Origin of the sequence: Streptomyces guryensis (assembly GCF_021261325.1) — a bacterium.
GTDB classification, from domain to species: Bacteria; Actinomycetota; Actinomycetes; order Streptomycetales; family Streptomycetaceae; genus Streptomyces; species Streptomyces guryensis.
On record NZ_JAJSBI010000006.1, the window covers coordinates 221,676 to 279,346 of the forward strand.

General features: G+C 68.6%; 45 protein-coding genes and 2 pseudogenes (2 of these 47 cut by a window edge). 17 read left to right on the forward strand and 30 right to left on the reverse strand.

Annotation, left to right across the window (positions count from 1 at the left end):
• Nucleotides 1–1,347, reverse strand: partial view of an NADP-dependent phosphogluconate dehydrogenase gene (gnd, locus tag LJ657_RS14985; RefSeq protein ID WP_232649086.1) — the 5' portion only. It extends 93 nt beyond the left edge of the window; 1,347 of the gene's 1,440 nt are visible here — the first part of the coding sequence; the start codon lies at nucleotides 1,345–1,347; the stop codon falls past the left edge of the window.
• A gap of 196 nt (nucleotides 1,348–1,543) precedes the next feature.
• Between gnd and LJ657_RS14990 the strand changes: the two genes are divergently transcribed.
• From LJ657_RS14990 to LJ657_RS15000, 3 genes are all read left to right on the forward strand, one after another.
• Nucleotides 1,544–2,998, forward strand: a complete 1,455-nt coding sequence (locus tag LJ657_RS14990) for a glyceraldehyde-3-phosphate dehydrogenase (RefSeq protein WP_232649087.1) — start codon at nucleotides 1,544–1,546, stop codon at nucleotides 2,996–2,998.
• A 102-nt stretch (nucleotides 2,999–3,100) separates the two neighbouring features.
• Nucleotides 3,101–4,552, forward strand: coding sequence for a purine-cytosine permease family protein (locus LJ657_RS14995; RefSeq protein WP_232649088.1), 1,452 nt, complete (start codon nucleotides 3,101–3,103; stop codon nucleotides 4,550–4,552).
• Nucleotides 4,553–4,699: 147 nt separating this feature from the next.
• Nucleotides 4,700–5,407 carry a LuxR C-terminal-related transcriptional regulator gene (locus tag LJ657_RS15000; RefSeq protein ID WP_232649089.1) on the forward strand — a complete coding sequence of 236 codons (708 nt, stop codon included), beginning with the start codon at nucleotides 4,700–4,702 and terminating at the stop codon, nucleotides 5,405–5,407.
• Nucleotides 5,408–5,470: 63 nt separating this feature from the next.
• On the opposite strand, the gene LJ657_RS15005 is transcribed toward LJ657_RS15000, so the two are convergent.
• Nucleotides 5,471–5,941, reverse strand: coding sequence for a DUF8823 domain-containing protein (locus LJ657_RS15005; RefSeq protein ID WP_505016518.1), 471 nt, complete (start codon nucleotides 5,939–5,941; stop codon nucleotides 5,471–5,473).
• A 600-nt stretch (nucleotides 5,942–6,541) separates the two neighbouring features.
• On the opposite strand from LJ657_RS15005, the gene LJ657_RS15010 reads away from it, so the two are divergent.
• Entirely contained in the window at nucleotides 6,542–7,321 is a 780-nt protein-coding gene (locus tag LJ657_RS15010; protein ID WP_232649090.1) for a polysaccharide deacetylase family protein, read from the forward strand.
• Nucleotides 7,322–7,350: 29 nt separating this feature from the next.
• Here the strand turns inward: LJ657_RS15010 and LJ657_RS15015 are convergent, their stop codons facing one another.
• Complete coding sequence (locus tag LJ657_RS15015) at nucleotides 7,351–9,024, reverse strand: sigma-70 family RNA polymerase sigma factor (RefSeq protein WP_232649091.1); 1,674 nt, start codon at nucleotides 9,022–9,024, stop codon at nucleotides 7,351–7,353.
• Between the two features lie 271 nt (nucleotides 9,025–9,295).
• Here LJ657_RS15015 and LJ657_RS15020 point away from each other — a divergent pair, with 271 nt between their 5' ends.
• Nucleotides 9,296–9,703, forward strand: coding sequence for a hypothetical protein (locus LJ657_RS15020; protein WP_232649092.1), 408 nt, complete (start codon nucleotides 9,296–9,298; stop codon nucleotides 9,701–9,703).
• Nucleotides 9,704–9,714: 11 nt separating this feature from the next.
• On the opposite strand, the gene LJ657_RS15025 is transcribed toward LJ657_RS15020, so the two are convergent.
• Both LJ657_RS15025 and LJ657_RS15030 read right to left on the reverse strand, forming a co-directional pair.
• Nucleotides 9,715–10,956 (reverse strand): MFS transporter, encoded by a 1,242-nt coding sequence (locus LJ657_RS15025; protein ID WP_232649235.1) that lies wholly within the window; start codon nucleotides 10,954–10,956, stop codon nucleotides 9,715–9,717.
• Nucleotides 10,957–11,294: 338 nt separating this feature from the next.
• The gene (locus LJ657_RS15030; RefSeq protein WP_232649093.1) at nucleotides 11,295–12,047 is read right to left on the reverse strand and encodes a phosphotransferase family protein; all 753 of its coding nucleotides are present in this window, start codon (nucleotides 12,045–12,047) and stop codon (nucleotides 11,295–11,297) included.
• A gap of 233 nt (nucleotides 12,048–12,280) precedes the next feature.
• Here LJ657_RS15030 and LJ657_RS15035 point away from each other — a divergent pair, with 233 nt between their 5' ends.
• The 3 genes from LJ657_RS15035 to LJ657_RS15045 all read left to right on the forward strand — a co-directional run bounded on the left by LJ657_RS15035 (nucleotide 12,281) and on the right by LJ657_RS15045 (nucleotide 14,740).
• On the forward strand, nucleotides 12,281–12,937 hold the full coding sequence (locus LJ657_RS15035) for a M15 family metallopeptidase (RefSeq protein ID WP_232649094.1): 657 nt from the start codon (nucleotides 12,281–12,283) through the stop codon (nucleotides 12,935–12,937).
• Nucleotides 12,934–14,040, forward strand: coding sequence for an endonuclease/exonuclease/phosphatase family protein (locus LJ657_RS15040; RefSeq protein WP_232649095.1), 1,107 nt, complete (start codon nucleotides 12,934–12,936; stop codon nucleotides 14,038–14,040). Before LJ657_RS15035 ends, LJ657_RS15040 begins: the two co-directional genes overlap by 4 nt.
• Nucleotides 14,041–14,164: 124 nt before the next feature.
• The gene (locus LJ657_RS15045; protein ID WP_232649096.1) at nucleotides 14,165–14,740 is read left to right on the forward strand and encodes a DUF6817 domain-containing protein; all 576 of its coding nucleotides are present in this window, start codon (nucleotides 14,165–14,167) and stop codon (nucleotides 14,738–14,740) included.
• A gap of 15 nt (nucleotides 14,741–14,755) precedes the next feature.
• Here LJ657_RS15045 and LJ657_RS15050 read toward each other — a convergent pair whose 3' ends face one another.
• From LJ657_RS15050 to LJ657_RS15070, 5 genes are all read right to left on the reverse strand, one after another.
• Complete coding sequence (locus tag LJ657_RS15050; RefSeq protein ID WP_232649097.1) at nucleotides 14,756–16,426, reverse strand: hypothetical protein; 1,671 nt, start codon at nucleotides 16,424–16,426, stop codon at nucleotides 14,756–14,758.
• Nucleotides 16,427–16,660: 234 nt separating this feature from the next.
• Nucleotides 16,661–17,467, reverse strand: coding sequence for an alpha/beta fold hydrolase (locus tag LJ657_RS15055; protein WP_232649236.1), 807 nt, complete (start codon nucleotides 17,465–17,467; stop codon nucleotides 16,661–16,663).
• A 44-nt stretch (nucleotides 17,468–17,511) separates the two neighbouring features.
• A complete protein-coding gene (locus LJ657_RS15060) occupies nucleotides 17,512–17,958 on the reverse strand; it encodes an Ohr family peroxiredoxin (protein WP_232649098.1) in 447 nt (148 codons plus the stop codon).
• Nucleotides 17,959–18,038: 80 nt separating this feature from the next.
• Complete coding sequence (locus LJ657_RS15065) at nucleotides 18,039–19,616, reverse strand: tannase/feruloyl esterase family alpha/beta hydrolase (protein ID WP_232649099.1); 1,578 nt, start codon at nucleotides 19,614–19,616, stop codon at nucleotides 18,039–18,041.
• A 24-nt stretch (nucleotides 19,617–19,640) separates the two neighbouring features.
• Complete coding sequence (locus LJ657_RS15070; protein WP_232649100.1) at nucleotides 19,641–19,835, reverse strand: hypothetical protein; 195 nt, start codon at nucleotides 19,833–19,835, stop codon at nucleotides 19,641–19,643.
• Between the two features lie 225 nt (nucleotides 19,836–20,060).
• On the opposite strand from LJ657_RS15070, the gene LJ657_RS15075 reads away from it, so the two are divergent.
• Entirely contained in the window at nucleotides 20,061–21,092 is a 1,032-nt protein-coding gene (locus LJ657_RS15075; RefSeq protein WP_232649101.1) for an alpha/beta fold hydrolase, read from the forward strand.
• Nucleotides 21,093–21,101: 9 nt separating this feature from the next.
• Here LJ657_RS15075 and LJ657_RS15080 read toward each other — a convergent pair whose 3' ends face one another.
• Both LJ657_RS15080 and LJ657_RS15085 read right to left on the reverse strand, forming a co-directional pair.
• A complete protein-coding gene (locus tag LJ657_RS15080) occupies nucleotides 21,102–21,551 on the reverse strand; it encodes a hypothetical protein (protein WP_232649102.1) in 450 nt (149 codons plus the stop codon).
• A 17-nt stretch (nucleotides 21,552–21,568) separates the two neighbouring features.
• A complete protein-coding gene (locus LJ657_RS15085) occupies nucleotides 21,569–22,117 on the reverse strand; it encodes a CGNR zinc finger domain-containing protein (RefSeq protein WP_232649103.1) in 549 nt (182 codons plus the stop codon).
• Between the two features lie 211 nt (nucleotides 22,118–22,328).
• Between LJ657_RS15085 and LJ657_RS15090 the strand changes: the two genes are divergently transcribed.
• Together LJ657_RS15090 and LJ657_RS15095 are read left to right on the forward strand one after the other, a co-directional pair.
• Nucleotides 22,329–24,371: a glycosyltransferase family 39 protein gene (locus LJ657_RS15090; protein WP_232649104.1), complete on the forward strand. Its 2,043-nt coding sequence runs from the start codon at nucleotides 22,329–22,331 to the stop codon at nucleotides 24,369–24,371.
• A 204-nt stretch (nucleotides 24,372–24,575) separates the two neighbouring features.
• The gene (locus LJ657_RS15095; RefSeq protein ID WP_232649105.1) at nucleotides 24,576–25,421 is read left to right on the forward strand and encodes a trypsin-like serine peptidase; all 846 of its coding nucleotides are present in this window, start codon (nucleotides 24,576–24,578) and stop codon (nucleotides 25,419–25,421) included.
• A 536-nt stretch (nucleotides 25,422–25,957) separates the two neighbouring features.
• On the opposite strand, the gene LJ657_RS15100 is transcribed toward LJ657_RS15095, so the two are convergent.
• The 4 genes from LJ657_RS15100 to LJ657_RS15115 form a co-directional block, all read right to left on the reverse strand.
• The gene (locus tag LJ657_RS15100) at nucleotides 25,958–26,740 is read right to left on the reverse strand and encodes a TIGR03084 family metal-binding protein (protein WP_232649106.1); all 783 of its coding nucleotides are present in this window, start codon (nucleotides 26,738–26,740) and stop codon (nucleotides 25,958–25,960) included.
• 935 nt (nucleotides 26,741–27,675) lie between these two features.
• Complete coding sequence (locus LJ657_RS15105; RefSeq protein WP_232649107.1) at nucleotides 27,676–28,698, reverse strand: LacI family DNA-binding transcriptional regulator; 1,023 nt, start codon at nucleotides 28,696–28,698, stop codon at nucleotides 27,676–27,678.
• Nucleotides 28,699–28,970: 272 nt separating this feature from the next.
• Nucleotides 28,971–30,104 carry a glycoside hydrolase family 12 protein gene (locus LJ657_RS15110; RefSeq protein ID WP_232649108.1) on the reverse strand — a complete coding sequence of 378 codons (1,134 nt, stop codon included), beginning with the start codon at nucleotides 30,102–30,104 and terminating at the stop codon, nucleotides 28,971–28,973.
• A 199-nt stretch (nucleotides 30,105–30,303) separates the two neighbouring features.
• On the reverse strand, nucleotides 30,304–33,222 hold the full coding sequence (locus LJ657_RS15115) for a glycoside hydrolase family 48 protein (RefSeq protein ID WP_232649109.1): 2,919 nt from the start codon (nucleotides 33,220–33,222) through the stop codon (nucleotides 30,304–30,306).
• Nucleotides 33,223–33,850: 628 nt separating this feature from the next.
• Between LJ657_RS15115 and LJ657_RS15125 the strand changes: the two genes are divergently transcribed.
• The 6 genes from LJ657_RS15125 (at nucleotide 33,851) to LJ657_RS15150 (ending at nucleotide 41,306) form a co-directional block, all read left to right on the forward strand.
• A complete protein-coding gene (locus LJ657_RS15125) occupies nucleotides 33,851–35,578 on the forward strand; it encodes a glycoside hydrolase family 6 protein (RefSeq protein ID WP_232649110.1) in 1,728 nt (575 codons plus the stop codon).
• A gap of 375 nt (nucleotides 35,579–35,953) precedes the next feature.
• Nucleotides 35,954–36,787, forward strand: coding sequence for an alpha/beta fold hydrolase (locus LJ657_RS15130; protein ID WP_232649111.1), 834 nt, complete (start codon nucleotides 35,954–35,956; stop codon nucleotides 36,785–36,787).
• A gap of 19 nt (nucleotides 36,788–36,806) precedes the next feature.
• On the forward strand, nucleotides 36,807–37,712 hold the full coding sequence (locus tag LJ657_RS15135; RefSeq protein ID WP_232649112.1) for an alpha/beta fold hydrolase: 906 nt from the start codon (nucleotides 36,807–36,809) through the stop codon (nucleotides 37,710–37,712).
• Complete coding sequence (locus tag LJ657_RS15140; RefSeq protein ID WP_232649113.1) at nucleotides 37,709–39,238, forward strand: FAD-dependent oxidoreductase; 1,530 nt, start codon at nucleotides 37,709–37,711, stop codon at nucleotides 39,236–39,238. Before LJ657_RS15135 ends, LJ657_RS15140 begins: the two co-directional genes overlap by 4 nt.
• Nucleotides 39,239–39,297: 59 nt before the next feature.
• Nucleotides 39,298–40,623 (forward strand): amidohydrolase family protein, encoded by a 1,326-nt coding sequence (locus LJ657_RS15145; protein WP_232649114.1) that lies wholly within the window; start codon nucleotides 39,298–39,300, stop codon nucleotides 40,621–40,623.
• 128 nt (nucleotides 40,624–40,751) lie between these two features.
• Nucleotides 40,752–41,306 carry a TetR/AcrR family transcriptional regulator gene (locus LJ657_RS15150; protein ID WP_232649115.1) on the forward strand — a complete coding sequence of 185 codons (555 nt, stop codon included), beginning with the start codon at nucleotides 40,752–40,754 and terminating at the stop codon, nucleotides 41,304–41,306.
• A gap of 765 nt (nucleotides 41,307–42,071) precedes the next feature.
• Here LJ657_RS15150 and LJ657_RS15155 read toward each other — a convergent pair.
• From LJ657_RS15155 to LJ657_RS15220, 14 genes and pseudogenes are all read right to left on the reverse strand, one after another.
• Nucleotides 42,072–42,698 (reverse strand): TetR/AcrR family transcriptional regulator, encoded by a 627-nt coding sequence (locus LJ657_RS15155; RefSeq protein ID WP_232649237.1) that lies wholly within the window; start codon nucleotides 42,696–42,698, stop codon nucleotides 42,072–42,074.
• A gap of 183 nt (nucleotides 42,699–42,881) precedes the next feature.
• Nucleotides 42,882–43,247: pseudogene (locus LJ657_RS15160) on the reverse strand (PadR family transcriptional regulator); the annotation flags it as partial.
• A 450-nt stretch (nucleotides 43,248–43,697) separates the two neighbouring features.
• A pseudogene (locus LJ657_RS15165) lies at nucleotides 43,698–44,894 on the reverse strand (cation:proton antiporter domain-containing protein); the annotation flags it as partial.
• A 105-nt stretch (nucleotides 44,895–44,999) separates the two neighbouring features.
• Nucleotides 45,000–46,559 (reverse strand): MFS transporter, encoded by a 1,560-nt coding sequence (locus tag LJ657_RS15170; protein WP_232649116.1) that lies wholly within the window; start codon nucleotides 46,557–46,559, stop codon nucleotides 45,000–45,002.
• A gap of 162 nt (nucleotides 46,560–46,721) precedes the next feature.
• A complete protein-coding gene (locus tag LJ657_RS15175) occupies nucleotides 46,722–48,281 on the reverse strand; it encodes an NAD(P)-binding domain-containing protein (protein ID WP_232649117.1) in 1,560 nt (519 codons plus the stop codon).
• Nucleotides 48,282–48,364: 83 nt separating this feature from the next.
• On the reverse strand, nucleotides 48,365–49,315 hold the full coding sequence (locus tag LJ657_RS15180) for a cupin-like domain-containing protein (protein ID WP_232649238.1): 951 nt from the start codon (nucleotides 49,313–49,315) through the stop codon (nucleotides 48,365–48,367).
• 272 nt (nucleotides 49,316–49,587) lie between these two features.
• Entirely contained in the window at nucleotides 49,588–50,742 is a 1,155-nt protein-coding gene (locus LJ657_RS48575) for an acyl-CoA dehydrogenase family protein (protein WP_232649118.1), read from the reverse strand.
• Nucleotides 50,739–51,212 carry a YbaK/EbsC family protein gene (locus LJ657_RS15190; protein ID WP_232649119.1) on the reverse strand — a complete coding sequence of 158 codons (474 nt, stop codon included), beginning with the start codon at nucleotides 51,210–51,212 and terminating at the stop codon, nucleotides 50,739–50,741. The genes LJ657_RS48575 and LJ657_RS15190 overlap by 4 nt, the downstream gene beginning before the upstream one ends.
• Nucleotides 51,209–52,774, reverse strand: a complete 1,566-nt coding sequence (locus LJ657_RS15195) for an amino acid adenylation domain-containing protein (RefSeq protein ID WP_232649120.1) — start codon at nucleotides 52,772–52,774, stop codon at nucleotides 51,209–51,211. Before LJ657_RS15195 ends, LJ657_RS15190 begins: the two co-directional genes overlap by 4 nt.
• Before the next feature lie 10 nt (nucleotides 52,775–52,784).
• Nucleotides 52,785–53,555, reverse strand: a complete 771-nt coding sequence (locus tag LJ657_RS15200; RefSeq protein ID WP_232649121.1) for a thioesterase II family protein — start codon at nucleotides 53,553–53,555, stop codon at nucleotides 52,785–52,787.
• A gap of 8 nt (nucleotides 53,556–53,563) precedes the next feature.
• Nucleotides 53,564–53,833 carry a phosphopantetheine-binding protein gene (locus LJ657_RS15205; RefSeq protein ID WP_232649122.1) on the reverse strand — a complete coding sequence of 90 codons (270 nt, stop codon included), beginning with the start codon at nucleotides 53,831–53,833 and terminating at the stop codon, nucleotides 53,564–53,566.
• A gap of 11 nt (nucleotides 53,834–53,844) precedes the next feature.
• Nucleotides 53,845–54,792, reverse strand: coding sequence for a chlorinating enzyme (locus LJ657_RS15210; RefSeq protein WP_232649123.1), 948 nt, complete (start codon nucleotides 54,790–54,792; stop codon nucleotides 53,845–53,847).
• Between the two features lie 145 nt (nucleotides 54,793–54,937).
• On the reverse strand, nucleotides 54,938–56,266 hold the full coding sequence (locus LJ657_RS15215; protein WP_232649124.1) for an LLM class flavin-dependent oxidoreductase: 1,329 nt from the start codon (nucleotides 56,264–56,266) through the stop codon (nucleotides 54,938–54,940).
• Between the two features lie 94 nt (nucleotides 56,267–56,360).
• On the reverse strand, nucleotides 56,361–57,671 hold the 3' portion of the coding sequence (locus tag LJ657_RS15220) for an SGNH/GDSL hydrolase family protein (RefSeq protein WP_232649125.1). Its footprint extends 645 nt past the window's final position; the window shows 1,311 of its 1,956 coding nt (coding positions 646–1,956); its start codon lies off the right edge, out of view — the gene reads right to left on this strand; the stop codon is at nucleotides 56,361–56,363.

Genomic DNA, 57,671 nt, shown 5'->3' on the forward strand with positions numbered 1-57,671 from the left:
GTCGCGCTGGCCCTGGAGGAGGGCCGCGGGCAGGCGGTCGGCGCGCAGGGTGTCGTAGTGGGCGAGGGCGGCGGAGAAGGCGGGGACGGGGATGCCGCGCCGGGCGGCGGAGGCGATGATCTCCCGCCAGGGGACCTGCGCGTCGGTGATCTCCATGGCGAACTCCATCTCGCCGAGCAGACTGACCAGATCGCGGTCGAAGGCGTAGGCGGCGCGGATGCGGTCGAGGAAGGCGGCGCGGATGATGCAGCCGCCGCGCCAGATCCGGGCGACGGTGCCGAGGTCGATCTTCCAGCCGTACTCGGCGGCCGCGTCCTGGATCACCTGCCGGCCCTGGTCGTAGGCGATGACCTTCGACGCGTACAGGGCGTGCTCGACCTGTGAGGTGAAGCGTTCGGCCTCGGTGCGGCTGAGCGGGGGCCGGGTGCCGCCGGGCAGGCCCGAGTAGGCGGCGCGCAGTTCACGCCGACCGGAGGCTGCGCGGGCGAAGGTGGCCTGGGCGATGGCGGTGACCGGCGAGCCCAGGTCGAGCGCGGTCTGCACGGTCCAGCGGCCGGTGCCCTTCTGGCCCGCGGCGTCCGCGACGACATCGATGAACGGGGCGCCGGTGACCGGGTCGGTGTGGGCCAGCACCTCGGCGGTGATCTCGATCAGGTAGGAGCCGAGCCGGCCCTCGTTCCAGCGGCGGAAGACGTCGGCGATCTCGGCGGGGGTGTAGCCGGCGACCTGGCGCAGCAGGTCGTAGGCCTCCGCGATGAGCTGCATGTCGGCGTACTCGATGCCGTTGTGGACCATCTTGACGAAGTGCCCGGCGCCGTCGCTGCCGATGTGCGCGGCGCACGGCTCGCCGTCGACCTTGGCGCTGATGGCCTCGAACATCGGGCCGAGGGAGTCGTACGCCTCCGACGAGCCGCCGACCATGATCGACGGGCCTTCGAGGGCGCCCTCCTCGCCGCCGGAGACGCCGGCGCCGACGAAGTGGATGCCGCGTGCGCGCAGCGCGGCCTCGCGGCGACGGGTGTCGGCGAAGTGGGCGCCGCCCCCGTCGATGATCATGTCACCGGGCTCGAGCAGCGGGGCGAACTGGCCGATGACCGCGTCGGTGACCTCCCCCGTCTGCACCATGATCATCAGGCGGCGGGGGCGTTCGAGGGCGGCCACGAAGTCCTCGGGCGTCTCGGCGGGGACGAACGTGCCCTCGTCGCCGTAGACCTCCATGAGCGCGCGCGTGCGGCCGGCCGTGCGGTTGTGGACGGCGACGGTGTAGCCGTTGCGGGCGAGGTTCCGCGCCAGGTTGCGGCCCATCACGCCCAGGCCGGTCACGCCGATGGCTGCGGTTGCGTTCATGGTGTACGTCCCTCGGTCGGTCCGGTGGCGGTCGCGGGGCGGGCGTGCCCCATGTCCGTCAGGTACGGACAGGCGGCCGGATCGTCTCGAATCCGGGCATGGACGGGTGTGACGAGTAGGTGTGACGAACCCCGCTCAAACGATCGATCAAACAGGGATTAACATATGAGCGCCGCCTAGCTCGAAAGATGGATCTGTGACTGTCAACGACGACTCGTTCACCAACTGGAAGACCCGCGAGGAGATCGCGGAGTCGATGATCCCGATCATCGGGAAGCTGCACCGCGAGCGGGACGTGACGGTCCTGCTGCACAGCCGCTCCTTGGTGAACAAGTCGGTGGTCAGCATCCTCAAGACGCACCGGTTCGCCCGCCAGATCGCCGGCGAGGAGCTCTCGGTCGTCGAGACCCTGCCGTTCCTGGAGGCGCTCACCGCGCTCGACCTCGGTCCCTCGCAGATCGACATCGGCATGCTCGCGGCGACGTACAAGAGCGACGACCGCGGTCTGTCGGTGCAGGCGTTCACCGCCGAGGCTGTCGCGGGTGCCACCGGCGCCAACAAGATCGAGCGCGGCGAGGGCCGTGACGTCGTCCTGTACGGCTTCGGGCGCATCGGCCGCCTGGTGGCCCGCCTGCTGATCGAGAAGGCCGGCTCCGGCAACGGTCTGCGGCTGCGCGCGATCGTGGTGCGCGGGGGCGGCGGGCGGGCCTCCGAGGATCTCGTCAAGCGGGCCTCGCTGCTGCGCCGGGACTCCATCCACGGTCAGTTCCAGGGCACGATCACGGTGGACGAGGCGAGCAGCACGATCTTCGCCAACGGCAACGCCATCAAGGTGATCTACGCGAACGACCCGTCCGAGGTCGACTACACCGAGTACGGCATCAACAACGCCATCCTGATCGACAACACCGGCAAGTGGCGCGACCGCGAGGGTCTCTCGCAGCACCTGCGTCCCGGTGTCGACAAGGTCGTGCTGACCGCGCCGGGCAAGGGCGACGTCCCGAACATCGTGCACGGCGTCAACCACGACACGATCAAGCCGGACGAGCAGATCCTGTCGTGCGCGTCCTGTACCACCAACGCGATCGTGCCGCCGCTGAAGGCGATGGACGACGAGTTCGGTGTGCTGCGCGGCCATGTGGAGACGGTCCACTCGTTCACCAACGACCAGAACCTGCTGGACAACTACCACAAGGCCGACCGCCGGGGCCGTTCCGCGCCGCTGAACATGGTGATCACCGAGACCGGCGCGGCCTCCGCCGTCGCGAAGGCACTGCCGGACCTCAAGGCGCCCATCACCGGCAGCTCGATCCGCGTCCCGGTGCCGGACGTATCGATCGCGATCCTGAGCCTGCGGCTCGGCCGCGAGACCGACCGCGAGGAGGTCCTCGACCACCTGCGCAACGTGTCGCTGACCTCGCCGCTCAAGCGCCAGATCGACTTCACCACCGCTCCCGACGCGGTCTCCAGCGACTTCATCGGCTCGCGCCACGCCTCGATCATCGATGCGGGCGCCACCAAGGTGGACGGCGACAACGCCATCCTCTACCTCTGGTACGACAACGAGTTCGGCTACTCCTGCCAGGTCATCCGGGTCGTCCAGCACGTCTCCGGGGTGGAGTACCCGACCTTCCCGAGCCCGGCGGCCTGACCTCGGTGAACCGTCCGGTCAAGGGTCGGCAATGACCGCTTGACCGGACGCCTCCGGGGAATGAATCCGGCCACAGGGGCGGGTCATCACGCTGGAGGTGCCGTGACCACTTCGTCGGAACCGCGGGTGTCAGGCCTGGAGATCCGCTCCATCGACTACGTCCCGCTGGACGAGCGCCACGGCAAGCTGTGGCACCTGGGCCCCCTGTGGTTCATGTCCAACGCCCAGATCGCCACACTCGCGGTGGGTCTCATCAGCATCACCGAGGGCGGCAACCTCATCTGGTCGCTGATCGCGATCGTGGCGGGCACCGTCCTCGGCACCTTCTTCATGGCCTTCCACTCGGCCCAGGGCCCGCAGCTCGGACTGCCGCAGATGATCCAGTCGCGGCCCCAGTTCGGCTATGTGGGCGCCCTGCTGGTGTGGCTTTTCGCCTACGTCCAGTACGCCGGCTTCAACGTCTTCAACACCATCCTCGCCGGTGAGGCGATGCACACCACGGTGCACGGCGGCGTCAAGCTGTGGGTGGCCGTGGTCACCGTCGTCGCCCTGGTGATCGCGCTGGTGGGCTACGACGTCATCCACCGGGCCGAGCAGTTCCTGACGTACTCCTTCCTGGTCGTCTTCGGCATCTTCACGGTGGGCGTCCTGGTCACGCTGCACTACCCGGCGGGCTCCTTCGACCTCGGCGCCTTCAAGGCCACACCGTTCCTCGCCCAGTTCGGCGTGGTCGCCGGCTACCAGATCAGCTGGGCCATCTACGTCTCCGACTACTCGCGCTACCTCCCGCCGGGCGTGACCGTCCGCAAGACCTTCTACTGGACCTACTTCGGCTCGGCGCTGGGCGGCATCTGGCTGATGGTCCTCGGGGCGCTCCTCGCCGCGTGGGCGGGCAAGGACTTCGAGACGATCAAGTCGATCAACGCGGCGGGCGACAAGGTGTTCAGCGGGTTCGGCGCGCTGGTACTGCTCTTCGCCGTCCTGGGCCTGGTCTCCGTCACCGCGCTGAACATGTACGGCGGTTCCCTGACCCTCATCAGCGCCATCGACTCGATCAAGCGCGTGCGGCCGACGCTCGGCGTGCGGCTCGTGACCATCGGGCTGACCGCCGCGCTCTCCCTGGTCGGCGCACTGGCCGCGACCTCCAACTTCCTGGCGAACTTCAACAACTTCCTGCTGCTGGTGCTCTACCTGTTCATCCCGTGGACCGCGGTCAACCTGATGGACTACTACGTGGTGCGCCGCGGCCACTACGCCATCGCCGAGATCTTCAACCCCCGTGGAATCTACGGCCGTTGGGGCTGGCACGGCATCATCGCCTACCTGGTGGGCTTCGCCGTCATGATCCCCTTCTTCTCCGTCGGCACCCTCTACATCGGCCCCGTCGCCCACGCGCTGGACGGAGCCGACATCTCCCTGTTCATCGGACTGCCGGTCGCCGCGGCGCTCTACTGGGTGCTGAGCCGTTCCATCGACGTGGACGCCGAGCAGCGGCTCGCCGAGGCCGAGGCGGAGGCGCTGGAACAGGCGGCACACGAGCACCGCGAGCCCTGACCGCGCCCGGGAAGCAGCGGCCCGTCCAAGACGGCCGGGAGATGTGACCCAGACCATAAGGAGAACGATGCCGTTTCGCTAGCCGGGAGGGCTACTCTGATCTCCAAGTGAACGAAACCGTTTCGTTTAGAGGCGGGAAGGACAGACATGGTCTCCGTACTCATCGTCAACGACCAGTCCCTGCAACGCGTCGGCCTGCGCATGCTCCTGGCCGCCGAGCCCGACCTGACCGTGGTCGGCGAAGCGGCGAGCGCAGCCGAGGCGGTCGGCATGTGTTCCGCGCTCCGTCCGGAGGTCGTCCTGCTGGACAGCCGCCTCGCCGGTACGGACGACATCGAAGCCATCCGGCGCATCGCACGCCCCGCGCACCTCCCACGGTTCCTCCAGGCCCCCGAGGCCACCACGGCCGGCGGGCCCCCGCCCCGCGTACTGGTCCTGACCTCGACCACTCACGAGAGGCACGCCTACGCCGCGCTGCGCGCCGGAGCAGCCGGTTTCCTCCTCACGAACGCCGCTCCGGACGAACTGACCGCGGCCATCCGCGTGGTGGCCGCCGGAGACGCCGCGATCACTCCGACCCTGACCCGCGCGCTCATCGACGCCGTCCGCGAGCAGCCGACCGTCCGCCCCGCCGGGCAGGAGGCCGGACTGGACACCCTGACCGAACGCGAACGCGACGTCCTCGCGGCGGTCGCCTCCGGCTGGTCGAACACCGAGATCGCCGTCCGGCTCTCCATCGCCCCGACGACGGTGAAGTCCCACGTCAGCCACATCCTCGCCAAGATCGGCGCCCGCGCCCGCGTCCAGGCGGTGGCCTTCGCCTACGAGTCCGGGCTGATACGGCCGGCAGCCTGACGCCCGGGGAGTGCGCGGGTGGCCCGGCTCGGGGCGTTCGGCGGCGGCTGTCTCCGCGGGCCGTCAGCAGCGAGGGCGAGACGAGGAGGACGGTGCGGCGCCGTCGGCGGCGGCGAGGTACTGGGAGGAAATCCGGTACACACCAGGCTCGTCGACGGTCAGCCGGGTGAACTCGCCCTGCTTCCGCAGGCAGCCGCCTTCGGCGTGCAGCCACGGCGAGTACGCCACCTTCACGCTCACCGAGCCGCGCCGCCGCATCCGCACCTCCAGCCCGGCGTCCGAGGCGCGGACCACGGCGGCGGGCGGCGACATCACTGGCACTGCGTCTCGCACCCGGTACACCTGCCAGTGCGCATCGCTCCACACCGGCTCCAGCCAGGCCGGCCGACCGCGCACCGGGCTCGCCTCCGCCTCCCCGTACCGGTCGGTCTCGGCGTCCGGCAGTACCACGAAGCCCACGGCCCACCCGTTCAGCCAGGCCCGGTACGTCTGCGCCGAGAACGTCCCGTCGTAGAAGAGGCGGCCGCGCTCCATGTCCACCGAGTCGCCGTGCCGGGCGGCGAACCGTGCTCATGTCTCCTGGGCCGCGAGGTCACCGCCGCCGTTGGCCAGGAAGAACGCCCACACGAGATACGGCGGCAGCATCGTCACGGTGGCCAGTAGCGGCACACGGCAGCTCCGGAATCGGGCGAGGGCCGGCGGCACGGTCCGCCCCGCTCGCGAGAAGCGTCCTGCTGGGGCGCGGCGACCAGTTCGACAACAGCGGTCATGGGGGGCGACAACTTCGTTCTGGGATGGGCCGGCCCGAGCGACTCCAGGCTTGCCTCGACGCACGGCGGACCGCCCCGCGGAACACGCGTCCGCGCTGCTCAGGGCCGCCTCGGCGGATCTCTGAATTCTTTGCCGCGGCCGTCGCCCTCGACATCGGCCGTTCGGCCGAGCCGACCGCCCCGCGGCGTTGCAGAACCGGCTGTCCGGCGGAGGCATCGCCCCTGTTCCGCCCCTATGTCCCGGTCGTGCGTCTCGGAACTCCCGCGGAATTGTCCGTGATAAGTAACAGGCGGATCCCGGAGCAACCTTTCTCCGTCCTGACAGATGCACAAGAACCACCGGGATGACAGGGGCGGGGCAGACATGGCGCGGCATGGCGGGCGGGGATGGTACGGCCGGGTATTCGCGGCGGCGGTCGGGGTGACGGCGGTGGCGGCGGCCACCTCGGTGTGGACCGCGCAGGCCGGCCCCTTCAGCGAGCAGCACTCGGGCGCCTCGGCGCACCGCTCCTCGGCGGCTGCCGGTGCCGGCCGGAAGCCGGTGGCGGTGAGCATCGTCCATGCCTCGGACCAGGGCGCGGAGGGCGTCAACATCACCATTGACGACGGGCCGGACCCGGTCTGGACCCCGCAGGTCCTGCAGGTGCTGAAGGACAACGGTGTGAAGGCCACCTTCTGCATGATCGGCACTCAGGCCCAGGCGCACCCGGACCTGGTCAAGGCCGTGGTAGCGGCCGGGCACCGGCTGTGCGACCACACGGTCTCGCACGACACCACCATGGACAAGAAGCCCAACTCCTACCAGTCCAAGGAGATCCTGGACGCCGCCTCCATGATCACCAAGGCTTCCGGGGGCGTCCGGCCGCTGTACTACCGGGCCCCGGGCGGCGCTTTCACGCCCTACAGCAGGCAACTCGCCGCCTCGCAGGGGATGCGGCCGCTGGGCTGGAACGTGGACTCCAAGGACTTCGAGCGCCCCGGCACCGCCGCCATCATCGCCACCGTCAAGAACGAGCTCTCCAACGGCCCGACGATCCTCTTCCACGATGCCGGTGGAGACCGTTCCCAGACCGTGGCGGCCCTGCGCGAGATCCTGCCGTGGCTGAAGCAGCAGGGGCATTCCTTCGGCTTCCCGGTGCGCTGAGCGCCAGCCGGCCAACGGCCTCTCGCGCCTCAGAGCTTGGCGCCGAAGTCCTGCGTCCACCACGGCCCGCCCGACCCGTTGTGGACGCCCACGCCGATGTCCTTGAACGAGCAGTTGAGGATGTTGGCGCGGTGGCCGGGGCTGTTCATCCAGGACTCCATGACGGCCGCCGGCGTCTGCTGCCCCTGAGCGATGTTCTCCCCGTACGTGGACCAGTTGTAGCCCGCGGCGGTGATGCGCTGCCCGGGGTCGGCGCCGTCCGGGTTCGTGTGGTCGAAGAAGTGACGGGCGGCCATGTCGTCGGAGTGGCCCTGCGCGGCCTTCTCCAGTCGCGGGTCCTCGGTGAGCGCACCGCAACCGTTCGCCGCCCGCTCCTTGTTCACCAGCGCGACCACCTGCGTGACGGTGTCCGACGGCGCCGACGACGCCTCGGTCGTGCCGGTCTGCGTCCGGGACGGGCGAGCGGACGGGCGGGGAGCCGGCGCGTCCTTCTTCGCGGGGTGCGGGGTCTTCGAGGCGCTCGCCTTCTTCGTCGGTGACGCCGACGGAGAAGGAGACGTCGAGGCCGGCTGAGGAGTCTCGACGGCACTGGATTCCGACAGGTCCGCGACCGGGGCGCCCGCGGTCCGTCGGGCGCCCGCCCCTTCGCTGCCGGTACCGGAATCCGTGCCGAGGTACAAGAGGCCGCCGCCCGCCACACAGGCCGCCACGACCGCACCGCCGACGGCCCGGCGCCGGATGCGCCGGCGTCGGCGCGCCTCACTCCGGGAGGTCGTCCGGCCGCCTGCGGTACGCCGTCCGGCTCCCGGGCCCGATCCGGTACGGCTGCCGGAGCTGCTGGAGCTGCTGGAGCTGCTGGAGGGCAGGGTGCCCTCGCCGGTCACGACCATCCCGGCCTCAGCCATCCCTCCGCAGGCGGCGCGCACGCCCGCCAGCAGCGAGGGCGCCACAGCGACCAGGGCCAGCCCGGCCAGCAGTCCCTCCACGGGCAGCAGCCCGCTCCACAGCCCGGTGCACCGCCCGCAGCCACGGGCGTGCCGGGCTATTCGTTTGCGCCACAGCGCCGCGGGCCGGCCGTCCCAGGTGCCCAGCATGCCGCGCAGTTCGAAGCACGGAGGCTGCGCGTCCAGCGCCCGCACCACCACACGGGCCGCCTCCAGCTGTGCCTTCATCCGCTGCACCCGTACCGCGGTGTGCTGCGGCGACAGCTCCAGGGCTGCGGCCACCTCGGCCCGGGTCAGCTCACCGGCGCACTCCAGCCACCACAGCGACAGCAGGCCCCGGTCGTCCGGCTCCAGCCAGCGGGTGGCGCGCGCGGTCTCCTGGCGCTGGCCGGAGAGCTGCAGCCGTACGAGGGTCAGGTCCACGAAGTCGGCGCCCGGATCGGCGAGTTCCTCGGCCTCCTCCACGGCGCCCGGGGCGATCTGGCGGCCCTGCCAGTGCTTGCGGACCTCGTTCATCGCGATCGCCACGAGCCAGGAACGGAAACTCTCGGGAGTGCGCAGGCCGCCGAGCCCGTCCAGGGCCCGCAGCATGGTCTCCTGCACCACGTCGTCGACATCGACCGAGCCGTTCAGCGCCCGCCCCACGATGTTGTAGACCAGCGGGAGGTACGCACTGACCAGGGCGTCCTGAGCCTGCGGGTCGCCCCCTCGGGCAGCGGCCACCAGTGCCACCGGCTCCACCGTGCGCTGTGTACCCATGCGAAGTTTCCCGTCCTTGACGCCGAACGATCCTGCCCGATACCCGGGAGACCGGTGGGTGGGTCTCGGATAACAGTTCTTCGGACACATGCTCCACGGGACGTTCACAGCACCAGACAAGAACTTCGCTGTCAACCACACGGTGCGTGGGGGGGCGCGTCAACCAATGACAGCCGAGGGAATGTCCCACTTGGAGGCGCTGGGCATGATTGGCTACCTTCCGTTGCGTATGTAGCTCATTGCCCCTTCCGTGGAGGAGAAGTTGACGTCCATGAGGAACGTTGCAGCCACCCTGGCGATCGCTGTTACGGCGCTGGCCGGTGCGTCCGTGACGGCCGACGCGGCAGGCGCGTCCAGCGATGCCCAGGCCCAGGCCACCAACGTTGACGGGCGAACCATCCAGGAGAGCGCCCCACTGGAGCACTCGCTGTTCGACTTTGTGCAGCCCGCCTCGTCCCCCGAGGAGAGCGAGCTGGGGGTGGCTTGCTTCAATGGGCGCACCGACGGCAACCGCAACGTCTACCTGACCTGCGACAGCCACACGTACCCCGTGTATGTGGACTGCACCGACGGCCGCCATGAGTTCCGGCGCTCCTACACCGGCCGGTGGGACTTCCGTCTGACGTGCCCCGAGGGAACACGAGCGGTGTCGGGTGGCAGTTGGTTCGGGCACGCGTAGTGCATAGCTGATCATCTCGGCAGGGCTTGCTGGGCGGGAAGCGTCCGTCCCAGGCGGGCGATCGGGGACAGCGCCATCAGCACAGGCGACAGCAGCATGCCCGCGGCTGTCAACAGGAGGCAGTTGCGCGTCCCCGACGCCTGCGCGAGAAGGCCGCCGAGCAGCGAGCCGAGCGGGGTCAGCCCCATGCCGACAAAGTTGATCGTCGCGGCCGCGCGGCCTTGCATTCCGTCCGGAGTGACGGTCTGCCGGACGGCCATGACCGTGACGTTCACCAGCTGGCTGAAGGTCCCGAAGACGAAGTTGACCGCGACGAGCGCGGGAACCGTCACCACGGACGAACCGTGCAGTGCGGGCACGGCCAGGAACACTCCGTCGCCGAGGGCTGCCGCACACACGAGAACCACGCCGTATCCGAAGCGGCCCGGCAGGCGGGCGGCCAGCAGCGAGCCCAGGAGCGCACCGGGCCCCGTCGCCGCGAGTGCCAGCCCGACGGCGCTGCCCGACAGGTGCAGGTCGCGTGGCAGGAACAGCAGATAGACCGTCATCACCGCCGCGAAGAAGAACTGGAAGGCCGCTGATGCGAGGCACACGGTCCGCAGCGAGGTGTCACCGGCGACAAAGCGAACGCCCTCGCGGATGCGCTGCCAGACCCTAGGAGGATCTTCAGAGAGTTCCGGGACGGATTCGATCCGACGGATCCGTCGGATCGACAGGAACGACAGTGTGAAAAACACCGCGCTGGAGGCGACGGCGATCGGCGCCGACAGCACGGACACCAACGCACCGCCGAGGGCGGGGCCGCCGATCTGCGCGGCGGACCGACTGCCCTCGAGCGCGCTGTTGCCCCGTACCAACTGATCGCGTTTCACCAGCCGTACCAGCGACGCCTGGTATGCCAGGTCGAAGAACACGGACAGAGCCCCGACGGCGAAGGCAACCGCGAGCAGCGTGGGCAGGCGGAGCCAACCGAGGAGACCGGCCACGGCGGCGGCGCCCAGTGCCAGGGCCCGACCGGCGTCCGTCAGCACCATCACCGTGCGGGTGCGCCATCCGTCCACCCACGCGCCGACGAAGAGCGACAGCAGCAGGATCGGCGCCTGCCCCACCGCGCGCAGGGCGCCCAACTGGCCGGCATCGGCGTGAAGCGTCAGAACGGCGAAGAGCGGCAGAACCACCAGACTTGCCTGTTCGCCCAGTTGGGAGGCTGCCTGGCCCACCCAGAGCCGGCGGAAGTCATGGTCCCGCCACAGGCTCGGTGGAACAGGCCGACCGGAATCGGACACGGCGGCGGAAGAGAACGGCACAAGGACCCCTCGGATGACCGAAGACAGGAAGGCTCGCTGTGCCGCGCATCAAGGGCAGCACGCGATGACTGGCCGCTGCTCACGGCCTCGGCGTCAACGCGTGCTCGGACGACCGACCATGTCTGCACTCCTCGGGGGTCACTCGCTGAGGGAACACTGACTCCCGCTCCGCGGGGCAGGAAAGGCAATCGACGACTCCCGGCCAAGGGAGGTCTCAGGACCTTCGGGAACGGGATCCGCCGGGAGTACCTGCCCCAGAAGCCGGCTTTCGGTCCGGGTATGACTCACATCCGGGATCTCAGCACGTCGACCTCACAGCCCGGCGCGAAGGCGTCGAAGCCGTGCTCGATCAGCCAGCGAACGATCAGCAGACTTCGCAACGACCACCACGCGTGGATCACATCGAGGTCGAGGTCGGTGTCGGTGCCATAGCCGGCGATCACGTCGTCGAGGTGCTCCTCGTGCCCGAGCGTGAAGGTGGCGAGGTCGTACAGCGCGTCGCCCCGGCCCGCCTCGGACCAGTCGATGATGCCCGTGACCTCGTCGCCGTCGACGAAGACATGCGCGATCTGCAGGTCGCCGTGCGTGAACGCCGGAGTCCACGGCCGGAGCGCGGCCTCGGCCACCTGGCGGTTGCGGGTGACCAGGTCGGCGGGCAGGACGCCGTCCGTCACGAGCAACTCGCACTCGGCGTCGAGTTCCGCCGCCAGCGCGACGCTGCTCCGGCCGGCCCGGCCCAGCCGGGCCGGCAGCGGCGCGTCGTGCAGCTGCCGGATGGCGGCGCCCGCCGCGGCCCACGCCGCCGGCGACCCGGTCGACGGCCCGCCGAGCCGCCCGAGCGTCGTCCCCGGGAGTGCGGCCATCGCGAGCACATGCGGCTTGCGCCACAGGACCTCCGGGGTCGGGACCGGCGCCAGGGCCATCGCCTCTGCCTCGACGTCGATACGCGCCTGATCGGCGTCCACCTTCAGGAACACGTCGCCGACGCGCAGAGTCGCACGCTCGGAATGGGCGACGACGACTTCGACCTCATCCATGGGCGACCAGTATCCCCGGGATGAATGCCCACGTCGCCGGGTTTATCGCGTGCGATGAAGCGGCTGGCCGCGCGCCGCCACCCGACGCCCTCGTGCACGACACCGACCTCTGACCAGGCCAAGCCCACCATTTCTGCCACGAGTCCTGAAGGCGGGCTGCGAGTCGGCGCATATCGTCGACATATCGAAAAGCGCATACGGGCCGGCAACAGCCTGCTGCCTTGACTGGTGGAATGACTCGGACCCCACCATCGGCACACGCGACGAGCCGCCGCCGGATCTACCGGCCGCTGGTCGTCGGCCCGGTAGTCGTCATAGCGGTGATCGCCGCGGCCTTCGGCTACCAGGTGCGGAAGTCGTCGTCCTCCTCGTCCCTCTCGCCCCGGTCGGCCGCATTACCTTCGGGCGCTCAAAGCAGTGAGCACAGTGGCGCGTTGGGAGAGGCCGACGGTGTCGTCCCCGACGGCGTGACGCTCTTCGACGACGCGGTTCCGGCGGTGGCCAAGCTCGATCCGGGCCTGCTCAAGGCCCTGCGCCGGGCGGCGACGGCTGCCGCGGACGACGGAGTCCGGTTCTACGTCAACAGCGGCTGGCGTTCCCGGGAGTACCAGAATCAGCTTCTTCGCCGGGCGGTCGCCGAGTACGGGTCCGAAAACGAGGCCGCCCGATGGGTGGCCACCGCGGTGACGTCCCCTCACGTGTCGGGGAACGCGGTCGACCTCGGGCACCCCGACGCGACGGCGTGGCTGTCCGAGCACGGTGCCGAGTACGGGCTGTGCCAGATCTACCGGAACGAACCGTGGCACTACGAGCTGCGCCCCAGTGCGATCGATCGTGGCTGCCCGCCCATGTATGCCGACCCCACCGAGGACCCGAGGATGCAGCGATGACCGGCAGTGAGCGAGGACAGACGATGGCGCAGGTGGACACGGCGGAGACCGGACAGGGCTGCGCCGGTCGCGGGGACACCGGCTCCGGTACCTGGCGCACGCCGATCGGGCGGGCGATCCGCATCGTCTCCCGGCAAGGGCCCTGGAAGCGCGGCCCGGTCCTCGCGGCACTGGGGCTGCTGCTCGGCCTGCTCATGCTGCTGCACGCAAGGATCCCGAACCGGATCGGGAACCTCGGCAGCCTGGTGGAGACCTTCCTGCCGTGGTTCGGCCTGTTCATCCCGGTGCTGCTGGCCGGGGCCGTGTGGCGCCGCTCCATCTCCGCGGGGGTCGCACTGCTGCTGCCGGTGACGGTGTGGCTGCACCTCTTCGGCGGGATGCTCAGCGACAAGTCCCACCCGGGCAGCGACCTCACCGTGGCCAGCCACAACGTCGGCGCCGACAACCCGGACCCGGCCGGCACCGCCCGTGACGTGGCCGCCTCAGGCGCGGACGTGCTGGCCCTGGAGGAGATCACCCCGCAGGCCCGGGGCGCGTACGAGAAGGGACTGTCGAAGGCGTACCGGTACCACACGGTGCTGGGTACGGTCGGGCTGTGGAGCAAGCTGCCGCTGTCGGACACCCGGCCCGTCGACATCGAGACGGACTACGGGCCGCTGGCGGCCACCAAGCCGGCCGACGTGAAGCTGGTCGACAACCGGGCGCTGCGCGCCACGGTGGCCACGAACCGGGGCCCGCTGGCGGTGTATGCGGCCCACCTGGGTTCGGCACGGGTGAATCCCAGAGGGGGCTTCACGACCGGCTCGCGGGACAGGAACGCGCAGGCGCTCGGCAAGGCCATCGCCGCCGAGCGGAACCAACGCGTGGTGCTGCTCGGCGATCTGAACGGCACCATGGACGACCGCGCGTTCACCGGCATCACCTCGCAGATGCGCTCGGCCCAGGCTGCGGCCGGGGACGGCTTCGGATTCAGCTGGCCGGCGACGTTCCCGGTGGCGCGGATCGACCAGATCCTGGTGCGCGGCGTGGAACCGGAGAGCTCGTGGGTGCTGCCGGCCACCGGCAGCGACCATCTGCCGGTGGCGGCCGGAATCAGCTGGTGAACACGGCGCAGAAGGCCGGTCTTCCTACACTGCGTTGCGCGGCCGCCGTACCGCCCCCGGCGACCGCACGACGAAAAGCCGCACCGACAGTCCGAGATCACCCCGCCTGAGAGGACATCCGTCCATGGCACCGGACCGGCAACACCGCCTGAGCGAAGAGACTCAGGCGGCAATCGAGGAATTCCTGCGCGGTCACGGCGCCGACCAGTTGCCGCATCCGGGCGGCACGCTGCTCGCACACCTGCTGCGCGTCCAGGGGCTGCTGGCCGTATGGGAAGCAGGCCCCGCCCTCCAGGCCGCGGGGCTCTGTCACGCGGCCTACGGAACCGATGGCTTCGCCCCGACGCTGCTCCCCCTCACGGAAAGGGCGACGCTCGTCGCCCTGATCGGTGAACCGGCGGAGGCGTTGGTGTATCTGTACGCCGGCTGCGACCGCGCCACGGTCTACCCACGTGTCGACGGCACCACGGCGGTCACCTTCCGGGACCGCTTCACCGGCCGCGAGCACCACCCCTCCCCTGCCGCACTACGGGCGTTTTTCGAACTCACCGCCGCCAACGAACTCGACGTACTGACGCACAACGCGGAACTGGCCAAGCAGCACGGCCCGGGACTGTACGGCTTCCTCAAACGTGCAGGCCCGCTGCTGTCCCCTGCCGCTCGGGACGCCGTCGAGCGGCAGTTGGCACCACTGCCGTAGGGTCCGCCGCCGCGGTCATGTGCCAAGCCGCTCAGACAAACGCGCCATCCGTTCGTCCCAGGGAAGCTCCCAGAGCGCCTGGTGATGCCGCCGCCTGGCCAGAACAGCGGGATGCTGTGCGCTGTCCGACGGGAGGGCCTGGCGGAGGTCCACCACATGCGGGAATCCGGCGAGGTCCGGGGACTCAGGTGTGAGTTGCTTCCGTGACGGTCTGACCTGTGGCATCAGGTCCTTCGCCAATGACTGCACCGCCTCATAGTCATCACGGTCCTCACCGACGATCTGCTGCGCCAGCGCGAAGGCGATCGGGGCCCGTTGGGCGGGGTCGTCGTCCAGTTCCTCGATGAGAACGACCGCGTCGTGCGTGCGTCCTTGGGCCCGTACGGCAGCCATCTCCTGCGCGAGCGCCGGGGTCATGCCTTCGGCCCAGATGATGATGGTTTCCGCGAGGGTGACCAGATGAGTGACCGTCTCGAACCAGCTGTCGTTGGAGAGGTAGAGCTGGGCCTGGGCCAGGGGTTCTCCGTGGAATCGCCAGGAGTCGAGTTCCAGCCCCGCCGATTGCGAGGTGGCCACCTGCACGATGGGGACCTCGCGTCCCAGCTCTCGTACCACGTGGTCGCCGCGGCGCTGATAGGTGAACGTCTGAACCTGGTGGAAGCCACGTCCACCCGTGTCATCCGACCCCGGCTGACGGACCGTCCACTCCAACAGACCGAAGTTGCGCAGAAGCAGCGCGAAGGGCTGTCCACAACAGCACCAGCGCTTCACTTCGCCCACCGACCTCCTGTGCCGGTGCTGCGCGGCGCGGACGAGTTCCTTCGCCTGATGGCGCTCGCGTCTCCTGTCCCAGCGGTTCGCGGCAGGCCTCGTCAGCGACTCCGCGGTGAGGTTCGCCGCGCGGCTCGGGAGTTCGACGGCGCGAAGGATGCGGCGCGCGTACGCCCCCCGGGCGAAGTACTCGGTGTCGAGCTCCTCGGCCACGGTGGCGTCGACAGCCAAGCCGTTCCACTGCGCTGTCGCACCGGCGAACCTGTCGTCGGCCGCCGCGTCCTCCCCCAACAGCAGGTGGACCAGGCCGATGTGGAAGTGCGCCTGCGCGAGCCGCCAGCGCAGAATCACGTCCCCGCTGCCCGACCAGCGGTGGAGGAGTGTGCGCCACGGCTCGGCCTGCTGCCTGATACCCCGGTCTCCGTCGGCCACCGGGGCCGTGGCGGTGAGGAAGGCTCCATGGGCGACCGCTCGGCACGCCGCTCGCTGGATCGCCAGGTGAGCCTGTGGGGCGACCTGGTCCGCCGCCCGGTTCAGGACCGCGACGGCACGGGCCGGGCCGTCGTCGTGCGATGCCAGTGTCACGGCCACGTCGGCCAGAGCCACGAGCGCGGGCACCGCCACATCGGCATCGTCATGACCGGCGTACAACTCGGCGATCCACTCAAGGACGGCAAGGCCGTCACCGGTTCGCTCCAGTTCGGCAAACCGCCGCACCAGCAGGAACAGGAACTCTGCGCCCTCCTGCGGGGAACCACCGGCCCGGGGAAACACGAAGTCCACGAGATACCGGCGGACGGTGCGCTGTGCCGCCCTCTCGTCGGGGACGCGTGCCAGTGCCTCGTCCCAGCGCGCGATCACGGCCTCGATGCCTTCACGGACCTGTTCCCATGAGGCATCGCTCGGATCTTCCATGGCCACTGGACAACCTCCGGCCGCTGATCCCTCTGACGACAACCGAGCTCGGACAGCATCAGTAAGTGTGCATGAACTCCGCTGTCCGACAGGAGGGTTGAGGCCTGGCGTGTGCAGGGCGGAGATATCGAACTCGGCCGGTGATCCTGCCGTCCTCGTGGACCGTGAACCATGCCGGTTGCTCCGTCCGCCGAGAGGGCGGGCGGAGCAACCGCGTGCATTGGCGGAGAAGCCTCAGCGCGTGGCTCGTGCCGCCTTCTCTATGACATCTGCGACGAGGCCGGGATGTGAGACGGCCACCGAGTGGGAAGCGGCGACTTCGGTGGTGTGGGCGTGGGCACGCCGGGCCATGAAGCGTTGTACGGCGGCGGGGATGTTGAGGTCCTGGGTGGTGACGATGTCCCAGGTGGGCTTGGACTGCCAGGCGGAGGCGGTGGCCTTCTCCTCCAACGCGGCCTGCGCGATGGGTCGTTGGGCGGCGGCCAGCAGGGCGGCCTGGTTCGCCGGGACATCGGCGGCGAACTGGTGACGGAACTTGTCCTGCTTGATGTAGAGGTCGGTTCCGGTGGTGCCGTCGGCATTGGTGTAGGGAACGGGGTCGAGGGCGCCCGGGAGAGTGGAGCCCGGGTACTTGTTCGTCAGACCGAGGGCGTTCTCACCGGGGCCCGGGAGGAAGGCCGCGACGTAGACCAGGGCCTTGACCTGGGGGTCGCCGGTGGCGGCCTGGCTGATGACGGAGCCGCCGTAGGAGTGCCCGACAAGGACCTCGGGGCCCTTGATGTGGTCGAGGACCGTGCGCAGGGCGGCGGCGTCGCTGTGCGGACCGCGCAGCGGGTTGGCTGCCGCGACCACCGAGTAGCCGTCGGCGTGCAGCCTCTCGATCACACCGCCCCAGCTGGAGCCGTCGGCGAAGGCGCCGTGTTCCAGGACGATGGTCGGCCTGGCCCGCCGGTCCGCCGCCTCCGGCCGTGACGCGCCGTTCGCGGTGACGGCGAACGTACCGACCGCGACACCCGCCATGGCCGTCACCGCGGCAGCCATGACGAACCGCCGTCCGCGCACACGCTTCGTACCCTTCTCGCTCTTCACCGAAGTTCCCCCTTCCCGGAGGCCGTGGCCACGTTGATCGTGACGGGGATGTTGTCGCGGGTGGCCTTGGAGTACGGGCAGATCTGGTGGGCGGCCTCGGCGAGTTCCCGGGCGGTGTCCTCGTCGACGCCGCCGAGCGTGGGGTTGAGCGTGGCGGACAGGGTGAACTCACCGTCGTCGCCGTGCGTGAGCGTGATCTCGGAGGTGATGGCGGTGCTGGTGAGCGTGATCCTGCGGGTGGCGGCGGCACGGCGCAGCGCGCCGAGGAAGCAGGCCGCCCATCCGGCGGCGAGGAGTTGTTCCGGGTTGGTGGCGTTGCCTGCGCCGCCGAGTTCCTTGGGGATGGCGAGGTTGTGGTCCAGGAGGCCGTCCTGCGAGCGGACGGTGCCGCCGTTGCGGCCCTCACCGGTGACGTCGACGACGGCTGTGTAGCTGACTGCCATGACAGGTTCCCCATCTTGGGTCGGGATGTGTCGGGAAGTGGTGGGAAGGTTGCTTGAGACGTCTGATGCCGGGGCGTCGATCAGTGCCGGCGCGGTGGTACGCAGTGGAAGCTGTCCGTGTCGGCTGGGGCGCCCTGGCCGTTGTAGTGGGAGATCAGGGGGTAGCGGCACAGGTCGCGGGTGAGTGTCTGGCCGGAGGCGTTGGTGAGGGACGCGGTGAGTGTCCCGGGTGCCTTGCCCTGCTCGACCCACTTGGTCAGAGCGGCGAGGTCGTCCACCGTGCCCTTGAGCGCGCAATGGGCCGTACCCGGAGCGAGGAAGAGACGGTAGAAGTCGTCGACCCGGTGTGAGCCGCCCAGTTTCCGCACGACGCGTTCGCGGTAGTCCACAGTGCCCTGAGTGGGGATCAGCTGGTCGGCCTGACCGTGGTAGGTGAGGAGCTTGCCTCCGGCGTCACGGAAGGCGGACAGGTCCGGGTCATCCGTGCCGATGAGCTTGTCGTACTCGTCCTGGGACTGCCTGAACACCTGCGTGAACTGGTCGTACGTCAGCTTCGAGGTGTCGAAGGAGGGCTGCTTCTTCACCCAGGACGCGACCCAGGCGGCTGGTACGGAGAACGGGGCGTCGCCCGCGAGATACGTGAAGTCGGCGCCGACCGGCAGGCCGTACCACAGCCTCTGGCCCGACGCGGTCCGCGGGCCGTCCCAGATCTTGCGCACCACGGCCGCATCGGCCGCCGTGACGGTCTCCTCCTTGCCGGCGCAGACGACCTTGGTGCCGATCAGGTGGCGGGGATCGTAGTCGCACCGCTCGGGGTCGGAGACCAGTCCGTCCTTGATGCCGTCGAGATTGTCGCAGGCGTTGAGGGCAGCCTGGTTGAAGGCGTTGAACTCGCAGCTGCTCGGGCGGGTCTTCGTCTCGTTCATCACCACCTGCGGCCACAGTGTGGCGACCTCGAACTCGTCCCAGTTGACGGCGGGGGCGTCGGCGAGGATGCCGTCGAAGTCGTCGGGGTGTCGCTGGGCCTCCATGTAGCCCTGGCGTCCGCCGGTGGAGCAGCCGTTCCAGTAGGAGTAGGCCGCGGCCTTGCCGTAGACCTCGTCGACGACCTGCTTGCCGACGAGCGCCATCTCGTGCTGGGAGCGGTCTGCGAAGTTCTTCAGCAGCGCGGTGTCGACCCGCCCCTCGCTGTTCAGCGCCCAGCCGGTGTCCAGGACGTCGCCCACGCCCGCATCGGTGGTGGCGGCGGCGTAGCCGTTCTTGACCGCCGTACCCAGGCCGACGCCGTTGTCCCCGGCCGCGTAGGCACTGCCGCCGAGCGCCTGGAAACGGCCGTTCCACGCCTGCTCGGGCAGCCATGTCCGCACGTTGGCGTGGTCGCCGTCGCCGGGATGGGTGAGGGTGACGGTCACCTCGCAGTAGGCCGGTACGCCGGAGACCGAACCGCCCAGAATGCCGGTCCCGTTCACGGTGCCGCCCGCCTGGCGGGTCGTCGTCACGGACTCCACCGCGGTACCGGCCGGGGCCTGCACGGAGACGGTCGAGCAGTTGAAGGGGGCGGCGGAGGTGTCTCGGCCGGCCGCGGAGGCGCCGGCCGGCAGGCACATGGTCGCCGCCAGCGGCACTCCTGCCGCGAACAAGGCCAGAAGTCGTCTCATTGGTTTTCGCTCCGAGTTCAATTCCTACAGCCCCAGGTCCAGGGCCAGGCACGAGTAGTACTTCCAGGAGCCCGCGGGGTCGTACGAGGCCGTCGCCCCGCCGCTGCGGTCGGCTTCCACCTCTTCGGTCATCTCCTCGAAACGGATGCGCTCGGGAAGGCTGCCGTACCGGGCGCGCCGTACTGCCGAGGCGGGGTCCGTCGTGGATTCCTTGCTCATGGCCGCACTCCACTTCTTCATCAGTACCTCTTCGTCGGCCACCACCGGCCGCGTAACCACTCTGACAGGTGACGTCCACCCCCACAAGTCTCGTCACTCTTCAAATCGGTTACTCATATCTCCTCGTAACCCCTTTGACAGGTGATGCTCGCTGTGCCAGAGTCACCCTGCCGTGGAACTCGTCGCGGTCGCACGGAACTTGCCCCGCTGAACGGAAGGCTTCAGATGATCAACAGGCGTACCTTCAACACGGCCATGGGCCTGGGCACGGGAGCAGCCGCCGTCTCACTGGCCGGCCTGCAGGGAGTTTCGAGCGCCACCCCGGCCTCCTCGACCGCACCGGGCACTCACACCGCCTTCCCCCCGCTGAAACAGGTCAAGGCCGGTCTGCTGAACGTCGGTTACGCCGAACTGGGCCCCGCCCACGGCCCGGCGGTCATCTGCCTGCACGGCTGGCCGTACGACATCCACAGCTACGTCGACGTCGCTCCCCTGCTGGCGGCCGAGGGCTACCGCGTGATCGTCCCCTACCTCCGCGGTCACGGCACGACGCGCTTCCTGTCCTCCCGCACCTTCCGCAACGGGCAGCAGTCGGCGATCGCGCTGGACATCATCGCGCTGATGGACGCTCTGAAGATCCACAAAGCGGTGATCGCCGGCTTCGACTGGGGCTCACGGACCGGCGACATCCTCGCGGCGCTGTGGCCCGAGCGCGTCAAGGCCCTGGTATCGGTGAGCGGTTACCTCATCACCGACCGCAAGGCCCAGCTCGAACCGCTCCCGGCGGCCGCGGAGCACACCTGGTGGTACCAGTTCTACTTCGCCACCGAACGCGGCAAGAAGGCCATGGAGGACCACGACCACCGCCTCCAGTTGACCCGGCTCGTCTGGGATCTCGTCTCCCCGACCTGGGACTTCGACGACGCCACCTTCGCGCGCACCGCCGCCGCCTTCGACAACCCCGACTACGCCGCCGTCGTCATCCACAACTACCGCTGGCGGCTCGGCGTCGCCGACGGTGAAAGCCGCTACGACCGCTACGAGGAGAACCTGGCCACGGCACCGCCCATCGCGGTGCCGGCCATCACCCTCGACCCCGAGAAGGACCCCTTCACCCTGCCCGGCGACGGGTCCGTGTACCGCGACAAGTTCACCGGCAAGTACGACCACCGGACGCTGACCGGCATCGGCCACAACCTGCCGCAGGAGGCGCCGGCGGCCTTCGCCAAGGCCGTCGTCGACGCTGACCGCCTCTGACGGAGGAGGTCAGCGCACCGCACGCCCTGAACCTGAAAGGGAATACGACACCGCGCGCTCCTGCTTGTGGCGGCGGATCCGCCCCTTCGCGACAAGTGATTCGAGGGCGTTGCGCACGACCTGCGGAGTGGGCGCGCGGTCCGGGTGCCGCTGCACCAGCTCGTCGCGTAGGACTCTCGCCGACCTCGGCTGGTCGTGGGTGCCGAGAAGTTCGACCAGGAGCTCTCTGAGCTGCTCGGGCCGGGATGGGGGCTGGTGCCGAGGCGGGGGCTCGGGAGAAGGATTCGTCTCCTCGTACCGTTCGGCGAGCTTAAGGATGTCCATGAGGAGGGCTTCCTCCTGCTTCAACATCTTGGCCTTCTCGGCCAGTTCGTTCTGTCGGCGGCGGTTCTCCGCGAGATCCGACACGGCTTGTTCGACGTATCGCGCTCGGAGTGAGGCGGTTGATCGACTACTCACGACCCCACTCCCCCACGTCAGCTCTTCGCGCTGTGCTGACGTGCCCGGTAAGCGGCGGCCTTGACCCTGTTCCCGCAGGTCCGCATGGCGCACCACTCCCGTCGATGGCCTCGTGAACGGTCGAGGTAGACCTGGGTGCACTCGGGACGGGAACACTCGCGCAACAGCGCCGCCTCGTCACCACCGATGATTTCGACGGCCTCGCGGGCGAGGGCGGCGAGCCCCTGGACAGCCGTGCCGGTACGGGTCGCACCGTCGGCGCCGAGCCGCACAGTGACCGGGAGACCCGAAGCCTGCAGGTTCACTTCGGCGACCGCCTCGGCGGGCAACGGCCGCCGGTCGATCCGGGCCGCGACCAGGGAGTAGATCGCCTCGCGCAGCTCCACGGCGATGGAGAGGTCGGCCTCGCCGGCCCCGGGCGCCAGATCGAGCATCCCGGACTCCAGGAACCAGGCGTCCAGCAGCTCGGGGGAGGCGAGCTTCTCCCTCGGCTCGCCGTTGCGTCGCGCACGCAAGGTGCCGACGAAGTCCAAAGGGAGCGTCCCGCAGGGAAAAGCATGTTTCACGTAACCATACTGGCGGGTGACTCATGGATGTGCAACAGGCGCGGTGATCGAGGGAGACCCAGTTCCTGCCGCCAAGAGCTGACCGGCACCAGTCGTACAGCTGCGGCACACCTGATTTTCACCTGAATGCGACCCGATCCCAGGCATCCCGAGCGGTGTCGTCGCCCTCTTGAACGTCGTACGGCTGACGCGCGTTTGGGAAGGTTCGTCCATGGGGGCCACCACCTCAGAACTCATCAGGTCGGTCCAGCGCACGGGTGGCCCGCCGCCTGCGCGCAGGAAGGGGCTCAACGCCAGACTGGCCTGGTGGGCGATCATGCTGGCGGCGACGGTGCTGTTCACCTGGGACATCCAGCACAGCACCTACCACTCGTTCTACTCCGAGACCGCGCGCAGCATGACGGAGAGCTGGAAGGGCTTCCTCTTCGGCTCGTTCGACCCGGCCGACACGATCACCATCGACAAGCTCCCGGGTTTCCTCTGGCCGCAGGCCCTGTCCGCGCGGATCTTCGGCTTCCATCCGTGGGCACTGACACTGCCGCAGGTCATCGAGGGCGTCCTGAGCGTCGCCGTGCTGCACCGCGCCGTGCGCCGGTGGGCGGGGGAGAGCGCGGGACTCCTCGCCGCCGGCGTGTTCACACTGACTCCCGTGGTCGCGGGCATGTTCCGTACCGAGGTCGAGGACCCCGCGTTCACCCTGTGCGTCCTGCTGGCCGCGAACGCCACGCTGCGCGCTGCCCGTGAGGCCCGGCTGCGTCCGCTGCTCATGGCCGGGCTGTGGGTCGGCCTCGGCTTCCAGGCCAAGATGCTGGAGGCCTGGGCGGTGCTGCCCGCACTCGGCCTGCTCTACCTGGTGTCAGCCCCGGCGACGCTGCGCCGCCGGCTGATCCACCTGGCGTCGGCCGGAGCGGTATGCATCGCGGCGTCGGCGTCCTGGATGGTCCTGGTGACCCTGACCCCGGCCCAGGACCGCCCGTTCATCGACGGCACGACCGACAACTCGGCGTTCAGCCAGGTCATCGGATACAACTTCCTCAACCGTTTCTCCGGCCTCGGCATCAGCGCCAAGGCCACCGGCAGCGTCGCCGCGACGACCATGGCCGGCACCGCACCGGCACACTCCGGCGCAGCAGGCCAGCCCGCCGCCCTGTGGGCCAAGATGCTCGGCCCGTCGCTCGCCTCCCAGGTCGGCTGGCTCTACCCGGTGGCGGCGCTCTCTGCGGTGTGCGGCCTGGTCTGGCTGCGCGGCCGGCACCGTACGGATCCGCTGCGGGCGGGCTTCCTGCTGTGGGGCGTATGGCTGGCCACGTACTTCCTGGTCTTCAGCGCCGGTGCGGTCGGCGCCCACACGTACTACATGGGAGTGGTGGCGGTCCCGCTCGCCGCGCTGTTCGGCGGCGGCATCGTGCAGTTCTGGCGGGCCTGGCGGCGCGGCGACCGGACCCGCTCCTGGGCACTGCCGACGGCGGCGGTCAGCACCGTGGCATGGTCCGCGTTCATCGCGACACGGTACTCGTTCCTGCCCTGGCTGGCACCCGCCGCGATCGTTGCGGGAACCGTAGGTCTGCTGCTGCTCGCACTGTCTCGCACCACCGGCCGGCGGGCGCCCTCCCGGATCGCGATACTGGGCGTGGTGGCGGTCATCGTGGGCATGCTGCTGCCGTCCGCCGCCTGGGCGTCAACAGTCCTGGACCCGAAGTACGGCCACTCGGGCATGGGCGCGGCCGGACCGGTCTCCACTTGGCATCACCACCGGCACGACCGGGCCAGGACGCGCGCCTCGACGCACGACCCGGCCGCGGGCGACAGCTCCCCCCGTGCGACGAAGCCGCACAAGAACACAGTCAGGTACGCCCACCAGACGGCACTCACCCTCGAACAGCAGCGCTTCCTGGCCTCCATGAAAGACCACCAGGGCCATGCCACCTTCGTCTTCGCCACGACCAGCTGGCGCTCGGCCTCCCCCTACATCCTCTTCGCAGGCGCCAAGGTGCTCCCCATGGGCGGCTTCACCGGCGCCGCCCCCACACCCACCAACGCCGAGTTCCGCAACCTGATCGCCACCGGCAGGCTGCGCTACGTCGTCCTCGGCGGCGCGCCGACCGCCCCGGGCCGCGCGGCCGCGCACTGGGTACGCGGCCACTGCACCCGGATGCCCCACCAGACGTTCCCTGTCTACGACTGCGCGCCGACATCCGCCACGTCGGACGGGCATGAGCACCGGACCGCCGCCCACCGGAGGCGTCACCACTGAAACCCCGGATCGGTCCCCCCGGTAGGCGTACCGGGGGACGTCCGGGAAACACGTGGGCATGGCTGGAACCGTCAAGGGGAAACGAGGGATACCCTCCACCTCGTACAGGGACGTTGCGAAGTCCGGCGTCCGTAAGGGTTTCACAGGAAAATCTCAGATAAGTCGAGCACTTGCCCTCACCTTCGTGCGACAGAGTGATCACTGATGGAGCGCATCTCACGCATCATGGTCACCTTGCGTCCCGCGTTGCTCGGCGTCGTGGCGATGTTCACGCTGGCCTCGTCCGTGGCAACCGCTGAGGTCGGGCACAGGCCCTCGGGTCCTTCGTCGGAAGTCCCGTCGTCCGCCGGAAAAGCGGGCCCCGCGGGGCAGGCGCGACCCCCGACACAGGCCCTGGGGGCCACTGTCGACGTCGCCGCCAATCGTCAGACGGCGCGGATCGGCGCACTGTTCGACGCGGACCGGGGCGACGACCTGGCCGGCGGACATCTCTGCACGGCCTCGGTCGTGCACAGCCCCCAGCGCGACCTCGTCGTCACCGCCGCTCACTGCGTGAGCGACACCAGTACCGACCTGGTGTTCGTGCCGGGCTACCGGGACGGGCACGCGCCGTACGGGGTATGGAAACTGGGGCACCGCTATCTGCCCGACTCATGGACCAAAGATCAGGACGAGGACAGCGACCTGGCCTTCGCGGCAGTCGACGAGCAGGACGGCAGGGCGATCGAGGACGTCGTCGGGGCCAACCGGTTCACGCCCGGCACGGCCACCGGCGCCACCGCCGTGACCGTCGTCGGCTACCCCGACTCCCGCGAGACGCCCATCAGCTGCACCAACAAGCCGACCTCATACAGCAGCACCCAGCAGCGCATCGACTGCCCCGCCTTCACCCAGGGCACCAGCGGCAGCCCCTGGATCAACGACGACGGCCAGGTCGTCGGCGTCCTCGGCGGCTATGACCAGGGCGGCGACACCGACGACGTGTCCTACAGCGTGACACTGGGCAACCCGGCGGCCGACCTGTACAAGGCCGCCATCAGCGATCCGTGATCCGCACGACCCACCCGTCGTCTTCCCGTCCGCGTCGGGGACCCTGGCGATCGCGCGCGTATCGCACCGCGCGGTGGCCTGCGGCCGCCGTATCGAGCGTGATGACGCCGGCCGCGGCACAGGGCACGCCTCAGGCGGCTCCTGCCAGTCCGTCAAAAGCGGAACAAGCTCAGCCCGCCGGGCCGGCGAGCCACTGGGCCGCAGGCTTGGACGCAGCGACGCCTCGATCACCTCACGTACGCGGCCCCGCTCCGGCCATCATTCTGCCGACGCGAGTTCGTTCGACCGCCATCACCGAGTTCACCAACGGTGCCGTTCATGGGACGCGATCGCTTGCCGGATGTACTCGTCGGCACGGCGGGACAAGGACGCCTGAGAGCCTGCCGGGTGGCCGGCTGATTACACCGAGCATGGGCCGTTGACGGCCTCGGAGTTGTCGCACTTGCACACACCACGTGATCGGGACCGGCGCCGTGCCTGGAGGGCAGATCACAATCGTCACGCGTCTGGCATGACCCAGGTGCTTCGACACGCTTTCAGAGGAAGACGCGCGCCGCCTCCAGCCACTTCTGGGCGTCCTCGCCGGTCGCCGTCATGTCGGTCTCGGACCAGGGGCGACGCCGGGTGACACACAGGCAGAAGTCGACAGCCCTGCCCTGTACCCGTTGCGCGGCGGCCTCGGGGCCCCACACCCAGGTCCGTCCGTCCGGTGCTGTCAGCTCGACGCGGAAGAGGTCGGCCGGCTCAGGCAGTCCGACGGCGGCGAAGGACAGCGCCCGTCCCAACACCCCCAGCGACGCCACGTGCTGCAGTCGATCCGTCGGGCGGTGCGCCACGCCCACGGCATCGAAGACGTCCTGCCCGTGTGCCCAGGTTTCCATCAGACGAAGGGGCGCCATCAGGGCCGGGGTCACCTTCGACATGTACCAGGGAAATGCGTGGTCCCATGGCGTCTCGCGCAGTGCCGTCGCCAGCTCCACTCGGCCGGCCCGCCACTCGTCCAGGAGTACCGACCGCGGTTTGGCCGCTCCTGCGGCGGCGGCCCTGTCGGCGTACCCGCTGCCTTCGGCTTCCGCCCGCCCGAGCTCGGTGCCGAACGCGGCCGGAGTGCGTAAGGCACTGAGCGCGTTCGCGTCCGCCCACGCGAGATGGGCTATTTGGTGGGCGACCGTCCAGCCCGGTGCCGGTGTCGGTATGGACCAGTCGTCCACTGCCCTGACCAGGGCGTCGAGCTCGTCGCCCTCAGCAGCCAAGGCGGACAGGACACCGGCGTCGTCTACGTCGGGGACGGCGAGGTTGTAGTTCAACATGTGCGCCATGGTGCCACTCCTTCCTGACCAACGGCGGAGACGAAGTGTGCAGGCAGACTCCGATGTCGCCGGAGTCTGCCCACTCGGTGGTGGAGCCTGTGGCACCACGGAACCACCGTGCTTCCTCGGCGGCGGCGCAGAGCGTCGCGGGCCGGCTGGTCATGCGAGAGGCGTGACGGTTGCGATCTGCTCTCCAGGCACGGCAACGCCCCGGAACGTCCTGGTCGCGGGCGGCGCCCTCCCGCCCCGCGACGAACGGCTCATCGGCCCGGAGAGATGGATCGAGGAGAACGGGACAGGTAGAGCCAACTCCACATCGGAGGCAGTGAGGTTGGTGGCGGCGTCCTCGCCCGCCTGATTGCCGGAGCCGGCCTCCGACCGGTACGAGGTCTGGTAGGCGTCCCGGTGGAAGGCGGAGGCGCCGGTCGCCCGGCAGGTACAGGCCCATCAGGAGGTCCTGCCCTGCGCTCACCGACATCGGGATGACATCGCTGGTCAATTCCGACCCGGCGGCGGCGGTCGGGTTGCCGCGTCCGCCGAAGGTCACGGTGTGGTGGGTCCCGGGCACCGCGGCGGCGCCGCTGGACCGGACGGCCACCTCGTCCCCGCCGACGGACAGCGCTGTGGTGCCGGGCAGGTTGGACACACGGATCCGCACCCCGGAACCGGCGACGCCGGTGTGGACGACCATCCGCAGCGTCTGCCCACTGCTGGTTGGCGCCGGCGTTGCACTCCCAGATCTGCGTCGGCCTCCGGCGGCATGATTCGTGAACGTCCGCGGCAACGTTTCGCCGTCGGTGGTCACCGACCAGTGCACATCGGCTGGATCCCGTGGAACGGAGATGGGATGAAAAGGACGAGGCAGACCGCGCGGCGGCGCGGGCAGAGACGCAGACTCGTGCTGGGCGCCACAGTGGCGCATGAAGCTGTCGGCCGGAGGGCTGTCAGGATGACTCCCGGACGACCAGCTCTGTGCGGAGGATGACGTGGCGCCAGGCCACGGACTCCTCCTCCATCTCCTCCAGCAGCAGCCTGATCATGGCCCGCCCCATCTGCTCCAGCGGTTGTCGCACCGTGGTCAGGCGCGGCTCGGTGCGCTGGGCCAGTGGAAAGTCGTCGAAACCGATGACTGCGACGTCCTCGGGTACCCGCCGTCCGGCCGCGCGCAGTGCGTGCAGCGCCCCGGCCGCCGTGGTGTCCGACGCAGCGAGCACCGCGTCGATCTCGGGGTGCCGTTCGAGGAGTTCCGCCATGGCGCGACGACCGCTCTCCTCCGAGAAATCACTCTCCGCAACCCAGGACCGTGACGTCTTCAGGCCGGCCAGCGCCAACGCGTCCTGATAGCCGCGCAGTCGGCACTGCGCGACGTACATGTCCAGCGGCCCCGCAATGGTGGCGATCGCCGTACGGCCCTGTTTCAGAAGGTGGGATACGGCATTTCGGGCGCCGCCCACGTTGTCGGCGTCGACGTAGCTCACATACTCGTCGCCCGAGCGGCGCCCCAGCAGCACGGTCGGCAACCGTGCCTCGGCAAGCATGTCCGGCAGCCTGTCGTCCGCGTGCACCGACATCAGCAGGACGCCGTCGACCCGGCCGCCGCGCGCGTACTCCAGGAAGCGCTGCCGTTCGGTCTCCGAGCGGACCAGGGTCAGCATCAGCTGCATCCCGGTGTCCGCCAGGGCATCGCCGAGTGAGCGGACGATCTCCGAGAAGAACGGCTCCGCGAACTGCCTCCAGTCCGGCTCCGTCAGTACGAGGGCCACTGCGTCCGCACTCCGCCCGGCCAGGGACCGGGCCGCGAGATTGGGCACGTACCCGAGTTCTTCGATGGCTCGCTGCACGGCCCGGCGCGTCGACTCCTTCACGCCGGCCGCGTTGTTGATGACCCGGGAAACCGTGCCCCGTCCCACCCCGGCGTGGGCGGCCACCTCTTCCAGAGTCGGCGCTCCAGGTCGTCGCCCGGCCATGACCACCTCCCCCACCCGCTGAGATCACCGATCTTACGGGGCAGAGGAACCGGGCACATGCCTTCCGCACATGATCGGCCGGGCTCGGCGCGAAGGAAATGTCTCGATAGTGACGGCCCGCTGCGGCAGAGCCCGCCGAAACCCGGGAAGAGACCGCGGACCCACCCAGCCGAGCAGAAGTGCCAGCCGGATGGATCCGCGGTGCCAGGTGCACGCGGTCGGACGCTGACAGGCCTTCAGGGCGGCCCGTCAGACTGCCCGTCCGGGTGCCCTCACGCGGTGGTGCAGGACGTGCCGTTCAGGCTGAATGCGGCTGGTTTGGCGAAGCCGCCGTCATAGGTGCCCTGGAACCCGAAGGAGACCTGGCCGCCCGGTGCGATGGACGCGTTGTAGGCCATACCGCCGGCCGTCACAGCTCCCGACGAGGGTGAGATCTCGGCACTCCACGCGCTCGTGACCTTCTGCCCGGGCGGCAACGTGAACGCGAGTTTCCAGGCATCGACGGGCGACGAGCCCGTGTTGGTCACGGTGACGTCCGCCGTGAACCCTCCCTGCCAGACGTTTGTGCCGTAGGCCACCTTGCAGGCTGACGAGCCACCCGTACCGCCACCCGTACCGCCGCCGGTGCCGCCGAGGTTCACACTGGACGAGAACGAGGTGACCGCCAGTCCCGCGCCGTTCTGCCAGGGCTCGAAGCCTGCCTGAATGCTCGTCAGGTACCAGTTGTCCTGCGCGAGTCCGCGGGAGACGGCCTGCCGGACGAAGTCCATCACGTCGAAGTTCCAGCTGTCGATCGCCGACGGCGCGACGAAGGACAGGACGTCGTTGGAGCCGTTGTTGCCGGACCACACCTGCCACGACCGCCCGGCGAGGGTGGTGCTGCCGGTCTGCGAGCCGACCGGCTGCACGCCTCCCACATGGTTGAACCAGATCATGATCTCGGTGCGGTTCACGCCGTCGGTGCGGGGCGTCGGGTCCAGCCAGATGTCGTACGCGGCGTCGTAGGCCGCACCGCTCACGTAGCTGTAGGAGATGCCCGAGGGCGCGCTCGCGATGGAGCTGAGCCGGGCCGGGAGGTTCGTGCCGGGTGAGCAGTTGGTGTAGTGGCAGCCGTTGTACACGGACGGGTACGACTTCGGCGCGCCGTTCGTCGGAACCGAGCCGTCGGCCTGGGCGATGCGGAAGCCGGAGTCCGTGACCGTGATGCACTGAGTGGCGCTGGTGCCCCAGCGGTTGTTCTGGACGACGTATCGGCCCTGGATCGTGGTCGCGCCGAACGGTTCGCAGATGGTCGTGTCGGCGTGCGACGCCGGAGCGGCGACAATCAGCGCCGCCAGCGCGACGAGTGACGCGAGCAGCGCGGCGAACAGTGTTTGCGGCCTGCCCTGCTTCTTCAACTGTTGCATGCGGATCCTCCGCTGGGATGTGTGGGGAGCAGCGAGAGCGTCCCGCCCTTTGGGAGCGCTCCCAAAGGGCGGGTTTCCGGAGAGCGTGATGATCATGCTCCTGACAAATGCCGGGCGGCCCCCTGCGCGGTCGAAGACCGCCCGGCCGGTGACCCCGTCTCCCTGCGACGGGGTCGCGTACGCGGACTTCAGCGGGGGCTTATTCGAGGAGTTCCGCGTACGAGCCCATGGCCAGGGCGATGTCCGCCTGGGCCCAGAACCGGTGATAGGTGAAGACGGGCGCGGCGCCGCCCTTGAGGTAGGCCTCGATCTTCGACCAGGCAGGGTCGTTCTTGTAGAACGACCGCAGCGAGGCAAACGTCGACGAGGAGTTGATCGCGTCGCCGTTCGGCATCGTGCCGCTGAAGCCGCTCGGCACGTACACGTTGTCGTTGAACCTGCTGTAGTCGCTGCGGGTCTCGGGGACAGCGATGCCCAGGCTGTCCTGGTAGTTGTTCCACATGCCGTCCAGCAGCGCCTTGGCCGTCGACCTGGCCGTGGCGTCACCGGACTTGGCGCCGTAGTACGTCAGGACCTTGGCGTACGCGGCGGCCACACCGACGTCGTTCGTGTAGTCCGCGACGGTGACGTGCAGCCCGCTGTTGGTGCCGGGATTCGACGCGTTCCAGGTGTCGGGCTGGCCGGACCAGTGGAGGGTGGAGGGGATCTGGTAGGTGCCGTCCGGGTTGATCGTGGTCTTGGACAGCGCCCATTTGACCCACTTGTCGAGGACCGCCTTGGCCTGGGCGTTGCCCGTCTGCTGGTAGAGCTCGGCGACCCGCTCCATCGACCAGGCCTGGAAGCCGAACCACTGGTTGGACGGCGGGTCGTGGTAGACCGGCTGCTCGTCGTAGTACATGCCGTAGAAAGTCGACGTACCGGCCGGCGGGGTCGCGTAACGGCCCGCCCAGCTGTTCGTCGCGCCGCCCGCGATGGCACCCTCGGACGACTGCAGCCACTGGTAGAACTCCAGCTGACGGCTCAGCGACTTGGACCAGTCCCCCGCGGCAGTCGCCGACTTGGGCTTCAGGTCGGCGTCGGAGCTGAGCGCGTACGCGGCGAGCGGGTTCTGGTAGCCGCTGTGGGAGTAACTGGATCCGATCCGCCAGGCCCATCCCCCGCTCGTGTCGTTCGAGCCGCCCCAGGCGTAGTACCAGGACAGCAGGTAATGCGAGGCGTCCTTGCCGGTCCCGGCCGGGCAGGTCGACGGACCGACACAGTTGCCGATCTTCTTGAAGTACTTGTCGTACATGGCGTAGCGCAGGTAGTCGCCCATCTTCGCGGCCTTGCCGACGGTCGCGGAGACGTCACTGCCCTTGCCCTGCTGCTTCGCCCACACGTCGGCCCAGTACGCGGCCTGCACCGCACGCGCGTCGGCGTCCGGGGCGTCCGTGTACTTCCACTGCTTGGCGTACGACGAGTCGCCGGTGAACAGGTCCAGGTACCCGTTCGTACCGCCGTACTTGAAGGCGTCGCAGGTCGGCTGCGGCACCGTCTCCCACACCGACTCCTGCGGCCCGCGCTGGAAGGTGTTGATGTAGGACGGTCCCTTCGCCGTGGGGCCGCCCTCGCAGGTCCCGCCCGGCGTGTCGCCGTAGCCGTACGTGTTGTCGACGTCCTCCAGCCAGTGCATGCCGTACACGTCGTCCGTGTTGTACGTCGACTTCAGTTCACCGGCGAGCGGGTCCGAACCGACCGGCACGGACTGGTCCAGCTTGGTCGGATACTCGTTCGGCGTGTCCGCCTCCGGCGCGTAGGTCGCGGGCTTGGACGGGTTGTAGAAGGAGTTGGTCGGCTGGTCGGCGTGGGTGGGGATCATGTACTTCTCCATGAGCGTCCACGCGCCGTTGAACTTGGACCAGTCACCGGTGACCTTGCCGTACATCGCCTGCAGCCACAGCAGGTAGCTGTAGGCCTCCGACGTGGTCTCGTGGCCCTGGTCCGGGGCCTCGACGATCAGCGTCTCGACCGAGTGGTAGGGGATGCCCTCCGGTGAGAAGTAGCCGTTCGCCGGGTTGGTGATCTTCCCGTAGAGATCCAGGAAACGGGCGTCGTACGCCTTCTGCGCGGCCAGTTCCGTCACCGTGACCGTCGCCTTGGAGTAGCCAGTCGCCGAGGCGGTGAAGGTCGCCGCCCCCGTCCCCGAGGAGCCGGCCGTCACGGTCACCGTCTGCGCGGTGTTCCAGTTGGACGGTGTGAAGGTCAGCGACGAACCGTTGGTCACGGACAAGCCTGAGTTGCCGTCGGTACGGGCCGTGCTGACGGTGACGTCGGCACTCGGCTGTGTCGACAGCTTCACCGTGAATGTGCCCGACTTGCCCTGCTGGACGCCCAGTTGACTCGGTGTGGCCACCAGTGCGGGGCCCGAGGCCACCGTGATGCCGACTGGGGTCGACACGGCAGAGGCCCCCAGGCTGTCGTATGCCTTCGCCACCAGCGAATGGCTGCCCACGGACAGACTTGAGGCCGAGAGCGAGTACGGCGCGCTGGTGTCGGTGCCCAGCAGCGTGGTGTCGTCGTAGAACTCGACCTTGCTGATCGTTGCGTTGTCGGCCGCGGCGGCGGTGGCCGCGAGCGGGACCGCGTCGCCCTGCGAGTAGACCGCGCCCGGTTTCGGGCTGGTCAGCACGGTGACCGGCGGCTGATGCGCGCCGGCGCAGGTGGTGCCGTTGATCACGAAGCTGGTGGGGGCCGTGTTGGTGCCGCTGTAGCTGAACTGCGCACCGGTGGAGACCGCGGCGCCCGCGGCGATCGTGCCGTTGTAGCCGACGTCCTTCACGGTGACCGACTGGCCCGACTGGGACCAGGTGCCGTTCCAGCCGTTGCTGAGCTTCTGGTTGCCCGAGTAGCTGTAGGTCAGCGTCCAGCCGTTGATGGTGTCGGTTCCGCGGTTGGTGATGGTGAGGTCGGCGGTGAAGCCGGAACCCCAGTCGTTGGTCTTGTAGTCGACGCTGCACTGGACACCCGCCGCCTGAGCGGGCGTTGAGCTGGCGGCGAGCATCGACAGGGGTAGTGCGAACGCGGCCGCGACGGCGGTCCACAGCCGTCGTACAGCTCTGCGCTTGCGTCCGGGATCCATGGTTCTGGTCCTCCTTGCGGATTGCGGCTCGGTGGGGGTCAAGGCTTGAACCAGTGGGAGCGCTCCCATAGTGGGGACGGCGGCCGATGCCGTCAAGACGTTGAGAAGTTGAATCGTTTTGACCTGAACCTGCCGAAGAAATTAAGCAACACCCCTGTGAAAACAGTTCGGTTGGCGCTAGCTTCATCGGCACCAGTGGGAGCGGTTCCATCAGTCGACGCGGCCGTCACGGCGCGCCAAGCTGCAAGGAGTCGCTCATGCGACACCCCCCGCGTTCACTACTTTCGGCCGACGCCGGTGCGGTAGCGCTCGTCTCGACGAGCACGGTCCTCCTGGCGAACTCGGCCCGGGGAGCCACCCCCGCCGACAACCAGGAGGCCACGGCGGGCAGTTGGCAACTCGCCTTCGGCTTCGTCGCCGGCCAGAAGGTCACCCAGGGTTCAGGAAGTGGTTCGACGACCGGGCCCCGTCCTGTCCGGGCTGGATCCGGAACACCTGGGACTGCTCCTTTGGGCCGTCCCTGATCTCCACCTACGACGGCACGCCCACCGCGTACGGCAGCGGCCTGCGCCACACCTGCGCGCCCTCGATCCGTGATCACCATCCGAAGGAGAAGGAACCCGCACTCATGAGCCGTACCAGAATGTCACTCGTAGCCGCCCTGGCGCTGGTCGCCGGCACCTCGGGCACGGCACTCCTCACGTCACCGGCCGGTGCCGCCACCGCCTCGGTGCCCTGCACCGTGGACTACAAGGTGCAAAACCAGTGGGACACCGGCTTCACGACTGCCGTCACAGTCACCAACAACGGCTCTGCGAAGTCGAGTTGGTCACTGAAGTGGTCGTATGCCGGCAACCAGCAGATCACCAACGGCTGGAACGCGAAGATCGCGCAGAGCGGTGCCGCCGTCACGGCGACCAACGAGAGCTACAACGGCTCCCTGGCCAACGGCGGTTCGGTCAGCTTCGGGTTCCAGGGCTCCTACAGCGGCACCAACGCCATCCCGGCCACCTTCACCCTCGACGGCGTCACCTGCAATGTCGACGACGGCGGCGGCACCGGTGGGGGCACGGGCGGTGGCGGCGGGGGCGGCGGCACCGACGGCCGGGCCGACAACCCCTATGCCGGGGCCAAGGTGTACGTGAATCCCGAGTGGTCGGCCAAGGCGGCGGCGGAACCGGGCGGCAGCCGGATCGCCAACCAGCCCACCGCCGTCTGGCTCGACCGCATCGCCGCCATCAACGGAGTGGACGGCGGCATGGGGCTGCGCGCCCACCTCGACGAGGCACTGAAGCAGAAGGGCTCCGGCGACCTGGTCGTCCAGTTGGTCATCTACGACCTGCCGGGCCGCGACTGCGCCGCGCTCGCCTCCAACGGCGAACTCGGCCCGAACGACCTCGACAAGTACAAGAGCCAGTACATCGACCCGATCGCCTCGATCATCTCCGACCCGAAGTACGCGGGCCTGCGGATCGCCACGGTCATCGAACCCGACTCGCTGCCCAACCTGGTCACCAACGCCGGCGGCACCCCCACCACCACCGACGCCTGCGTGACCATGAAGAGCAACGGCAACTACGAGAAGGGCGTCTCCTACGCCCTGGACAAACTCGGCGCCATCCCCAACGTCTACAACTACATCGACGCCGGCCACCACGGCTGGCTCGGCTGGGACAGCAACCTGGGCCCGGCCGTACAGGAGTTCGCCAAGGTCGCCACCACCAACGGCGCGAACATGAACGACGTGACCGGCTTCATCGTCAACACAGCCAACTACAGCCCCGTCAAGGAGCCCAACTTCAAGGTCACCGACACGGTCAACGGGCAGACCGTGCGCCAGTCGAAGTGGGTCGACTGGAACCAGTACGTGGACGAGCAGTCGTTCGCACTCGGACTGCGGGACAAACTGGTCGCCGCCGGGTTCAACTCCAGCCTCGGCATGCTGATCGACACCTCGCGCGACGGCTGGGGCGGCTCCGCCCGGCCCACCGGTCCCGGCCCGACGACGTCCGTCGACGACTACGTCAACGGCAGCCGCATCGACCGGCGAATCCACGCCGGGAACTGGTGCAACCAGAGCGGTGCCGGACTCGGCGAACGGCCCACCGCGGCCCCGGCCGCCGGGATCGACGCCTACGTGTGGGTCAAGCCGCCGGGCGAGTCCGACGGCTCCAGCTCCGCCGTCTCCAACGACGAGGGCAAGGGCTTCGACCGCATGTGCGACCCCACCTACGGCGGCAACACCCGCAACGGCAACAACCCGACCGGCGCCCTGCCGAACGCACCGCTGGCGGGTCACTGGTTCTCCGCCCAGTTCCAGCAGCTCATGCAGAACGCCTACCCGCCCCTGCCGTAACCCTTTGAGACGGTGAGTACCCGCCGGGGCCGGTCATCAAGGGACCGGCCCCGGCGCAGGGGCCCGGGATCGTCCCGGTGTCAGGGATGCTCGGCGGGCAGCGCTCACCTCGCCGGACAGAGTGGCGGTCCACTCGCCTGGCCATCGCGGACAAGTTCCGATTCATCCGGCCGGGGAACTCTGCCGGACCAGTCAGTCCGGGCTCAATCACCATCGTCCATCCCTGACCGCGAGGTCGGGACTCCCCCTCCGGCCGGACAAGCCACAAGGACGAGTACCGGCCCGGCGAACCCCGCCGGACTGCTGCCTCCTCGGCCGTGCCGCGCATCGGCTTCCGCTTGACAGAACCCGCTTATCGGTAACACTGTAACCATTATGAGTTCCTGGTCTGAGCCGCAGCCCGATTCCCGGTTCGTCGTGGTGGACGGTCTGCGGATGCACTACAAACGAGCCGGTCACGGCCCGGCACTCGTGCTGCTGCACGGCAGCGCTTCGTCGCTTCAGCATTTCGACCGTGCGGCGGGCCTGCTGTCGAAGTCGTTCGATGTCATCCGCCCCGACCTGCCGGGGTTCGGCCTGACCGGCCCTCGCGAGGACCGCGACTACCGCATCCCGACCTACACGGCGACGGTGGCCGATCTGCTGGAAACGCTGGAGGTTCCCCGCTACGCGGTGGCCGGCAACTCGCTGGGCGGCAACATCGCCTGGAACCTCGCGCTGGACCACCCGGAGCGGCTGACCGGCCTGGTGCTGGTCAATGCCACCGGATACCCGGAGAAGGCGATACCGGCGGGCCTACGTCTGACCCGCAACCCGCTGCTGCGCCCTGTGTTGCGGCGCGTGATGCCGCGCGGCGCCATCGAGCGCAACCTGCGAGCGAACGTAGGCCCGCGCTCGACGATCGTGGACGACGCCATGGTGGACCGGGCCCACCAGCTCATGAACCGGCCAGGGAACCGCTCGGCCTTCGTCGACTTCTGCAACACCGACCAGCCCGACCGCAGCGCGCAGATCCCCCGCGTCGCCGTGCCCACGCTCGTGCTGCGCAGCGCGGGCATCGACGGCCAGCACTTCACCCGCGACATCCCCGGCGCCAGAGAGCTGGTGCATCCCCACGGCGGTCACCTGCTGCCGGAAGAGGAACCCCAGTGGGTCGCGGACGCGATGGCCGAGTTCCTCGACTCTTCCGCCGGCACCCCCACGCACTGACGCCAAGGAGTCCCGTTCCATGAAGTACTTCGTCGCATCGGGCGAGGAGCGCCGGCTCACCGCCGAAGCCCGGCAAGCCATGCCCGGCAGCTTCATCGAGCTGTCTGACGGCGTCACCCACTACGAACTGACAGGCCCCGAAGACGGAGACGTCGTCGTCATGGCGGGCGGACTGACCATCCCGCTGTTCTACTGGGACAGCCTCGCCAGCGAACTGAACACCCGCGGACTGCGAACCCTGACCTGCAGCGCGTACGGCCGCGGTTACTCGGACCGAGTGCGAGCGCGATACGACGAGAACCTGTTCGCACGCCAGCTGGCCGAACTGACGGACCGGCTCGGTCTGACGGCGCGGCCCCTGCATCTCGTCGGCACCTCCATGGGCGCACTGGTCAGCATGACGTACGCCGCCCAGTACCGCTCGTCCGTTTCCACCCTCACCGTCGTCGGCCCCGCCGGTCTCGCGAAACCGCGGCCGACCTCCCCCGACCGGCTGCTGCGCAACGACCGGCTGGCAGGCCTCATCGCCCGGCGGCGCGGCCTGCAGATACTCCAAGGACACCTGGGCCACAACGTGCGCGACCCCGAACTCGGCGCGGAACTGACCGAGATGGTCCTCGACGCGTTCCGCTTCGAGGGTTCGCTGTATGCGGTCTTCGACACACTTCAGCACCTGCCGGTCTCCGGCCGTGACGACCTTTTCCGGCAGACCGGGGCACTGGGGATACCGACGCTGCTCCTGTGGGGCGACGAGGACGACGTCACGCCACTGGTGCACTTCGACACGGCACGCGCCCTGCTCAAGCCCCAGCAGCACCACGTGATTCCCCAGTGCGGTCACATGGCGCCGTTCGAACGGCCCAGCGATGTCGCCGATCAGATCGTTTCGTTCGTAGCGGCGCGCGCCGAAAGGCTCGACTCATGAACAGCCCACATGTCATCGACGTACTGGTCATCGGCGCCGGCCCTTCAGGTTCCGCCGTGGCAATCGACCTCGTACGCCGGGGACTTGACGTACGGATCGTCGACAGGTCCTCCCACGTCTTCGACGGCTCCCGCGCCAAGGGCGTGCAGCCCCGCAGCCTCGAAATCCTCGAAGACCTCGGTGCCCTTGACAGTGTGCTGGCCGGCGGCAGCGTCTACCCCAGGCTCGGGCTCCATGCGGGACCCCTCGCCGTGCCGTGGAAGATGTTCCCGCGCAGAGCGGCCACCCCGGACGTCCCGTACCCGAACACCTGGCTGATCCCCCAGTTCCGCACGGACCGCGCCCTGCATGCCCGGCTCGGCGAGCTCGGCCATGAAGTCGAGTTCGGCCGTGAGCTGACCGAGCTGACGCAGGACGAGGACTCGGCCGTCGCCAGGGTGGCGGGCGCGGACGGCACGGAGGAGATCGTCGCCCGCTATGTCGTGGGCGCCGACGGCGGTTCCAGTGCGGTGCGCAAGCAGCTCGGCATCGGATTCGTCGGGACGACGCACGAGAGCGACCGGATGCTCATCGTCGATGCCTCGGTTACCGGTCTGGCCCGTAACCGCTGGCACATGTGGCCCGGCCGGGGCGGCAGGTTCATCGGCGCCTGCCCGCTCCCCGACAGCGACCTGTTCCAGTGGATGATCCGTCTCACGCCGGACGAGGAACCGCCGTCACAGAGGGACGACATCCTCCGGCGGATCCACGACCGCACCCGCGACAGGCGCATTCAGTTGCACGACATCCACTGGACATCGGTGTTCCGGCCCAACATCCGCCTGGCGGAAAGCTACGGCCGACGACGTGTCTTCCTCGCCGGTGACGCCGCACACGTCCACACCCCGGCCGGAGCCCAGGGCCTGAACACCGGCCTGCAGGACGGTTACAACCTCGGCTGGAAGCTCGGCCAGGTCCTCGCCGGGGCGGACACGACACTGCTGGACACCTATGAGGCCGAGCGGCAGCCGATCGCCGCCGGGGTCCTGGGCCTGTCCACGGCGAAGTGGGGCGGCATCGCCAAGCTCGACCCGTCGAGCATGAAGCGAGGCAAGGACGAGCAGCAACTCGCCCTGACCTACTACGGCGGCCCGCTCGCCCCCGCCGACGGCATGCGCACCGGGACACTGCGCGTGGGTGACCGCGCCCCGGACGCCGAACTGCTCGGCGCCGACGGCACCGGGACCCGGCTCTTCGACGTCTTGCGCGGACCCGACTTCACCGCCATCGCCTACGGCCCCGGCGCCGCCCCGGCCCTCGGACAGCTCGCCTGGCCGACGACGGGCGCCCGGCTGAAGCGGCTCGTCGTCGGACCGGTGGCCACGGACGGCTTCGCCTTCTCCGACTCCAGGAACACCCTGCAGCGTGCCTACGGCCTGACCGGCGACACGCTGCTGCTGATCCGACCCGACGGCTACATCGGGCACATCGCCACTTCGGACTTCCTCACCACCACACAGACAGCCGTACGGACCATGACGCCGTAGGCAAGGAGCCGCACCATGTTCCAACAGCGCCGCATCAGCCCCGGCTCGGGAGACGCAGCGTGAGCCGCACGCTGCTGCGCGGAGCGCAGGTCATCACCATGGCGCCGGACCGGCCCGGCGCCGAACACCTCGACATCCTCGTCGACGGCGACCGCATCGCCGCCGTCGGCGAGAACATCGAGGCGTCCGACGCCGAAGTCATCGACTTCTCCGACCGCATCATCATCCCCGGCCTGGTCAACGCCCACCTGCACACCTGGCAGACCGCGCTGCGCTCCGCAGGCGCCGACTGGACACTGATGGAGTACCTCACCCACCTCCACGGCGAGTGCGTCGGCCACTACACCCCGGCCGACATGCACATCAGCAACCTGGCCGGCGCGCTGAACCAGATCAACTGCGGTACGACCACCGTGGGCGACTGGTGTCACAACGCCCTCTCGCCCGAGCACGCCGACGCGGCCGTGGAAGGACTGGTCCAGGCGGGGATCCGTGCCGTCTTCCTGCACGGCACGCCCTACCGGTCGCCGGAGACTCCTCACCCGCTCGCCGAGATCGACCGGCTGCTCGACGGCCCCGTCCGCGACCATGCCCTCCTGACCCTGGGCATGGCTCTGCAGGGGCCGCAGTACTCCGCGCCGGAGACCGCGGTGGCAGATTTCCGAGCCGGCGCAGACCGCGGTCTCGTCGTCTCGATGCACCAAAGCGGCGGGGAACTCTCCCCCGGCTGGGAGGCCGTGCGGGCCTCCGGGCTGTTCAGCCCCCTGACCAACATCGTGCACGGAGCCGATCTGCCCAACGCCTGGATCGAGATGCTCGTCGAGGCGGGCGTCACCTTCACCACCACCCCGGAGAACGAGCTGGGTCAGGGTCACGGCACCCCCGTCACCGGGGCTCTGCTGCGCCTGGGCGCGGCGCCCTCCCTGGGCACGGACATCGACACCGCCGTACCCGGCAAGGTGCTCACCGCAGCCCGGATCGCCCTGGCCCACCAGCGCAGCCTGGACCACGCCCAGTACCGAGAGACGACCGGCATGCACGCCAACACGGCCTTAGTCACCGCCAAACAGGCACTGGCCTGGGCCACGGTCGAAGGGGCGAAGGCACTGGGCCTGGCCGACCGGGTGGGCCGGATCGAGGTCGGCATGCAGGCCGACCTGGTCGCCGTCGACGCCCGGGCACTCAACCTGTGGCCCGCGCACGACCCCATCGCCACGGTCCTGCACGCCGACATCGCCAACGTCGAAGCGGTGATGGTCGCCGGAAGCTGGCGCAAACGCGATCACGCCCTGCTCGCACCCGGCCTCGACGAACTCAGGGACCAGCTCCGCGAGTCCGGGCAGCGGCTGCTGCACAGCATCGGGAGTATGCGCAGCCACGCCTGACACACGCAGCGGGCCCAAGGTACGAAACGGGCGGCGCCGACCCGCACGGCCTGCCGTCCCTCGTCGGCGCGACGGCCACTCGCCCCAGAGCCGCGCATCGCGGCCGCACTCCCACAGGAGAACGTGACGTGAGCAGTCCCAGTTCGAGCACCGTGGGGATGCCCCGCCAGGCGCTGCAGCAGGAGCAGATCGGCCAGACCGCCATCGTCCTCCTGGACGATGGCGGCATCGAGAGCCTGAGCATGCGAAGGCTCGGCAGTCGCCTCGGCATCACCGCCGCGGCACTCCACTGGCACGTCAGGAGCAGACACGATCTGCTTCTGCTGGCCGCCGACACAGTCTGGGGGCAGATACCCCTTCCCCGTCTTGAGGACCTCGAATGGCGTCCGGCGCTCCTGGCCATGGCCGACAACCTGCGTTCGATGCTTTCGCGTCACCCGTGGCTCCTGACCGCCATGACGCTCCAGCCTCTCGACGGTCCGTGCAGGGATCGCCATGACGAACATCTGATCGCGTTCTGTGAGACGTCCGGACTCACCAGACAGGATGCTGAGCAAGCCGCCCACAGCATCGTCGCGTTTGCGCTAGGTGCCGCCCTCGCGACCGCCCCCGGCCGGTATGTGTCCTTCGGACTGCAGTCGATTCTCGACGGCGTCGAAGCCGGGCTCGCCGCCCATCGCTGACAACTCGACCGCGTGCTGACAGCGGTCAAGGACCGAGCGAGAGACCCACAGCCGGCCACGGCCCCGCGATACCTGGGCTTCTCTGAAGCCGGGGCCAGGGGATGGGCGCGGACCGGGCCGTCGCGTGCGACGCTCACGGCCGCTGCTTCAGCAGCAGGCGTCCTCCGAGGCACCGGACGACCGGGGAAGCGTGGGCCGTGCGGAGTCGTCCCGGGGGCCGGGCCGCCGCCCTCTTTCGAGCACACCGCTCCCGGTGAATCACGGACCCAGGGCTTGCACCTCGGGAATTCCGTAGCTGCCCCGGCCAGAGTTGTGAGCAGGTCGCGTTCGAGGATGGTGACCAAAGGTCAGGCGTCGTAGCAGGGTGACCGGCAGCGGCGGCAGGAGGTGCGTGCGGCGCTTCCCCGCGCATGCTCACTGGCGTCGGCCAGGAACTCGGGCGCCCGTCCGGTGCAGACGTTCGGGTTCACTCCGTGCCGTGGCGCGCACCGGCCAGGTCTCGGCGGCGCTCCTGTTCGCGGTCGGGGGGGGTCGGTGTGACTGTGGCACCGGGGAACGCGGTGCCTCTGCGCTGGTCGCGCCATGCACGGCGGATCGGGCCGGGCCATTTCCGGAGGCCACTGGTTTCCAGCAGAGGGCTCCCTTCCCAACTGGCGGAACACTACCGGGACATGCTCACCTCTGTGGAGCTTCCGCTGACCGCGCGGGATCTGCCCGAAGGAGCGGTCCGTTTCCAGAACTTGTCCGAGTGATCACGTCGCTCGGTCAGGCCTCGTCGCGCAAGTGGGCAAGCCCGCTGAGCAGAAGTTCGAGGCCGAAGGAGAACTCTTCCTCGATCGGAACCGGCATCGCCCCGGCAACAGTGACGGTGGCCGGGAACAGGCCCGGATCCACGCTCTGGAAGACCGCCGACAGCTGTGCGTCGTCGGGTTGTTCTGCGCCGCCGTGCCCGTTGACCTGTACGGCGAATCCGAGGACGTAGCGGGCCAGGGTCGCGTACGCGTACGCGGCCACGCGCGGCGGGAAACCACTGTCGAGCAACACCGCGAGACAGCGTTCCCGCAGTGCCATGGCGTTCGGTCCCAGGGGAATCCGCTCGACCAGCAGGCGCGCCGCGTTCCGATGCCGGGCCAGAGCGTCGAACATGGTGTGCGCGACCGTCCGCAGGGCCCGCTCCCAACCCATCGCGCGGAGTTCGTCGCCGTTCAGCTCCACGACGCCGAACACGCGGTCCACGACATGGGCGACCAGCGCTGCTCGGTTGTCGAAGTGCCGGTACAGCGTCGCCGTGCCCGAGCCCAGACGCTGGGCCAGCGTCCGCATCGAGAGAGCGTCGGAGCCTTCCTCGTCCACAATCTGCAGTGCGGTGGCGACGATGCGCTCCAACGGCACGGGCGGCCGCCCCGGAGAACGCCGAGCCGAACTCGCGCCCGCTCGCGCAGGACCAGCTGCTGCCACGGAACGTCCCACCTCCTCGGTCAGCACCACAACAGCCACACCGTATCCGATATGAAGATCACCGTTCGGACGAGGCGCGTGATCATTCCCCCAGCACCGGCAAGGGTATGGGTCGGTGAAGCGCCGGTCGGGGTCGAGTGGGTCGCGCAGTGCGGTGAACTCATGGAAGCGGGTATGGACACCGACGAGGTCTTCGGCATCGCGGGTGTGGAGTTTGCCCGAGTGCGGGCGCCCCTCGCGTGCGTGGAAGCGCCGGCGCGGCAGGCCGGCTTCTTCGTGTACTGCGGGGTCCTGCCAGGTGCTGTCCACCCAGCCGACTTGTTCCAGGCGGGCGAGGATCGGATAGATCGTGCCCGACGGCAGTCCCGCCAGCCCGCACAGCTCCAGGCCGTAGCGCTGTTTGACGGGATCTTCCAGGAAAGACCGCAGCACCAGTTGGGTCTGCAGTGTCATACGCAACGTACCCATACTCGTACTCGACATAGCCTGTGTATGGGCTGTCCAGAGACACTGGCACCGCCTGAGCCCGGCCCCGCAAGGTCACTGCGCTACCGCCCGGGGTCCCCGACCTGTCCGAATCCCCGCGCGAGGCCGTGCGCCGCTTCTACGTCCACTGCCTCACCCACGACCCGGCCGTCGTCTGCCTCGCTCGCACCACATTCGGGGGGGACTTCGGGGAGGACCGGGTCGTCCTCGGCAGCGACTGGCCCTTCCCCATGGGCACCCGGGACCCACGGTCGCTCGTCGCGCACCGCGGCGAAGACTTCGTACACAGGGCCGAGACACAGACGGCCCATGCGGCGCTCGACCGCCCTGAGCAACCCCGACCAGCCGACGTATCGCCTACTGCCCTGCCGACACCACGCCGGACGAGCTCGTCCGCGTCGCCGGAAGCCGGTGGATCGAGGAGTACTTCCCGCCGTCACCGGTGTTCCGGCCCAGTACCCACGTCAGCAGCGGGCCGGCCATGGCCGTGGTCACCACCGCCATCACCACCATGAGCGCATACAACTCCTTGTCCAGAAAACCTAGTTGCAGACCCACATTGAGCACGATCAGCTCGGTCAGCCCGCGGGTGTTCATCAAGGTGGCCAGTGCAGCGGACTGCCTCGGTGGCATCCGGTTCGCCCGGGCCGCGGCGAACGCGCCCAGGAACTTTCCGCCCACCGCCACCAGCATGATCAGCCCGAGGTCGCCGATACCGGCCGCGTCGACACCGGACAGGTCGACCTGTAGGCCGGCGACCAGGAAGAACACCGGCAGGAGCAGGGTGCCGCTCAGCTGCCCGAGCCGTTCGTGCACATCAGTGCGCAGCTGCTCGGCGCCGGAACGCGGCAGCACCACGCCGAAGAGGAACGCGCCGAAGATGTAGTGGAGACCCAGCCACTCGGTGGTGGCGCCGGACAGCAACAGCCCGGCGAGCAGAAAGGCGATGAGCGAAGGCGTGAGGCGCGGCGTCTCACGGCGTTCTACCGCTCGCCGCAGCAGCGGACGTACCAGGAAAAGCATGGCGAGCAGGAACGGGACGGCGAGCAGGATCCGCCACTGGTCGGGGCCGGCCGAGCCGCTGATGGCGACGACGGCGGCGAGCAGTGACCAGGCGAGGACGTCGTCGATGGCGGCACAGGCCAGTGCCAACACGCCGAGTGGGGTACGAGACATGCGTCGATCGGTGAGGATGCGCGCCAGCACCGGAAACGCGGTGATCGACATGGCGATGCCCATGAAGAGAATGAATGGCGTCCGGTTGCCGTGGCTGTGGGCGCTCGCCAGGTGCAGGCCGAGCAGGGTGCCGAGCCCGAAGGGCAGCAGGATCGAGCAGATCGACACACAGGGTGCGATGGCTCCGCTACCGCGGATCAGGGCTGCGTCCCATTCCAGGCCCACGATGAACATGAAGACCGCGACGCCCACCGCGGCCAGCGCGCTGAGTAACGGCCGGGTGGCGGAGGGGAAGAGGGCATCGGAGACCACCCCATGGAAGAGGGTGGGACCGAGCGCGATACCAGCGATGACCTCACCGATCACGGACGGCTGGCCGAAACGCCTCGCCAACGCCCCCAGCACCCGGGCCAGAAGCACCATGACGGCCAGGCCGGCGAGTAAGGAAGAGGTCTGTTGCGTGGTCATGAGGAGTTTCTCCGTTCGATGCGCGTCCCCCCGCACCTTGCGCTGGCGGAGGTGACTTCGACCCGTAACGCACGACACGGCACCGGCCGCCGTCGGCGTCGACGCTCACCTCGCCATTCCTCCCTCGTCCGGCAAGGGCGTGGCTCGGGCGGGGAGGCCCTCGCCGTACACCAGATCGTCGAGTTCGGTGTCCAGTGGTACGGCGTCTCCTGGGGGTTGGGCGACGCTCTGCGGGGTACTGCCGCGGACGGCGACTGCGATTCCGGCCGCGGCCATGGGAAGCGCCACAAACACCGCAGCGATGCGCATGCCTCCCGGTACCGAGAGGATCACGGCGATCAAGGGTGGGCCGAAGGCTCCGCCCGACTTGCCTACCGCCGCGGCCCATCCGCCGGCGGTGCCGCGGATCGGCAGAGGGTAGATCTCGGCCGTGTAGGGGCCAAGGAGTGCGATGACGCCGGCGGTGCCGGCGAACAGCAGCATCACGGTGGCGAGGAGGACCGGCCGGCTGCCGTCCATGCCGACGGCGGCCAGCGCCAGTAGGGCCGCGAAGGTGAGGGCCGCGTAGACGACCATGGTGCCCCTGGCCGACCAGCGCATGTAGAGCCATGCTGCGACCGCGCAGGTGGGGATGGCCAGCAGGGATGAGATGAACAACAGGGTGGTGGCGGACATGCCGTGGACGCCGGAGGCGGCGAACTGGCTGGGGAGGAAGGTGATGAAGCCCCAGTAGACGAGGCCCCAGGCGAATGCATAGGCGCTGACGACCAGCGTTTTGACTGTCTGGGGGCGCTTGAACAGGACGGAGGCGGGAATGCGTTCGGGCCGTGGCTGCCGTTCGGTGAAGGCAGCGGATTCCGTGATCCACCGGTTCAGCGCGATCAGGATCAGGACCAGCGGAAGCTGAGCGAACCACAGCACGCGCCAGCCGGCCAGCGGGATGAGGATCGCGGCCAGCCCGGAGGCAGCCATGTAGCCGCCGGTGGTGGTGAGGCCGGCCTGGAGCACCATGATCCCCGCGCGCCGGCCCGGTGGCAGGCTCTCCGTCATCAATGCGTAGACGACGGGCAGCATGCCTCCGGCCGCCATGCCCATCAGGGCGCACATGATGAGGTTGCCGCGGAAGCTCGGCATGGCACCACACACCGTCGTCCCGAGGAAGAGCAACGACGCGATGAGGATGGTGGCCCGGCGGCCGATACGGTCCGCTGTGCGTCCCCCCACAAGTGACCCGACCACGGTGCCGGTCAGGGCCACTGTGGGTAACGACGAGACCTCGGTGGTGCTGAGGTGGTACTCGGCGCGCATGCCGGGCGAGATGAACGCCAGGGTTGCGGGCTTCATCTGGTCCACCAGCAGAGCGAAGGTGAGGATGGCGATGAGGCGGTGGCGGCTCGCCCCGGGTGTCTGAGGTGGACCGGACACGACCGCCGGACGACTTCCGCCCGGCTGCACCACCGCGCAGGCCGAGATGACCACACCGACGACGATGGCGATCATCGCCGCCCACATCACCGGCGACATCCGCATCGTCGACATGTCGAAGTCCATCGAGGCGGAGTCGGCGAACATCCAGAGGTGCTCGATGACGCCGGCGCAGGTCAGGACCACGCCGGTCCAGAACAGCACAGGACGGGGTATCAGGGCATCTGCTCGTGCGTGCAAGGTCAGCTCCTGGGTCGACCCGCGTAGGGATCTGGAAGTGCCGCCATGGCCCGGTTCGGCGGCAGGTCGCGGAATACCCGGTGCCGGGGCAGGCGTCTGGTCGCCCGGCCGGCGTCCTGTGCTGCTGCCGCGACGATTCGCCTCGTCACGTGGAACGCCTTCTCAGCGACGAACGGCGCGGGCACCTGCGATCGCGGTGGTGAGGAAGGCTTCGAGCGGCTTGATGTGGACATCCGGCCGTCGCCATTCGTTCTCGAGGTCGTCCGGGAGGTGGAGCGTCTCGGCGAGCTTGCCGTGCCGGTAGTGCCGGATCACCGGGTGGAGGAAGGCGTCGATATGACCGTCTCCCAGCACGGAGGCCGAGAGACCTGGCTTGAACGGATCCATGAGTTCGTGGTCCGGCCCGTATTCCAGGCTGACGGAGAAGGTGTTCTCCGCCTCGCCGAACGCGGAGTCGTGAAGGTGTCCGACGGGCACTTCCTCGTAGTGCCTGACCGGCCCCTCGCGCGGCACCACCAGCAGATCGGCGAGCACACCGAACTGCTGAAACAGTCCGGACGACCGATTGATCCGCTCGATCAGAGCGGCCGTCAACTCACTTGGCTCCGCCGACAGTTCGTCGTGCGGCCAGGTCCCGCTGTGGTATCGCTGCTCCAGGATGCGGCACAGCGCGCGGGCGCCGTAGCGGAATCCGTGGATGAAGCCGTTGGTTCCCTTCTTGAAGTCGATCTGCTGAGTGAGGGTCCCGGCGAAATACAGACCGGGCACGTTGGTCGATTCATATGCCTCGGTGAGTTCTGGAAAGCGGTCGTTGACGGCGAGCCGCGGACGGCACCCCTCCTCGAAGACGGAGACGTCGAAGCGAAATCCCGTGCACACGATCACCCGGTCGTAGCGGTGCTCCATCGTCGCCCGGGTGAACTTGAACCGGACGCGGTATCCGCCTTCCGCTTCTTTCTCGATTCCGAGGACCCGCGCGTCCACGATGGCGTTCTGGATCTTCAGCTGAGCGGTGTCGATGAAGTTGCTGTTAACCGCGCGGAGGTGACCCACGAAATGGCTCTGCCAGGCCAGATGCAGCGGGTTGGGCCCCGCCACATGGACGACAGCGGCCGTCTCCAGCAGGTTGTCGGCGGTCTCAAGTGCCGAGTTCGCCTTGCCTATGATCAGCACCCGCTGATCGACGAAGTCCTTGGGATCGACGGAAACCGTCGCATACTGCTCCGCCGTTTCGACACCGGGAATGTCAGGAACGTTGGTCCGGCTCACACCTGTGGCGATGACGACTCGGCGCGCTCGATACGTGTCCCCACTGCTGTCCGACGCCTCGAATCCGCTACCTGTGCGGGCGATCCTGGTGATGCGTCGATTGAAACGGATGCACAGGCCGTGCGCCTCGGCGAAGTCGCCGAGATAGCGGACCATGTCGTCGGCGAAAGGAAAATAGCGCTCGGTGTACCGGCCGAACCGGAGCTCCGGCCTGTCCGAGAGAAGAGAATTCCAGTCCGAGCGCAGGTTGAACTCCGGATCGTTGCTTCCTGTGTAGCGCTTGTTCACCGAGATCATCTGACGGTGTCGCGGGTACGTGGCAAAGAAGGAACCCGGCCTGCTCGATTCCTCCACGACCTCATACGTGTGTCCCCTGGCCTCCAGGAGCTGTGCCACCTGAAGCCCGGCCGGCCCGGCACCCACCACCAAGTAATCCAGATCAGCGTCCGCCACAACGACCTCCACCTATCTCGTCTTTCACATCCAGCATGGAATCGCGCCCAGCGTCTGCGGCCGACAGCGCCGACCGCCCGTCGTCAGGCCCTACTCGACCGCGCCTGGCCATCAGCGTCGTGCGGTGCAACGCTGCTCAACAGTTCCTTCGCGGCCGCGTCCCCCCGCAGGTAGCCGGCCAAGTCACCCAGAAGACGGCCGAAATCAGCCTCGGCGCTCGACCGCGACTCGCCCGTTGCCGCGATCCCGTAGGCGTATTCGCGCCAAGCGGCATCTTGCATGAGGCGATCCGACAGGGCCTCCGTGAGGATCGAAATCCACGTGGGCCCGATCATGGCGAAATTGACCTGGAGACACTCCCCGTACGCCTTGGTGGTGTGCCACCAACCCCGCGGCATGAACATCATCCCGCCGCTTGTCACTTCGGCGGACGCTGCGTCGCCGGGCATAGCCGTGGGGAACGGCAGTTTGTCGGCGATTCTGAAGTGCGACTTGCTCACCTGCCGGTCCCCTCGCAGAACCGTGGTCGTCTGGTTCCGGACATGCTCATTGGGTGCCCATTGCCACACCTTGCGCCCCGTGAGCAGGAGCGCGAGATTCACCTCGGCATCACTGTGCATGGCGAGCCCGCTGGCGTCCTCGTAGGCCGAGGCATTCTGTCCCGTCGAAGCGAAGATGTCGCAATGGAAGACGGAACCCGGCATGCCGAGTTCCCCCGAGATCTGGTCGATGGCCAGTTGCAGCCCCGGGATGAATCGCTCGGCGCTGCGCAGGAGACACGTGAACTCGGCGTTGTAGAACGGCAGTGCCGCCTTCCCATTGGCTACGTTGGCGAAAAATCCATCGGGCCGGATGATCGACACACGGTCCCCGAAAACCTCCAGGGCGCTTGTGGCGGATGCAAGTTCTGGAATCGCTTCCACCAACGGTGCGAGGCGCACGGGATCTCCTGCGAAGAAGCCCGGCACATTCGGCCAGTGATCTCGAATGAATTCTTCGGCAGTAAGAGGTGCCACGAGCATGTCCAGGTCCATCACGGAAACCTCTTCCGTCATACCGGGTGCGCGAGGGTGGAACGAGCCGGGGGCCGCTTTCTTCCGGGGCCGGCCGTCTTCGACATTCACCGCGCTCGAGGCAGCTTTTGGGTAACACTGCCTGCACGAGGGCGAGATTCGCGGAATATTTTTTGATCCTGCCATGCGGATGAGGGTGGACACAAGAGCGTTGGTCGGAGCTTTGGGACAGCCCGTCAAATACATGCCCGCACGGTCGAGCGACGGCAGCTATTCTTGAGTGCCGGTGTTCGTCACTTCGTCTCGTAGACCAGATCGCGCAGGAGCTCACTGGCCCCGCCGGCGATCGGCCCGGCCATGGCATCCCGGTAGAGCCGGGCGGCCACGGCGTCGGCGGCGTAGCCCCGTGCACCGTGGAACTGCAGACACGTCTGTGCCGCCGTGACGGCTAGTTCAGTCGCGCGGAGTTTCAGAACGGACGCGGTATGGGTGTCGAGGCGCCCGTTGGCCTGCAGCCAGGCCGCCCGGTAGCCGTAGTGACGGACCAACTCGTACGAACTCTCCAGTTCCGCGATGCGGTGCCGTACCGCCTGGTGGGTCCCCAGCGGCACGCCCTTGACCCGGTGTTCGCGCACGAACGCGCGCAGGAGGGCCAGGCAGTGGCGGACCCCTCCCACGGCGAGCATCCCCGCCACCAGGCGCTCGAAGTCCAGTGCCTGAACGAGGTGCAGGAGCGCCCGGTCGGGTCGGCCGACGAGCCGGTCGGCACCGACGTCCACGTCGGTGAGGCGCACTCTGCACATGTCCGCGCTGTGCCATCCGAGCATGGGCTCCGGATGCCGGCTCACGCCGTCGGCGTCCGCGTCGACCACCAGCAGACTCGCCGCGCTCAGGCCGTTGCCGTCCCCCGGCGGCCGGCTCGTGGCCAGGGTGATGAGGAAGTCGGCCTGGGAGCCGTTCGCCACGTAGAGCTTTTCGCCCGTGACGCGGTAGCCGTGTTCCGTGGGATGCGCCCGGGTGACCAGATCCCTCAGATCCGAACCCGCCGTCGACTCGGTGAGGGCAAGCGCGGCGATCAGCCGGCCCTGGCGAGCGCCGGGCAGATACCGCTGCCGCTGCTCCTCGGTGCCGAACAGATGGAGATAGGAACTCGCCATGTAGGCATGCACGGCCACGGACGCACGAATGCCGCCGAAACCGAGTCCCCCGAGCTCCTCCAGGAAGATCGCGCTGTGCAGAAAGCAGGGTCCGGCATGCGCCAACGACAGCAGGCCGGACTCGCCCAGACTCCGCCAGCCGCTACGGGAGATCCGTCGCTCGTTCTCCCAGTCCTCCGCGTTCGGGGACACCAGGCTGTCCAGCAGATCGCGTATGCGGGTGCGAAATCCGCCGTGGTCGGCCGCGAGGAAGTCGGTGTGGTCGGGGTCGCCCGGGTCGTCGCGCCTCACTTCACCGAGAGAACGGTGTGCGCGGGCAGAATTTCGGTGATCTTCATCGGAATCCTGAAGACGGCACGCGGCGTGCCGGCCGCGGCCCACGTCTCGGTGAAGCTCAGAAGGTCCTCGTCGACGAACACCGTCAGGTCCTCCTTGTGGCCCAGTGGCGGTACCCCGCCGATGGTGTAACCGGTGACGGTCTTCACGAAGTCCGCGTCGGCCTTGGCGATGTCGCCGCCCACGGCAGCCGCGACGGCCCTCTCGTCGACCCGGTTGGGACCACTGGCGAGAACGAGCACCGCCTCCCCACTGGTGACGCTGCGGAACACCAGCGATTTGACGATCTGCGCCTTCTCGCACCCGAGTGCTCTGGCCGCGTCGTCGGCCGTGTGCGTCGACTCCGGGAGTTCGACGACGGTCAGGCCGAGGCCGCGCTGATCAAGGATGTCCTGGAATTGGCGAGCACGCTTGCTGAGGCTCATGACGATGACGCTCCGAAAGGGTGGTGAACACTGAGGAGGGTGCGACGGTCGACCTTGCCGGTGGCCGTGAGAGGCAGCTCACCGCACAGGTGTACCGCCGACGGAATCATGTAGTCGGGCAGCCGCACGCTCAGCCTTCCACGCACGGCCGAGGGGGTGCAATGTGGCACAGCGGGCACGACGAAGGCCACCAGCACCTTCCCGCCTGAGGGGGTCTCGGTCACCGTGACATAGCTCTGCTTCACCGTCGGGTCTTGGTCGAGGTGGTGAGAGACCTCGCCGATCTCCACCCGGAAACCGTTCACCTTGACCTGGTGGTCGAGCCGCCCCTGGAACACCACGTTGCCATCTTCGAGGAGATAGCCCCGATCGCCCGTCCGATAGATCCTCTCGCGGCGGCCGTCCATGTCGCACACGGCGAACGGTTCGCCCGTATCCGCGAGTTGACCGAGATAGCCGGGGGAGAGACCGGGGCCGGCGAGCCACACCTCACCGATCTCACCGGCCGCGCACAGCCGCTTCTTGTCAACCACGTACATCCGCGTGTTCTGTATGGGCCGTCCGATGGGCAGTGCCGTGCCGGCCGGGGGAAGCCGGCGAACCGGATAGTACGTGGCGAAGGTCGTGCACTCGGTCGGGCCGTACACACTGACGAGCCGGTCCGGGCCGTAATGGGCCAGTGCCTTGCCCATGTGGGAGATCGAGTGCGCCTCGCCCCCCGTCAGGATCGTCCGCACCCCGGACAGGGCGTCCGGGGCCTCGTCGACCACGGTGTTGAACAGCGCCGTGGTCAAGAAGACCAGCGTGACGCCCTGGTCGGCCAGTACCCGTCGGAGTTCGGAGAGCCGGATGAACGACGCCGGATAAAGGACGCAAGTGCCTCCGTGGAGCAGCGGCCCCCAGATCTCGAAGGTCGCCGCGTCGAACGAGACCGGAGACGCATGCAGGACCACGCTGTCCCTACCCATCCGGGCATAGCGGGCGCCGAAGACCAGTCGGGCCACGCTGCGATGACGGATCGGCACTCCCTTGGGGTGTCCCGTCGACCCCGAGGTGAAGTTGATGTAGGCGATGTCGTCCGGGCCGACGCGCGTACGGGGATTTCCGTGCCGCAGGGAGGTCTCTTCTCCCGCCTGTCCGGAGCGTACGGAGAAGGTCCGCTGATCCGGCAGGCGGTCTGCCAGTGCCGTGACCTGATCGCCGAGGATCAGACGGCATCCGGCGGCACGAAGGACGGCACGCAGACGCGCGTCGGGCCAGGAGGCGTCGACCGGCAGATAGGCAGCCCCGCATTTCAGCACCGCCAGCAGTGCCGCGATCAGCTCCGGAGAACGCTCGACACAGACGCCGACGGTGTCGCCCGTTCGCACACCCGCTTCGAGCAGCCGGGCTGCGATCGCGTTGGCGAGCCCGTTGAGCGACCGGTAGGTCAGACGCCGGTCACGGTGCACGACGGCCACCGCGTCCGCGTACCGTGCGGCACACCTTTCGAAGAGCGCCTTGAGACTGTCGTGACTCGGGTAGGGCTGGGCCGTCTGGTTGATCCGGCTGTGGATCGACACGGCCTTTTCATCACCACTGATCCTGTCCACCAGCCGCTCCCAGCCGTGAGTTGAGGACGTCGAGCAGGTGAGGGCGATGTGTGAGGGGGAAGAAGTGCCCGCCCGGCATGTCGACCAGCTCGCAGCCGAGACGGCCGAACGAACTCCAGCGGGCCATGCGGGCACGGCCGTCGACCGCGTCCCAGCGTCCGTACATGGCGGTGATCGGCACCTTCACACCCTCGCCGTCCCGGCTCACCCACATCTCGGCGAGCCTGATCTCGCTCCGTATCGTCGGCAGCACCAGTCTCATCAGCCTGTCGTCACCGAGAAGTTCCGGTGGCATTCCGCCGAGGTGCAGCAGGGCTTCGCGCAACTGCTGATCGGTCAGGGTGTGCAGGTGGGGACGGCGCTGGGGCATGTCCGGACTGCGGCAGGCGGAAACGAACAGCCTTCGGGTCAGGCCGGGATGAGTGGTTGTGGCGAGCCTGGCCAGTTCGTAGGCCAGTCGCCCGCCGAAGCTGTGGCCGTACAGGGCGTGGGGGCGCTCCAGATGGGGTGAGAGCGCGGCGGAGACGTCCTTGAGCAGCAGCTCCCATTCCTCGTAGTGCGGTTCACCGAGGCGAGGACCCCGGCCGGGGAGCCGGACCGCGAGCAGTTCGATGCCGTCGGCCAGTCCGGCTGCCCACGACCGGAAGACGTCCGGGCTGCCACCCGCCCACGGGAAGCAGATCAGAGTGATGTACGGGTCGTGAACCGGACGCCCGCACGTCAGGACCCAGGGGTTGCTGCCGAGCCGCATGGCACTCGCTAGGAACCGGCCAGCGGCGCAGTTCGGCGCCGGTTGCGCTCGATGGCGGAGGCCAGGGCCCGGAGGCTGCTCTCGGCGAACAGGTCGTCGGGCGGCAGCGCGTCCTCACCGAACGTCTCCTCGACCCGCGCGATCAGTTTCATCGCACTCAGCGAGGTGCCGCCGGACTCGAAGAAGTCGTCCTCCGCTGCAGTGACGTTCAGGCCCAGTGCCTGGCACGCGCCGATCAGCCACGCTTCGACATGTTGCTCGTCCGCTGTGTCGGACATGGTCCCTCCTCCTAACGCACCGGGAAGCGGTAGCCATTGACGGTGTGATCGATGATGTTGTTGTGGTGGAACCGGTCCTCACCGGACACCAGGACGGTGCCGTACCGATCGAGGCTGGCGGCTCCTCCGAATTCCTCCAGGGCGTCGGAGAACGGGTACACCCGCACTTGCGTGGGGACGTAGCGGGCGGCGAAACCCAGCCGCATACGGTCGGTCGCGCCGCTGTGCGGGTGGGAGGCGTGCATCAAGGTCGACCAGAAGATGATGAACTGGCCGGGCCGCATGACCTGCGACACCGCTTTCGACTCGTCGGGAGACCAGTTCGGATCCTTCTGGAGCTGTCGGTAGTCGTATCCGAAGAAGCCCCGCCTGATGCCGTCCTTCTTCACGTTGTTGATGGATTCAGGATCGTACGTCATGACCTTCGACTCGTCATAGTTCATACTCCGGTGGGAACCGGGTATGAACTGCAGACAGCCGTTTTCGACACTGGCTTCGGTGAAAGCCGCCCAGACAGTGATCGTGCCGCCGAATTGGGAATCCTCCGGCCAGACGATCTGCGGATGCTTCGAGCCGGCCACGTTCGAGAAATTGTCCGCCTGGTGCCAGTCGGTCCCCTCGTCGCCGGGGTACTTGGGGAAGAACTCGGTGCGCCAGCAGAGCACGTCGGGTCCGAGCAGGCTCGCCACCCGATCGACGATCTCCGGTCGGGCGATGTGTTCCGCGAGGAAGTCGACGTCCAAGTGGCGGTCGTAGTTTGCCAGGTTGGTGCTGCCCGAGACGGCTTGCTTCTGGCTGTAGACGGAGGTCTTGGTGTTGATCAGTTTGGGTCGGATACGACGCAGGGTCTCCTCCATGTCCTCCTCGGGGTAGAGGTCGAACGGTCCGAGGAACCCGTCCCGATGGAACTGATCAATTTCCTGAGAACTCAGCAAGAATTCCTTGGTCTGCTGTTTCACGATGAACCTTCCTTCGAACACCTATCACTTGCTACATGGCCGGGCGGCGGGATACGGCTAGGCACCGAAAGGCAGCACAGAGACCCACGAGGGGAAATCAAAGGAATGGCTGGATGCATCAACGGTACCGTACGAGAAAATCTGGTCAACCAAGACCGTCCACGTATTGGTTGGTGGGGCGGGCCGCTCCGTAATGGTCGCGCAGCGTCGTTCCCGAGTATTCGGTGCGGAAGAGACCGCGGGCCTGCAGGATCGGCACCACATGGTCGACGAAGCCCTCCAGACCGGAGGGCAGCACCGGCGACATGATGTTGAAGCCGTCGGCAGCGGCGTTCTCGAACCAGTGCTGCATCGTGTCCGCCACCTGTTCCGGCGTGCCGGCGATGGTGAGATGGCCGCGGCCGGCCCCCAGCCGGCCGATCAACTGACGCACCGTCAGCCCCTCTCGCCGGGCGAGACCGACCACCAGCGCATAGCGTCCCTGCGCTCCTTCGATGTGCCGGTCGGTGGTGACGTGGGCGGGCAGTTCCTCGTCGAGGCGCAACTCGTCCGCGGACACCTGCAAAATGCTGACCAGCTGCTTGATCGCGTGCTCGGGTTTGATAAGGCTGCCGAGTTCGGCGTCGGCGGCCTCGGCCTCGGCCTGTGTCGCGCCGATCGTCGGCACGATGCCCGGCAGGATCGTGACGGTCTCCGGATCGCGGCCGAACCGGGCTGCACGCTTCTTCAAGTCGGCGTAGAAGGCCTGCGCCTCCTCCAGGGTCTTCTGCACGGTGAAGACGGCGTCCGCATGGCGGGCCGCGAAGTCCCGGCCGTCTTCGGACGATCCGGCCTGCACCAGGAGCGGGTATCCCTGAGGGCTGCGCGCGACGTCCAGCGGCCCGGCGACACTGAAGTACGTTCCGTCGTGGGCTGCGGGGTGCAGCCGGTTGTTGTCGCCCCAGATCCCCACCTCCTTGTCCGCGAGTATCGCGTCGTCCTCCCAGCTGTCCCACAGCTTCCGGGCCAGCCCCACGAACTCATCGGCACGTGCGTACCGGTCCCCGTGCGGCGGAAGCTCGTCCAGCCCGAAGTTGCGCGCTGCGATCAGGGTGGCCGTCGTCACGATGTTCCAGCCGACCCGGCCACCGCTGACATGGTCGACGGAGGCAAACCGCCGAGCCAGGTTGAAGGGCTCGTTGTAGGTCGTGGAGGCCGTGGCTATCAGGCCGATGTGCTCGGTCACCCCGGCCATCACGGTCAACAGGACCGTCGGCTCCAGCGCGGCGGCCGGCTGACGGCTGATGTCGCCCCACAGCCCCGGGTGGTCGGCAAGGAACAGGGAATCGAGCCTGCCGCGCTCCGCCACCCGGGCCAGGTGCTGAAAGTGCTTGACATCGGTATTGGCCAGCGGATCGCTCTGAGGCAGCCGCCAAGCCGCCTGATGGTGTCCCACGCTGCTCAAGAACGCGTTGAGGTGCATTTCTCGGACCATGGGGTTCCTTTCCGTTAACGCCCCCGCGATGCGGTGAATGCGGGCGGCCCACGGCGCGCCCGTCCGCAGCGCATCCCTTGAAGCGGACGATCGGCTACTGCCGCACGAACAGGCCGCGCAGTGAGGCGAGTTCTGTGCGGTAGTCCTCACACTCGGTCAGGTCCCAGGACCCCGCGTGCCGAGCGGTGTATTTCTCGTGCACGTCTCGGAGCCTGCCCAGGTCGTCCAGCAGTGACAGGGCCGAGCGCTCGATCTCTGCCGCCTTCTGATGCAGTGCGATGGTGAGAGCCACGCAGACGCCTTCGACCAGCTGCTCCAGGACGCACGCCGGATAGAGCATGCTGCTCCGCGAATGTGCGCCGAACCGGAACGCCTCGCGCAGGTACCAGGTGCGGACCGTCGCGATCCGGTGGGCGCGGGAGTCCTCGAACAGCACCGTGCTCTCCGCGAGTTGCCGTCGCACCTTCCGCAGGACGCGGCGGGCGTACGACGTATCGATCCGCAGCCGGCTCTTCGCGGTACGGGGAATTCCCGGCAGCACACGCTCTCGCTGCACCGCGGAGCTCAGCTGCCGGTGAAGGGCGGCGGCAGCCCGCCCGTCGGAGGGATGCTCTTCTGCCGCCTTCGCGTAGTCGTGCAGGATCCGGCAGAGGTAGTACTCCGGGAACCTTCCGATCTCCCAGCCGTACTCGGGGAGCCACTGTCCGAGGTCGTCGAGCGAGGTGATCGCCGGATGGCCGACCGCGTACCGGAAGGTGTTGACGATGTTGGCCTGCAGATCCGACGCGGGTTCGGGCCACTTCGGCTCGTCGGCGAGGAAGTCGCCGGGTCCCTGCTCCCTTGCGTGCTGGAGCACTTCCGCCGCCGCCTGCCGGACGGTCGGCCGAGCGACGTCGAAATCGAGGGCGAAGTGGTCGGCCAGGGTGGGTGCCACGTCGAAGTAGGCGTCCGGGCTGGGGTGGACGCACACATACCCGGCATTGCTGTCCTTGGCGCTGTCGGTCGGGGTCAGGCGCGACGCGAGGGCCTCGGCGAGGATGACATGCGCCTCGGCGGTCGGATGGCAGTAGTCCACGAAGTCGGCCGAGCCGAGCAGCTCGGCCAGGTCGAGGACCTCGACGTTCGGCCGCGCGGCCATCTCTTCGATCTGCCGCCGGTATGCCTTCTTCATCCGGTACAGGTGGACGTCACCCTCGACAGCGCGCATCGCATAGCTGTGCGCTTCGTCCTGATGCCCTCCCCCGTCCAGGATCCGGCTGAGGTTGTACGCGGCGACGGCGCCGGACGCACCCTCTGTCCCGGCCAGCTCCTTCAGCAGCTCCACGGCCTCCTCGGCGGCATTCTGCTGATGCAGCAGAACCGCCAGGTTGTTCCGTGCGACCGCCGGTACGTGACCCTGTCCGAT

Excerpts from the sequence above, each read along its gene's own strand:
- LJ657_RS15000 (WP_232649089.1), top strand. The coding sequence starts at position 4,700 with ATGGTCTCCGTACTCATCGTCAACGACCAGTCCCTGCAACGCGTCGGC.
- LJ657_RS15005 (WP_505016518.1), bottom strand. The coding sequence starts at position 5,941 with ATGGAGCGCGGCCGCCTCTTCTACGACGGGACGTTCTCGGCGCAGACG.
- LJ657_RS15010 (WP_232649090.1), top strand. The coding sequence starts at position 6,542 with ATGGCGCGGCATGGCGGGCGGGGATGGTACGGCCGGGTATTCGCGGCG.
- LJ657_RS15015 (WP_232649091.1), bottom strand. The coding sequence starts at position 9,024 with ATGGGTACACAGCGCACGGTGGAGCCGGTGGCACTGGTGGCCGCTGCC.
- LJ657_RS15020 (WP_232649092.1), top strand. The coding sequence starts at position 9,296 with ATGAGGAACGTTGCAGCCACCCTGGCGATCGCTGTTACGGCGCTGGCC.
- LJ657_RS15030 (WP_232649093.1), bottom strand. The coding sequence starts at position 12,047 with ATGGATGAGGTCGAAGTCGTCGTCGCCCATTCCGAGCGTGCGACTCTG.
- LJ657_RS15035 (WP_232649094.1), top strand. The coding sequence starts at position 12,281 with ATGACTCGGACCCCACCATCGGCACACGCGACGAGCCGCCGCCGGATC.
- LJ657_RS15040 (WP_232649095.1), top strand. The coding sequence starts at position 12,934 with ATGACCGGCAGTGAGCGAGGACAGACGATGGCGCAGGTGGACACGGCG.
- LJ657_RS15045 (WP_232649096.1), top strand. The coding sequence starts at position 14,165 with ATGGCACCGGACCGGCAACACCGCCTGAGCGAAGAGACTCAGGCGGCA.
- LJ657_RS15050 (WP_232649097.1), bottom strand. The coding sequence starts at position 16,426 with ATGGAAGATCCGAGCGATGCCTCATGGGAACAGGTCCGTGAAGGCATC.
- LJ657_RS15055 (WP_232649236.1), bottom strand. The coding sequence starts at position 17,467 with ATGGCTGCCGCGGTGACGGCCATGGCGGGTGTCGCGGTCGGTACGTTC.
- LJ657_RS15060 (WP_232649098.1), bottom strand. The coding sequence starts at position 17,958 with ATGGCAGTCAGCTACACAGCCGTCGTCGACGTCACCGGTGAGGGCCGC.
- LJ657_RS15065 (WP_232649099.1), bottom strand. The coding sequence starts at position 19,616 with ATGAGACGACTTCTGGCCTTGTTCGCGGCAGGAGTGCCGCTGGCGGCG.
- LJ657_RS15070 (WP_232649100.1), bottom strand. The coding sequence starts at position 19,835 with ATGAGCAAGGAATCCACGACGGACCCCGCCTCGGCAGTACGGCGCGCC.
- LJ657_RS15075 (WP_232649101.1), top strand. The coding sequence starts at position 20,061 with ATGATCAACAGGCGTACCTTCAACACGGCCATGGGCCTGGGCACGGGA.
- LJ657_RS15090 (WP_232649104.1), top strand. The coding sequence starts at position 22,329 with ATGGGGGCCACCACCTCAGAACTCATCAGGTCGGTCCAGCGCACGGGT.
- LJ657_RS15095 (WP_232649105.1), top strand. The coding sequence starts at position 24,576 with ATGGAGCGCATCTCACGCATCATGGTCACCTTGCGTCCCGCGTTGCTC.
- LJ657_RS15100 (WP_232649106.1), bottom strand. The coding sequence starts at position 26,740 with ATGGCGCACATGTTGAACTACAACCTCGCCGTCCCCGACGTAGACGAC.
- LJ657_RS15105 (WP_232649107.1), bottom strand. The coding sequence starts at position 28,698 with ATGGCCGGGCGACGACCTGGAGCGCCGACTCTGGAAGAGGTGGCCGCC.
- LJ657_RS15110 (WP_232649108.1), bottom strand. The coding sequence starts at position 30,104 with ATGCAACAGTTGAAGAAGCAGGGCAGGCCGCAAACACTGTTCGCCGCG.
- LJ657_RS15115 (WP_232649109.1), bottom strand. The coding sequence starts at position 33,222 with ATGGATCCCGGACGCAAGCGCAGAGCTGTACGACGGCTGTGGACCGCC.
- LJ657_RS15125 (WP_232649110.1), top strand. The coding sequence starts at position 33,851 with ATGAGCCGTACCAGAATGTCACTCGTAGCCGCCCTGGCGCTGGTCGCC.
- LJ657_RS15130 (WP_232649111.1), top strand. The coding sequence starts at position 35,954 with ATGAGTTCCTGGTCTGAGCCGCAGCCCGATTCCCGGTTCGTCGTGGTG.
- LJ657_RS15135 (WP_232649112.1), top strand. The coding sequence starts at position 36,807 with ATGAAGTACTTCGTCGCATCGGGCGAGGAGCGCCGGCTCACCGCCGAA.
- LJ657_RS15140 (WP_232649113.1), top strand. The coding sequence starts at position 37,709 with ATGAACAGCCCACATGTCATCGACGTACTGGTCATCGGCGCCGGCCCT.
- LJ657_RS15180 (WP_232649238.1), bottom strand. The coding sequence starts at position 49,315 with ATGGACCTGGACATGCTCGTGGCACCTCTTACTGCCGAAGAATTCATT.
- LJ657_RS15190 (WP_232649119.1), bottom strand. The coding sequence starts at position 51,212 with ATGAGCCTCAGCAAGCGTGCTCGCCAATTCCAGGACATCCTTGATCAG.
- LJ657_RS15200 (WP_232649121.1), bottom strand. The coding sequence starts at position 53,555 with ATGCGGCTCGGCAGCAACCCCTGGGTCCTGACGTGCGGGCGTCCGGTT.
- LJ657_RS15205 (WP_232649122.1), bottom strand. The coding sequence starts at position 53,833 with ATGTCCGACACAGCGGACGAGCAACATGTCGAAGCGTGGCTGATCGGC.
- LJ657_RS15215 (WP_232649124.1), bottom strand. The coding sequence starts at position 56,266 with ATGGTCCGAGAAATGCACCTCAACGCGTTCTTGAGCAGCGTGGGACAC.